The sequence below is a fragment of the Flavobacterium sp. 3HN19-14 genome, assembly GCF_051373205.1.
Lineage (GTDB): Bacteria > Bacteroidota > Bacteroidia > Flavobacteriales > Flavobacteriaceae > Flavobacterium.
Genome location: NZ_JBPPZT010000001.1, coordinates 1,153,428 through 1,211,098, shown reverse-complemented (window position 1 = coordinate 1,211,098; position 57,671 = coordinate 1,153,428). Strand labels below are relative to the sequence as shown.

Below are 57,671 nucleotides of genomic sequence, written 5' to 3'. Positions count from 1 at the left end.
TGCGTGTTACAGGATACTCGAACAGGATTTATTTGTAAGACCATTTCCTTTAGATCACGTCACGAAGAAAACTACTTATAAAATTTGCGTCGACATCAATGATCATGTCGTCAATCAGGCATTTATCGATACGAAACTTTCAGACGCAGACTATGATTTTATCTGGTTTAATGGTTTTGATGCCGTTCCCGGAAATGAAATCATCACCGCTTCCGGAAGTACATTTTCTACGCCGACGCCGGGTCAGTATTCCGTAAAAATTACCGATTTGACCAATCAGGCTTTGTGTGCAACTGTGGCGAATTTCACAACCGAAAATACAGTTATTCCATTTTCGGTGGTTGGTGATCCCGCAGAATTAATTGCTTTTGAAGTAGACAACACTATTACGGCAATCGTAACGCCACAATCGGGCGATTTTGAATACCAATTGAATGATAACGGATGGCAGTATTCCAATGTTTTTCAGAATATCAGGGAAGGCATTTATACGTTGACAGTGCGCAATCAATTTGGCTGCGGGGAAGTGAGTACCGAAATTGTAGTTGTAGATTTCCCGAGATTTTTTACGCCAAATGGCGATGGCTTTAATGATAACTGGAATATCGGCGGCCGCATCGGGCTGGATATTTCAGATGTATTGATATTTGACCGCTTTGGAAAACTCGTAAAGGAAATCACTAAAGATGAAACAGGCTGGGATGGCACGCTCAACGGCAATCAGCTGCCGGCAGATGATTATTGGTTCAAAATCGATTATGTGAAGAATGGTGTGAAAAAGGAATTCCGAAGCCATTTTGCATTAAAGCGATAAATCCCAAAAAAGTCGTATTTTTGCAACTTCAAAAAAATCAGCATGATCATTCAGAAAACACGTGAAGAAATAGAGTTGATGCGCGAAAGTGCACTCATCGTATCGAAAACTTTAGGCATGATCGCCTCAGAGATAAAACCCGGCGTGACTACTTTGTATCTTGACAAACGCGCTGAAGAATTCATCCGCGATCATGGTGCGGTCCCGAGTTTTCTGGGTTTGTATGATTTCCCGAATTCACTTTGCATGAGTCCGAACGCACAAGTCGTGCACGGCATTCCTAATAACAAACCGCTTGAAGACGGCGATGTGATTTCAGTCGATTGCGGCGCTTACAAAAACGGATATCACGGTGACCACGCCTACTCTTTTGAAATTGGCGATGTGGCTCCGGAAACCGAAAAAATTACTTCGCATAACCAAAGAATCTTTATATGCCGGCATCCGTGAATTTAAAATCGGAAACCGCGTTGAAGATGTCGGGAATGCCATTCAAAAATATACAGAAGCCCACGGTTACGGCGTCGTTCGCGAATTGGTCGGTCATGGTCTTGGCGAAAAAATGCACGAAGATCCTGAAATGCCAAATTATGGAAAACGCGGCCGCGGCAAACTTTTCATTGAAGGAATGGTAGTCGCCATAGAACCGATGATCAATATGGGCACTAAAAACATCAAGCAATTGAAAGACGGCTGGACGATCCTGACCGCTCATGGTAAACGAAGCGCGCATTTTGAACATGATGTGGCGTTGGTTGATGGAAAACCAGAATTGCTTTCGACGTTTGCTTATATCTATAAAGAATTGGGAATTGTTTCCAATGAAGAGGATGAATTTCGTAAAGTGCCGATTAAGCTCTAACACGAATTTCACGAATTTGCACAAATTTAGTGCGGAGATTTTATCTCAAATATATTAGCCAATCACAACAATTTACAAGCCAAAAAATGAATGATTTTTATTTAAGAGACGAAGCCTATGCAATTATTGGCTGCTGCATGGAAGTTCACAAAATTCTCGGAAATGGGCATGGTGAAATTATCTACGGCGATGCTTTGGAATATGAATTTCAGAAGAATGATATTCCATATAGCCGGAAAAAGCAATTTTCTATAGCATACAAAGACATTGTTTTGCCTCACTACCATTTTTCAGACTTTTTAATATTTGATAAGATAATTCTGGAGATTAAAGCCATTTCAAAATTATCAAATAATGAAATTAGGCAAACTTTAAACTATCTCGCCGCGTCAAAAAACAAGTTGGGGTTATTGGTTAATTTTGGAGAATCCAGCCTGGTTTATAAAAGAGTAATACTGTAGCCAATTTGTGAAAATTCGTGAAATCCGTGTTATAATAAGATGAAAAAACTTTTCAAATTCATATTAAATACCATTCCGCGCCCATTATTGATTCGATTGAGTTATGTGGCGCGTCCGGTTTTGGCATTCGCCTTAAGAGGCAACAAATTCACTGATCCTATCGACGGGAAAAGCTTTAAAATGTTTCTGCCTTACGGTTACGGCAACCAACGCAACAATGTATTATCACCAAGCACGCTTTCTCTTGAAAGGCACCGATTGCTTTGGCTGTATTTGAAAAACGAAACTGATTTTTTTACCGCACCGAAAAGGTATTGCACTTCGCCCCCGAACAGGCATTTTATAAATTATTCCGCAACCAGAAAAACCTCGATTATACAACAACCGATTTGTTTTCGCCATTGGCAGATGTAAAAGCAGATATCTGCGATTTGCCTTTTGAAGACAATTCTTACGACGTTATTTTGTGTAATCACGTACTCGAACACATTCCCGACGACACGAAAGCGATGCAGGAATTGTACCGCGTTTTGAAACCTGGCGGCATGGGTATTTTCCAGATTCCGCAGGATTTGTCAAGAGCTACGACTTTTGCTGATGATACGATTACCGATGCAAAAGAACGCGCGAAGATTTTCGGGCAATATGACCATGTTCGGATTTACGGTCGCGATTATTTCGACAAGCTCAGAAGCATCGGTTTTAAGGTTTTTGAAGAAGATTATACGAAGAAGATTTCACCTGAACTGGTCGAGAAATATTGTTTGGCAAAAGGGGAAATTATTCCCGTTTGCTTTAAATGATATAACACAAATTGCACAAATTAACACGAATTCAAATTTGTGGAAATTCGTGAAATCCGTGTTAGATCAACAATAAAAAAGCCGGAAACATTAATTCGTTTTCCGGCTTTGCTTTGCGTATTTTGACTTTTTCTGACTTCCTAACTTTTCTCAGGCATCAGCATTCCAATCACCTTGTCTTTAGTCAAATATTTCTTCGCGACATTCCTGGATTTCTTTAGCCGTAACCGCATTGATTTTCGCTTCAGCGTCTAAAATCTCATCAGGATTGCTGCCATTTACATACGATTTGCTAAAGTTAGTCAGCCAATACCTGTTTTCTTTAATGTTCTTTTTGTAATCAAGCAGCTCCGCTTCTTTGAATTTCGCTACGTCTTTCGCATTCCTGAACCTTTGTCAATGATTTTCTGCAATTCTTTTAAAGCCGAAGCAGTCAGTTTTTCAGCATTTTCTGGTCCGGCACGGAAAGCTGATATTGAAACTGTAACTTCCGTTCGGCACTTTGTTCATACTGCCACGCGCACTGATTCCATATACGCCGCTTTCGTTTTCACGTAATTCTTCAATTAGCTTAATCGTCAGGACTTCTCCCAAAGCCTGCATTGCAAATGCTTCTTTCGGAGTATATTCTGTATCGCCATAATACATGATCGTTACGTTCGATTTCGGATCAGTCCCTTTATTGACGATCTTTTTCAAATCGCCTTTTGGCATCCTGAAACCTAAATCTATAGCTTTTTCTTTCTTATCTGTTGAAGGCAATGACGCAATATATTTCGCAGAAAAATCTTCCATCGCTTTATCGTCAACATTCCCAACAAAATAAAATTCGAAGTCACCGGCATTCGCAAAACGCTCTTTGTATTTGTTGTAAGCCAATTGGTAATCTGTCGTTTCCCATGTTTTTTCAGTCGGAATCAGTCCGTTGAAACGCGGATTGTCCTTGTACAACCATCCGTAAAATTCCTGTGAAAAATAGAACGACGGCTGCGACGCAAGGTTTTTATATGACGCATCTAGTTTTTGCTTGTACCCTTCGTAAGCATCTTTATCCATGTTCAAATCGGTGAAATAAGCATACAAAGTCTGGAATAAATATTCCGCATCTTTCGGCGTAGTCGAACCACGCAAACCTTCAGTCGTTGACCCAATGTAAGGCGTAACATTCGCAATTTTGCCCGCCATATATTTGTTGATGTCATTCATTTTCAAACCTGAAAATCCGGCTTCGGTAAGCGCACCGTTGGCGAATTGCGTTTTCTTGAGCTCGTCGTTAGAATACAAATTCGTTCCGCCGAAACTGATGCCTTCCATGATGATTTCGTCATTCTTGAAATCGGTTTTCTTGTAGGTTACTTTCGCTCCGTTAGAAAGCACTAACGTCGTTGCACCGATTTTATCATCTTTGATTTTCTTAACGATTGTGCCTGGTTTTATTTCGTTTCTGAGCAAGCTTTTCGCAATTTCAGAGTCTTCGTAAGCTACAACATCGCCATCATTAACCTTAAGCGCATCAAGGATTTCAGCCTCGGTGACTTTTTTTAAACCTTCCTTTTCCGGAACTGGTGATGATCACGACGCGGTTGTCTTCTTCACATAATCCTTAATCACGTTATTGACATCGCCCAAAGTGATGGTCGGCACCATTTGCTTTACGGTTTTGTATTCCCAGTCGATTCCCGGCGCCGGAGTACCTTCAAGGAAATGCGATTGGTATTCGCCGATGAAATTATCAGAATTCGTTTTCTCGCGGTCGTTATATACTTTTTCATATTGTGCCAAAATATCAGATTTCGCGCGGTCAAGTTCCGATTGCGTAAAGCCGAATTTTTTTGCACGTGCATTTTCAGTCACCAAAACTTTCAGGGCGGAAAGGACTTTATCTTCCTGAACCATCGCAAAAGATTGATAACCTTCTTTATTTCTGGCGTAAGTGCCGCCATGGTAAGAATATCCGAAAGTGAACGGCGGTGTTGGTGAATTGGTCAACTCATCAAGCCTGTTGTTGAGCATTCCCGTGAAAATACCTTCAACAAGATCACTCCGGTAATCGGCAACCGTTTTTGTTATTTTGGTATTGTCGTAATCCTTATACATCAACTGGATTTGCGTCGCCGAGGCTTCCTTGTCGCTTTCAATCGCTACAAAAGTCTCCTTGTGGTTCGGAACGTCGAAGGTTGCGCGCGGCTTTTCATTTTTCGGATTCTTATAGCTGCCGAAATGATCCTTGATTTTCTTTTCGATGGCCTCTACATCGATATCACCTACTACGACTACAGCAATCAAATCCGAACGTACCAATCTTTGTAGAACTTGGTGATTTTATCATATTTAAAATTTTCAAGCACTTCTTTTTTCCAATCGGCATGCGTTCTGCATAATGCGATTTGTATAGCATTTTCGGCATGTAGCGCTCTTCCATTCTTTGGTCGGCGCCCAGTCCGAGACGGTATTCTTCTAAAACAACGCCTCTTTCTTTGTCGATTTCTTCTGGTGTAAGATTCGCGTTAAAAGCCCAGTCTTCAATGATCTGGAAACCTTTTTCCAATTTTTCAGGGTCGTCTGACGGGATTGGAAGGAAATAAGCCGTTTCGTCAAAACTCGTATACGCATTCAGGTGCTGCCCGAATTTCACGCCGATGCTTTGCAGGTAATCAACAAGCTTGTTTTTCGGAAAACGCTTTGTCCCGTTGAAATTCATGTGTTCCATAAAGTGCGCCAGGCCTTGCTGGTCGTCGTCTTCAAGGATAGAACCTGCGTTGACAACGAGTCTTAAACTCACTTTGTTTTCAGGTTTTCCATTCTTTCGGATGTAGTAGGTCAATCCGTTTGATAATTTTCCAGTTCCGCACATTCGGATCGAAAGGAATCGGGCTGTCGCCTTTGAGTTCCTGCGCGCCCATTGACAATGGCAATGCCAGTAAAAACAGCCATGCTTTGTTAAATTGCTTCATAGATATATAGTTTTGTGTGTGAAAAGTATTATATAAACATTGAAATTCGAAATTTATTATTAAATCTTTAACTATTAGTCAAATGTGACAAGTCAAAAGTCGAAAGTCATTGTATTGTCTGTAATCTGCCTTCTTTTGACTTTGGACTTTTCACTTTCGACTCCATCACAATATCCATTCATTTTATTTGTTATATTTACCACTAAGAAATCCCGATTACATTTGGCCATGAAGCATCTCTACAAGTATTTACTTTCAACTGCTGCGCTTTTATTCTGTTATTCGTTTTGTTTCGGTCAGGCGGCCGAAAAGGAAATCATTCCGCCATACAATATAAAGACGGCGACTTTTGTGCAAAACGGACAGAATACGGTTCCGGTTTTCGGATTGAATGACAGTTTCGAATTCCAATTCGACGATTTGTTCGGCAATGAAGCCAATTATTTTTATGTATTGCAACACTGCGATTACGATTGGAAGCCTTCGCAATTGAGCAAAAGTGAATACATCAATGGCTTTGACGACCAGCGTATTCAGGAGTATACGAATTCCTTCAACACGCTACAATTATATTCGCATTATCGCGTGGCTTTCCCTAATAAAAATACGCGTTTCCTGGTAAGTGGCAATTATGTCCTGAAGATTCTGAACGATGACAAAGAAGTGGTTTTTTCAAGAAAATTCATCCTTTTCGAAGATCTGGTTTCGGTGCCGATGCAAATCAAGCGCTCCAGGACTATTGCAGATATCGACTACAAGCAGAATCTCGATTTCGCTATAAAATCACAGAATATTCTGTTCCAGAGTCCATTGCAGAACGTAAAAGTATTGCTATTGCAAAATGGACAGCTCAACACCGGCATCACCAATATCAAACCACAATATACGATCGGCAACGATTTGATTTACAAGTACAACCAGGAAACGCAATTCTGGGGCGGCAACGAATTCTTGTATTTTGAAAACAAAGATGTTCGCGCGGCAACCAATAATGTTGGTTTCATAGACTCAGGCGATATCTACAATGCGCATCTTTATCTGAATAATGCGCGCGGCAGCCAGAACTACACTTATTTTCCGGATGTAAATGGAAATTTCATAGTGAAAAATATTAATGCCGAGAATAATGATGTCGAAGCCGATTATGTCTGGGTTTATTTCAGGTATTCTGCGCCCGCATATTTCGGCACCAACGGTATTTATGTCAACGGAATGTTCAATAATTACGCCACAACGCCGGAATACAGGCTTGATTACAACAAAGATTTAGGTATTTACGAAAAGGCGATTTTAATCAAACAGGGCTTTACCAATTATCAATATGTTATTGCTGACAGCAACGGAAAAATCGATGCAGAGCACGCGCCCGACGGTAATTTCTATCAAACTGAAAACAACTATTTCGCCATCGTCTATTACCGTGAAAACAGCCAGCGTTATGACCGCGTGATTGGCAAAGGCGTAGCAACGTCAGTAGACATTACCAATTAATGAAAATTTAACGGCAAAAAAATCAAATTCGTCGTATTTTTCGTAAATTTGAATACATTAAAACTTCTTTTTTAAATGGTTACGCAAATAACAAGAGGCATAAAAATTTCAGTTTTGACGAGTTTTGAAGGCACTTACTTCAAAAACTACAAGCTGCATTTTGCCTTTAGTTATGAAATTACGATTGAAAACCACAGCAAGGATTCTGTTCAGCTAACATCCCGTCACTGGGAAATTTTTGATTCTCTAAATGAGATTGAAATTGTTGACGGTGAAGGTGTAATCGGGAAAAAACCCGTTTTGAAACCTGGAGAATCGCATACTTACAGTTCCGGATGCCTTTTGTCATCTCCGTTCGGGGCGATGCGCGGTTATTTCAATATGATCAATTTTACTTCTACTAGAAACTTCCGTGTAATTGTGCCTAATTTCAGGTTGAGCGCACCGTTTGCACTGAATTAATCAATACATTATAAAACTCACATAAAAAAACCGGAATCAAATGACTCCGGTTTTTTACTGTAAACTGTTAACCGTGAACTGTCAACTCAAATTTATTCTCCCAAAAACGGATAGCGGTAATCCACAGGCGTTACAAAAGTTTCTTTAATCGTTCTTGGTGAAACCCAACGCAGTAAATTCTGCATTGAACCTGCCTTATCATTCGTTCCCGATGCGCGCGCACCGCCAAATGGCTGCATGCCTACAACGGCTCCGGTTGGTTTATCATTGATGTAGAAGTTTCCTGCGGCATTCTGCAATCCTGAAGTCGCTTCTGCAATCGCATAACGGTCAGTGCTAAAAACCGCTCCTGTCAACGCATATTCCGACGTACCGTCAACCAATTTCAACGTCTCCGCCCATTTCGCATCTTCATACACATAAATCGTCATCACCTGCCAACAATTCGGTCTCCATCGTCTTGTATTTCGAATTTGTGGTCACAATAATTGTCGGTTCAATGAACCAGCCTTTCGATTTGTCGTAATTGCCGCCAACTATAATTTCCGCGTCAGCGTCATTTTTCGCCTGGTCGATATACGAAGCCAATTTGTCGAATGAACCTTCGTGAATTACCGCAGTAATGAAATTCCCGAAATCTTCCGGCGAACCCATTTTAAACGATTTCACATCTGTAATCAATTGTTCTTTCACCGCTGGCCACAAGCTTTGCGGAACGTAACCACGCGATGCCGCCGAACATTTCTGCCCTTGGAATTCAAAAGCGCCACGCACGATTCCTGTCGCCACTTGTTTTGCGTCAGCACTCGGATGCGCCAAAACGAAATCCTTACCGCCGGTTTCACCGACAATTCTTGGATACGTTTTATAAGTATGGATATTTTCTCCTATTTTCTTCCAGATTTCCTTAAATACAAAAGTCGAACCTGTGTAATGAATTCCAGCAAAATCAGGACTCGCCAGCAAAGTATCGGTAATCATCACCGGATCGCCAAAAACAACGTTAATCACGCCATCCGGAACACCGGCTTCCTTAAACACGTCAATGATCACTTTCGCCGAAAATACCTGACTGTCGCTCGGTTTCCAAACCACAACATTGCCCATCAAAGCCGCGCTTGCCGGCAAATTCGCTGCAATCGCCGTAAAGTTAAAAGGCGTAATCGCATACACAAATCCTTCTAATGGGCGATATTCCACGCGATTCCACATATCCGAATTCGATTTTGGCTGGTCATTGTAAATCTGCGTCATGAATTCAACATTATAACGCAAAAAGTCAATCAGCTCACAAGCCGCATCAATTTCTGCCCTGGAAAATATTCTTCGACTGCCCGATCATCGTCGCCGCATTAATCTTCGCACGATACAGGACCGCGATCAGCTCCGCCGCTTTCAAAAATATCGCTGCGCGCTGTTCCCATTGCAAATTCGCCCATTGCTCACGCGCTTCCAAAGCACTCGAAATCGCTTTTTCCACATGCGCTTTTTCCGCCAAATGATAAATCCCAACTACGTGCTGGTGGTCGTGCGGCGCCGTGATATTTTTGGTATTCCCGGTCTTGATTTTCTCGCTCCCGATATACAACGGAACGTCAATTTTCGCATTCCACATTTGTTGGTAAGCCGCTAAAACCGCCGCTTTTTCAGGCGAATTCGGCGCATAAGATTTTACAGGTTCGTTAACCGCTTTCGGTACGTGAAAGAATCCTTTTGGCATATTGTTATATTTTTAAGAATTATCAAAATTTCGTGCCGCAAAGATACAAAATGTTCTCTCAAATCATTTCGATTTACGAATTTGATAATCATTTGAAGTTTCAGGAGCAACAACATCCCATAAACCTACAACAGTCATCCCGCACCCGAGGCCTTTTTCAGGCCGAACTGACGAAGTAATCCGCAGTAGTTTTGCAGCTGAACGCCAACCGCAAAAGCTACTTGCTCCTATCGGGGCTATTTTAGAGGTCTTATTTTTCCAATGACTTTCCCTCAATACATTCAAAACAAAATCAACAAACGTTAAACTTCTTAAAAAACCACCCGCTTTCCAAAATCCAAATCGTAAATTTATTACTACAGACCTAACAGGTTTTAAAAACCTGTTAGGTCTTAAATCCTGAACCCAAAATGAAAACCCCACTACTTGCCTTCAACGATAAAGGCATCTACTGCGAACAAGCCGACGTTTACCTCGACCCGTGGAAGCCCGTCAAAAACGCCATCATCACGCACGGCCACGCTGACCACTCACGTTGGGGGCATCAAAATTACATCACACACCATACGAACGTCCCTATCATCAAACACCGGCTCGGCGACATCAACGTCACCGGAAAAGACTGGAACGAGACTTTCGTTGTCAATGGTGTCAAATTTTCGTTGCATCCGCCGGGCATATCATCGGCAGTGCGCAAATCCGCGTTGAATATAAAGGTGAAATCTGGGTTTTTACGGGCGATTACAAAACAGAAGATGATGGTATTTCCGTTCCGTATGAAGTGGTCAAATGCCATGCCTTTATAACAGAAAACACTTTCGGACTGCCTGCTTTCAACTGGCTGCCGCAAGCAGAAGTCATGACCGACATCAACAATTGGTGGGCAGAAAACAAAGCAGACGGAAAAACATCGGTCTTATTCGGTTACACTTTAGGAAAAGCACAAAGATTATTGAAATATCTCGACCCGTCAATTGGAAAAATATACACACACGGCGCGGTCGAGAACATGACGAACGTCCTGCGTCCGATGGTCGATTTTCCGCCAACAATCAGAATTACATCTGAAACCAAAAAAGAAGACATCGCCGGCAATATGGTACTTGCACCGCCAAGCGCACACGGCACACCCTGGATCCGGAAAATGACGCCTTATGTAACCGGAGCAGCTAGCGGTTGGATGGCTTTTCGCGGAGCAAGACGTCGTCGTGCCATTGATAAGGGTTTTGTCCTGAGCGACCATTGCGATTGGTACGGATTGCTCGACAGCATAAAAGCCACCGGTGCCGAAAGAATTATCTGCACGCACGGCTATTCTGATGTGATGTCGAAATATCTGCGTGAAATGGGTTACGACGCCCGGACCAGCACATACGCAATATGAAGGCGATGAAATGGATACGAAAGCTGATATGGAAGAAGAGATAGCACACGGATAACACCATTTTACAGATTTTCACAGGTTTCAAATTCATCTGTAAAATCTGTGCGCCAATAAAAAATAAAATGAAAAACTTCGCCGAACTTATAAAAACCCTCGACAGCTCTAACAAAACGTCTGTCAAAGTCGACGCGCTCACGGATTATTTCCGCGTGGCATCCGAAGAAGACAAGGTTTGGTGCATTGCAATCCTGTCTCATCGGCGTCCACCTCGTCCCGTAAATACAACACTATTGCGCCTTTGGGCCAGATGAACTCGCGCAGATTCCGCTTTGGCTTTTTGAAGAAAGTTATCACATTGTCGGCGATTTGGCAGAAACAATTGCGCTAATCATTCCGACGACAAAAGAACATTCCGATAAAAGCCTGAGCGAATACGTTCGTGAAATCATCGCCTTAAAGAAAAAATCCGACGAAGAAAAACGAGATTATTTACATGAAAACTGGCTGGCTTTAAATTACTACGAACGCTTCGTCTTCACCAAATTGATCACGGGAAGTTTCCGCATCGGCGTTAGCCAAAAACTGATGATGCGCGCACTATCAAAAGCACAAAATATCGACGAAGATGCACTCGCATATAAATTAATGGGAAATTGGGATCCAAATACCATCACTTTTCAGGAATTGATTCTCGATGAAAGAAGCTCTGATTATTTGTCGAAACCATTCCCGTTTTATCTTGCTTATCCAATCGAAGGTGAAATTTCAAATCTCGGAAATCCAGAAGACTGGAGCGCTGAACACAAGTGGGATGGCATCCGTTCGCAAACCATTATCCGTGACAATGAAATTTTCGTTTGGAGTCGCGGCGAAGAACTGGTCACCGATAAATATCCGGAATTTACGGCATTCCTCGGTATTATTCCAAACGGAACTGTCATTGATGGTGAAATTTTACCGTTCCCGGAAGGCGAAATCGGTACGTTTAATGATTTACAAACCCGTATCGGACGCAAGACAGTTTCACAGGCATTGCTCAGTAAAACACCGGTTTTGATTAAAGCCTACGATCTGCTCGAATGGGAAGGCGAAGACATCGCGAATTTCCCTTATGAAGAACGCCGGAATTTACTCGAAAAACTATACGAAAGGGTAAAAAATGAAAATATCCCGCTACAGCTCTCAGAGAGGATTTCACTCAAAACCTGGGAAGATGTGACGGCTGAACGAATGCGCGCCCGCGAAATGAAAAGCGAAGGATTAATGTTGAAAAGAAAGAATTCCATATATGGCGTCGGTCGAAAAAAGGGCGATTGGTGGAAATGGAAAATCGAACCTTTGGTCATTGATGCCGTTTTGACTTACGCCATGCGTGGTCATGGAAGACGTTCGAATTTATTCACTGATTATACTTTCGCACTTTGGCAAGACAATGAAAATGGCGAACGCGAATTAGTTACTTTCGCGAAAGCATATTCCGGGTTGACAGATGCAGAATTTCGCAAAGTCGACGATTGGATTAAGAAAAATACGCTTGAAAGATTTAGTTCCAGGTGCGAAGCGTTACGCCGCAACTCGTTTTCGAAATCGGTTTTGAAGGAATTGCCTTATCGAAAAGGCATAAAAGCGGCGTTGCAACACGATTTCCAAGAATCTTACGTTGGCGCCACGACAAAAAAATCGACGAAGCCAATTCGATTGAAGATTTGAAAAGCATGATTTAATAAAATAACACAAATTTTACAGCATATCAAATTTGTGAAATTCGTGTAATTCGTGTAAAGCCTATTATGAACAGAGAACAACTCTTCGAAATTGCCGAAAACTGGTTCAAATCGCAAGGCTGGAAAGCATTTCCATTCCAAACCCGGACCTGGACCGCTTTCCTGCAAGGCAAGAACGGCCTGCTTAACGCGCCAACCGGAAGCGGGAAAACCTATGCGCTCTGGATGCCTGTTGTTCTCGATTACATCAAAAGAAACCCGGATTACAAAACCAAACACAAACCCGGATTAAAAGCCATTTGGATTACGCCATTACGCGCGCTTTCTGTAGAAATCAAACAAGCTGCAGAAAGAATTGCCAATGATCTGGGCACTCAAATAACTGTCGGCATCCGCTCCGGCGATACTTCGGCAAGCGAACGCGCCAGGCAAAAAACCAAAATGCCGGATTTACTCATCACGACTTCGGAAAGTTTACAATTACTTTTGGCATCAAAAGGCTATGAAAAAGTTTTTCAGGATTGTGCTGCAATTGTCATTGACGAATGGCACGAGCTTTTAGGCACAAAACGCGGCGTGCAAACCGAATTGGGATTGTCAAGACTCAAAACCATCGCGCCGAAAATGCGCATCTGGGGCATTTCTGCAACCATCGGAAATTTAGAACAAGGAAGGCAGGTTTTACTTGGCCCTGATTCTGAAGCCTATCATAACTCCGTTTTGGTGCGGGCACAAATCCATAAAAAAATCAAGGTCATTTCAATCATTCCCGAAAAAATGGACAGTTATCCGTGGCGTGGCCATATGGGATTGCACTTGATTGATGAAGTGGCAAAAATTGTCCGTGCAAGCAAAACCACGCTTATTTTTACGAATGTACGTTCGGCCTGCGAAATCTGGTTCCAGCGACTGCTCGAAAAATACCCCGAATTTGCCGGCGTCATGGCGATGCACCACGGCAGCATCAACCGCGAAACCCGGCTTTGGGTGGAACAGGCCATTCGCGATGAAGAATTAAAAGTTGTCGTTTGTACTTCAAGTCTGGACTTGGGCGTCGATTTTGCACCGGTAGAAACCATTATACAAATTGGCGGCCCAAAGGTGTCGCAAAATTCCTGCAACGTGCCGGGCGAAGCGGCCACCAACCCGGAAAAGAAAGCGTGATCTATTTTCTGGCGACACATGCGATTGAACTCGTTGAAGCTTCGGCGCTGAAAAAAGCGGTTGCTGAAACGGTTGTTGAAGACCGGATTCCGTATTTGAGCAGTTGGGACGTTTTGGTGCAATACCTGAACACACTCGCCGTTTCTGACGGATTCTATCCCGATGCAATCTACGAAGAAGTCAAAAACACTTTTTGTTTCCAAGTGATGACAAAAGAAAACTGGAATTGGGTTCTGAATTTCATCGTTCACGGCAGCCAGAGTTTGCAGGCTTACGACGAATATAAAAAAGTCGATATCGAAGCCGACGGGAAGTTTAAAATCAACAGCCGCGCCACCGCCATGCACCATCGCTTGCAAATCGGGACGATTGTTGGTGATGCGACAATGAACGTGAAATTCCTGAGCGGTGGTTATCTTGGCAATATTGAGGAATGGTTTGCATCTAAACTCAACAAAGGTGATGTTTTTACATTCGCCGGAAAAAAACTGGAGCTGTTCCAAATCAAAAATATGCAGGTTATTGTCAGGAAAGCCGACGTCAAAAAAGCATCAAGATTTGTAAGCTGGATGGGCGGCAGGATGACACTTTCGGCACAAATGAGCGAGTTACTACGCCAGGAATTGTACGCTGCAAATACGGAGAAACTTACACCCGAACTCAAAGCACTTGCGCCGGTTTTCAAAAGGCAGCGAAAGGAATCGATCGTTCCAAATGCTGATGAATTTCTAATCGAGACCTTCAAGACACGCGAAGGTTATCACGCGATTTTTTATCCTTTTGAAGGTCGTTTCGTGCATGAAGCACTGGCAAGTTTGATGGCATATCGCATCAGTTTGCTGTCGCCGATTTCATTTTCACTGGCGTATAACGACTACGGATTTGAATTGCTTTCCGATCAGGAGATCGATATGGAACAGGTTTTGGACAATAATCTTTTTACGCCTGAACACCTGCATCATGATTTGCAGGCCAGCCTGAATTCAACCGAAATGGCGCGGCGGAAATTTCGTGATATTGCTGTGATTGCAGGATTGATATTCACCGGATTTCCCGGAAAAATAGTTAAGACGAAGCATTTGCAAAGCGGTTCGCAGTTGCTGTTTGAAGTCTTTCGTGATTTTGAACCCGATAATTTATTGTACCAGCAATCGTATCGCGAAACTTTCGAGCACCAGCTTGAAGAAGGCCGTATGATTATGGCTTTGGAACGAATTGAAAGCCAAAACATCGTTTGGAAGCGGTGCGAAAAACCAACTCCATTCAGTTTTCCAATCATCACAGACCGATTGCGCGAGAAATTATCCAGTGAAACTTTGGCGGAACGGATTAAGAAAATGACGGCTTCGTATATGAAATAATGACCGCTTCGCTGAAAGAGTCAAGACCGCTTCGCTGAAAGAAAAAAGACGTATTTTTGCGCAAATGAAACGTCTTGATTCTTGACTCTCTGATTCTTTTCTCAAAAAATGACCCTTAAAATCAACCTAAAAAACAATCATTTTATTCTGCATCCTACCGGAACTATCTTTTGGGAAGAAAAGAAAATGCTCTTGATTTCTGATGTTCATCTTGGAAAAGTCAGTCATTTCAGGAAACACGGAATGGCCATTCCCGGAAATGCAATTTCGAAAAATTTTGAACAATTAAACACGGCATTGGATTTCTTCAATCCGTCGATTGTGGTTTTTTTAGGCGATTTGTTCCACAGCAAAATCAATAATGAATGGGGTTTGTTTGAAGATTGGGTTTCAGGAATTGCTGCTGAAATTATCCTTGTCGCAGGAAACCACGATATTCTAGACGAAAGGCATTTCGAGAAAATCGGCATTAAAATTTTCAGCGAGATTGAAACGGATGGTTTTTTATTTACCCATCATCCCGACGAACGAGACAATCTTTTCAACTTCTGTGGTCACATTCATCCCGGAATAAAAATTTACGGAATTGGAAAACAATCTTTGAAACTGCCGTGCTTTTTCCAAAAAGAAAATCAAATGATCCTGCCTGCTTTTGGCGAGTTTACCGGAAATTATTTCTTAGTGCCTGCTGAAACCGATATTGTTTATGCTGTGACGAAAGACGAAGTGATTGTTGTGGCGAAAAATTAAAATCAATGTGTCTTGTTTGTCCCGTAATTCCATCCAAAACTTTAACAATTTTTACGGCATTGCCGTAACCAACAAATTTAATTTTTTCGTAGGGTGCAATCGCCCCTCCCCTTATGGCAAAATACAATTTTTTGCGACACCTTGTATTGCGGGAATGCCGTAAAAATTCTTAAAGTTTTTTGTACAGAAATTGATTTCACACCAATTCAAAGTTACACCAAAATTTGAAATTTCAACTGCAAAAAACCTTCAATCACAGCACATAGAAAACAAACTAAATTACTATCTTTGAGCAACTTAAAACCTATTTATATGAAAATAACTTTACCCATTTTATTATTATTGGCTATAAATATGCAGGCGCAATCTTACCTGTATGCACTCAACGGAAATGCAAATGCCAATAATCCGCAGCAGGACGGCGTCATTTACAGAATGTATGAAATGTATGTCCCGGAAACGGTTTTTGACCAATCTGCTGCTGGTTTTGACAAAACCTGGGACATTTCGGCATTCACGACAATCCCGAACCAAAGTAAATATTACATGAATTCTCTGCCGACGGCCGATGAGCAAATTGAATTTCAAGGCGCCACAATCAAAACTTCAGGCTATCTTGTAACCCTGGAAACTATAATTTAGACAGTGAAGAATATCAATCTTCCAACGGATTGATGAGTTATGCCGATTCTAATTTCATACTTTCTTACACCGACCATGGCGATTACGGTTCGTTTCCGCAGGCGTATGGCGATTTGCATGTTGACAATGTTGCCGGCAATTATACCTATGGTGATTATTCCGGGACATTTGCCGGAACGATGATTACCGAAGTCGACGCCTATGGCGATATGATCACGAGCGAAGGCACTTTTGATGTCACCCGCCTGAAAACCGTCCAGACCTTGCAACTTAGTTATGCAGGACTGGGCATTGTAGGAATGTTGTCGCAAACCACCTATCGCTATTACCGTGAAAGTGATTTGTGGCCGTTGGTGAAATCAACTAACAATGTATTGACAGTAGGCTTGTTGGGCATCAATTCTGACACAACCCAAATCGAAAAAGCACCGGCAGCGATAATGCTTTCCGCAAATAATCCGCTTCATAAAAATGAGGTTGCAATAACGCCCAATCCGGTTGGCAGTACTGCGGAAATTGTTGCAGCCGGTCAAAATGTGATTTCTGTGGTTATCACTGATATTTCGGGAAAAATCGTATTCTCAGGAAAAGGGACTCCGATTTTAAATTTAAGCAACTTGACATCCGGAAATTATATTGCAAAAATTGAAACGCAAAATGGTGTTTCCTTTAAAAAAATCATTAAGCAATAATTGAATTAGCCGCGAATTACACGAATTTCCACAAATTCTATTCGTGCTAATTCGTGTAATTCGTGGCTAATCTTTTGTAATCCAGACAAGTCTTAAGCCTTAAACTTCAAAGGCAAATGCACCACTTTCTTCGTCTCGAAAAACGGATCTGAAAAAAAATCAGCAATATTATATTCTGTAGACTTCGGAAAATCCTTGAGCTCTTGAGTCAAATCGCCGCCTTTGAGATATAATATTCCGTTTTTGAGCTCGTGTTTATTTTGCTTTTTGATTTTATCGCTGATCCATGAGACGAAATCAGGCATATTCGTAACGGCGCGGCTTACAATGAAATCAAAATCGCCTTTGACATTTTCGGCACGAATTTGCTCGGCTTTTACGTTCTTCAATTCCAACGCTTCGGCAACGGCTTTTACAACGTTTATTTTTTTCAGGATCACATCAATCAGGTAAAATCGTGTTTCGGGAAATAAAATCGCAAGCGGAATTCCCGGAAAACCACCACCAGTTCCAACATCAAGCACATAGGTACCCGGCTCAAATTGCTGGATTTTTGCAATGGCAAGCGAATGCAGCACATGTTTTGTATACAACTCGTCGATATCCTTGCGCGAAATGACGTTGATTTTTGCATTCCAGTCGTGATACAAGGCTTCGAGCATTTCAAATTGATGTTTCTGTGTATCAGTCAGGTTGGGAAAATAATCCAGAATGGCTTTCATTTCGTAAATTTTAATATCGTTCGTTTCGGCCTATCGCCCGAAGTCACAAAAGTAATCATTTTAGTGATGAAATTTTTGCCGCTTTTCACCGTTTACATGCTATAGAATATTTACCTTTGACAGCGCTTTTGCGTATTAAATAAAATTTATGAATACCACAATTCCGACATTCTCAAAACAAGACAGCTTAAAATTTTTCAGGACACTGAACTCAAGGGTTAACAGCTATTTTAAAGACAATAACATCCAAAAAACCGGCAACTGGAAAATACATCTTAAAGCGGTAATCATGTTCATCATTTTCCTGACGCCGTATTTTTTGATTTTAACTATTGACATGCCGTTTTGGTTGATGTTGCTTCTGTCAATCGTTATTGGCGTTGGAATGGCGGGCGTCGGAATGAACGTAATGCACGATGGCAATCACGGTTCCTACTCCAACAAAACCTGGCTCAACAAAATTATGGGTGGCAGCATTTATGTGCTTGCCGGAAATGTTTACAACTGGCAGGTACAACACAATGTCTTACACCACACTTACACCAATGTTCACGGGCATGACGAAGATTTGGATGCCGGACGCGTAATCCGATTTACACAAGATGCGAAGTGGTATAAAATCCATAAATTCCAGCATTATTATTCGGTTTTCCTTTACGGATTGCTGACTTTCAACTGGGCGATTACGACTGATTTCAAGCAGATGCGCAATTATCTCAAACGCAAATTGTCATATGGCGAACCGCAAAGTCCGGCTAGATTGTGGACGGTTTTGGTGATTACAAAAATCATATACATCTCGATTTGGCTCGTATTGCCAATGATTTTAGGCATTACCTGGTGGAAAGTTTTGGTTGGATTTTTCGCCATGCACTACACCGCCGGATTGATCTTAAGCATCGTATTCCAATTGGCGCATGTTGTTGAAGAAACTGCCAATCCGATTCCGGATGAAAATGGCGAACTGGAAAATGCATGGGCCATTCACCAACTATACACAACGGCGAATTTCGCTCCGAAAAACGCAATCGTAAATTGGTTCACCGGCGGGCTGAATCACCAGATCGAGCACCATTTATTCCCGCACATCAGCCACGTGCACTACGGAAAAATCGCTGAAATCATCAAGCAAACTGCAAAAGAATGCAACCTGCCGTACCATGAATTCAAAACCATGCGCGGCGCCGTAATTGCCCATTTCAAACATTTGAAAGAACTTGGCCAAAACCCGCAACTCGCCTAAAATATTTAACTGCAAACCCAATAATAATTGACGGATGCAGTCGTTGCATCCTTTGAAAAACCAACACAATGAACCCATTATCGGAAAGGATTAACAACTTATCAACTTCACAAACACTTGCCATGGCGGCTTTGGCAAGAGAATTAAAAGCCCAGGGAAAAGACATCATCAGCTTAAGTTTGGGCGAACCCGATTTCAATACGCCCGATTTCATTAAAGAAGCGGCGAAACAAGCCATCGACGACAATTACAGCACTTACACACCTGTCGACGGTTATGCAGATTTGAAAGACGCCATCTGCCGAAAATTCAAAAGAGACAATAATTTAGATTACAAGCCTGCCAACATCGTAGTGTCTACCGGTGCGAAGCAGTCGCTTTACAATATTGCGCAAGTGATGCTGAATGATGGCGACGAAGTAATTTTACCTGCTCCATATTGGGTAAGTTATTTCGAAATCATCAAATTATCAGGCGGTGTTCCGGTAGAAGTGCCAACATCGGTTGAATCAGATTTCAAGATTACACCAGAACAACTCGAAAAAGCCATCACGCCTAAAACCAAAATGATCTGGTACAGCTTCCCTTGCAATCCGTCAGGTTCTGTTTACAGCCGCGAGGAACTGACCGCTTTGGCGAAAGTATTAGAAAAATACCCGAATATTTATGTAGTTGCCGATGAGATTTACGAGCACATCAATTTCTCAGGCACTTTCTGCAGCATCGCTTCTATCCCGGGCATGTTCGAAAAAACGATTACCGTGAACGGCGTTGCAAAAGCTTTCGCGATGACAGGCTGGAGAATCGGCTACATCGGCGCACCCGAATTCATCGCAAAAGCCTGTACAAAAATGCAGGGACAAGTGACCAGCGGCGCCAACAGCATCGCACAGCGCGCCACTATCGCTGCCGTCGACGCAGACCCAAAAGTGTTGGGCGATATGGTCAAAGCATTCCACCAAAGACGCGATCTGGTAGTTGGATTGATCAATGAAATCCCGGGATTGAAATTGAATGTTCCTGAAGGTGCTTTCTACGTTTTCCCTGATGTTTCTTCATTCTTCGGAAAAACATTGCGCGGCACCGAAATCAAAAATGCAGATGATTTTTCGATGTATTTATTGGGAGAGGCAAATGTAGCAACCGTAACCGGAGACGCTTTCGGAAACCCGAACTGCATCCGTTTGTCTTATGCAACAAGCGAAGACCAACTTAAAGAAGCCATCAAAAGAATCAAAGAAGTTTTAAATTAGTCGAAAGCTTAAAGTCGAAAGTTTGAAAGTCTTGATATAAATAACAACAAATACCGGAGTTCTAATTGACTTCGGTATTTGTTTTTAGCGCCATCTCTTTCGACTTTTGACTTTCGACTCAAAAATATCAAAATGTCAAAAATCTTACTTTTAGGCTCTGGCGAACTCGGCAAAGAATTCGTCATCGCAGCACAAAGAATCGGCCAGACCGTGATTGCCGTTGACAGTTACGAAAATGCTCCGGCAATGCAAGTTGCGCATGATTTTGAAGTCATCAATATGCTCGACGGCGCCGAACTCGACCGCATCGTTGCCCAACACAATCCGGATTTTATCGTGCCTGAAATCGAGGCCATCCGCACCGAACGTTTTTACGATTACGAAAAGCAGGGCATTACCGTAGTACCCTCCGCGAAAGCGGCTAATTTTACGATGAACAGGAAAGCGATTCGCGATCTGGCCGCCAAAGAACTCGGCTTGAAAACCGCCAATTACCGCTATGCAACCTCATCGGATGAATTGAATAAAGCAGTTGCTGAAGTCGGCATGCCGTGTGTCGTCAAGCCTTTGATGTCTTCATCAGGAAAAGGCCAATCGACCATCAAAACGGAAAGCGATATCGAAAAAGCATGGAATTACGCCGTTGAAGGCTCTCGTGGCGATGTCGTTGAAGTGATTGTCGAGGCTTTCGTGAAATTCAATTCTGAAATCACTTTATTGACCGTTACCCAAAATAACAATCCGACATTATTCTGCGCGCCGATCGGGCACCGTCAGGAACGCGGCGACTACCAGGAAAGCTGGCAGCCGGCAAGAATTTCCGATAAAGATTTATACGAAGCGCAGGATATGGCCGAAAAAGTGACCGAAGCCTTGGGCGGTGCCGGACTTTTCGGCGTAGAATTTTTCCTCGCAGATGATGGCGTTTATTTCTCAGAATTGTCGCCAAGACCGCATGATACCGGAATGGTGACTTTAGCCGGAACGCAGAATTTCAATGAATTCGAATTGCATTTGCGTGCGATCCTGAGCCTTCCGATTTTCGAAATCAAATTAGAGAAAACCGGTGCAAGTGCTGTGGTATCAGCTTCAGAAAACAGCGAAAATCCAACTTTTGACGGCCTCGAAAAAATTGCCGCCTTACCTAAAACCGATTTTCGTATATTTGGGAAACCAACTTCAAGACCGTATCGCAGAATGGGCGTTGCTTTGACAAATGATTCGCTCGAAACACCGGTTGAAGAAGTGACAGAAAGGGCAATAGCCGCCGCAAAATTAATAACCGTAAAATCTTAATATTATGAAAAACCTGATCATCGTAGCCGTACTGTTTATCACCAACATGCTGTGCGCTCAAAAAGTAACCAATAAAGTCGTTGATGTAGCCTGCGGCGAATGCAAATTCGGCATGAAAGGCGACGCTTGCGACATGGCGGTAAAAATCGACGGAAAAACCTATTTCGTTGACGGCGCAAAAAAAATGGAAGCTTATGTTGATCCGCACGCTAAAAACGGATTCTGCAATGCCGTAAGACAGGCGACAGTTTCGGGCGAAATTGTGGGCAATCGTTTTAAAGCGACGTCTTTCGAGCTAGTTGCTGAAAAGCCCAAAGCGAAAAGCAAATAAGCCGTCTCGAACGGAAGAAGACCAAGAGTCAAGAATCAAGATTTTGCGGCAAACTGCAATCTTGATTCTTGACTCTTGGTTCTTTTATCTTATACCAATTCCCGAATCACCTTCGCCGGATTGCCAACTGCCAATACATTATCCGGGATATCTTTTGTGACAACCGAACCCGCGCCAATTGTCACGCCATTGCCAATCGTTACGCCCGGGCAGATTACGCTGTTTCCTCCTATCCAGCAATCATTGCCGATTTTTACGGGTTTCGAGCTTTCAGCAGTGCGCCTTTCAACCGGGTCAAGCGGATGTGTTGCGGTGTAAAGATGAACACCCGGCCCAAAAACACATTATCGCCGATATCGACGCGCATCGTATCCAAGACCACACAATTCACATTAAAATAAACATTTTCGCCTGAATGAATGTTGTAGCCGTAATCGCAATGAAACGGCGGCTCGATATACATTTTGCGGTTCGCGTTCGGCATCAACTCGCGAATGATGGCACGCGCATTTCCGTTGGCGATATATTCGGTGACGTTGAGGCGGTGCAGCAGTTTTTTTGCACGAAGCCTTTCGGCGGCGAGTTCTTTGTCATTGGCGAGATAGGACGCGCCGTCGAGCATTTTTTGTTTTTCAGATTTCATTTTGTTGCGTTGCGAAGTTTCAGAGTTGCAAAGTTACAAAGTTGTACAGGATTGCGCTCAACTTTGTAATTTTGAAACACTAACCTAAAACCAACCACATGAGCAACCTGACCTTCAACCGCATCAATACCGTACTTTCAGAAGAAGATTTGGCTACAATCAATACCCACATTGAAGCACTGCTGGAAAAACTTCCCGCAATTGGCATGACGCCTGCAGAACGCAAATCCTTTCGCGGGATGAACGTGCATAACAAAGCCTATGCGAAAGATTGCATCAACATGCTAAAAATGAACGGTGCTGAGACCATGCCTTCCTACATCAATATAGAAAACCTCATCGCTGATTATGAATTGTTCGAACAACTTGACAAGATCAAATCGCGTTTAAAGACTGCCTTATCTTATGTCGAAACTGCGCAACGTATCACCGGGAAAGAGGCTTATGACATGACGCGCGCTGTCCATGATTTGTACGGAATTGCTGCAGATTCGGGTGTTGCCGGAGCTAAAACTTCTTATGATAAGCTATCGGAGCGTTATGAGAAGCAAACCGGCAGGAAGAAAGGCGCAAAACTCCCCTAAAATCATAAAATCTAAACATTTTTTCATTTTAAAGTGAATTAAATTTACTTTAAAATGAATTTTATACATTTTAAAAAGTATTTATTTCATTTTTTTATATAATTAATTTATTTAAAGATGAATTAATTACATTTATAAATGAAATAAATTCATATATTTAAAATTTAAATTCATCTTTATGTCAATTAATATAAATTTTGGCGCTTTGCTGACTGATCACATTGCGAAAAATAAGGTTTCAAAGACAGCACTCGCCGACGTATTAAAGATTTCGTCATCTAATCTCGAAGCACGCCTTAAAAGGACATCTATCCAGGCTGATGTATTGTTAAAGATTTGCGATGCACTGAATCATAATTTCTTTGCAGATATTGCCGCTTTGATGCCTGTAGAATTTTCCACTAGCACGAATCCCGATATCACAAAAGATGAACGGATTGCAGAACTGGAACTTGAAGTGAAGATGCTGCAGCGGGAACGGGATGTTTTGAGTGGGGTTATTAGCGGGAGGATGGGGTAGTTTTGTGATTTGATGTTTGAATTTGGAATTTTTGCTATGAAAAACTTAACTTCGTAACTTAGTTAACTAATTATGGAAAACGATATAAGATGGGAGCAACGCTTTTCAAATTTTGTAAAGGCAGTCGACAAATTAAGCCAATCTGTAAAATACATCCAAAAGAATTTTAATTATGAAGAATCTCAGGATGATAAAATTTTGGATGAAATGATAAAAGAAGGTCTTATCCAAAGATTTGAATATACCCACGAATTGGCCTGGAATGTGATGAAAGATTATGCAGAATACCAGGGCAACGCTAACATTGGCGGATCAAGAGATGCAACCAGGGAAGCTTTTCAGTTAAAGCTGATCACAAACGGACAGATATGGATGGATATGATTAGTAGCCGCAATAAAACTTCACATACTTATAACGAAGCAACTGCTAATGAAATTTATGATAAAATATTAAATGATTATTATCTGTCTTTTATTGAATTCAAAAATTCTATGGAAGATAAAAGAACCGGAAAACAGGAAGATCTTTTTTGATAAATGATAAATACAGGATTAAATATTTCAGATATACAAAAAATTCAATCTGTATTGAATTCTTACGCAGAGATAGAGAAAGCTATCCTATTTGGTTCACGGGCAAAGGGCAGTTATAAACCTGCCTCTGATATAGATTTAACGTTAGTCGGTCAAAATTTAAATCTCACTATCCAACAAAAAATAGAAGGCAAACTTGATGATTTGTTATTGCCGTACAAGTTTGATATATCCATTCATCATACAATTTCAAATGCAGCCCTGTTAGATCATATTGAAAGGATTGGAATTACACTTTATCACAAAGAAAAAGCGAACCGCTAAAGGAACTTAATACCCCTGCATAAAAATCCGCCCTAAAGCGGATTTTTACATTTTATAACTCAGGTATTAAGTAGCGCAGCCTCTCAGCCACTAACCTACTTCTTCCCAACAGCCTTATTATCAAACGCCGTAATATCAATCACTTCCTCCGGATCCAGGTCAAACGAAATGGTCACGCTGTCGCCCGGCATCGTAACCGGTAATTCATTCGACATTTGGGACGCACCGACAAAAATATTCGGGTAATCTTTCACTGTAAAATAATAAAAACTGTTGCCGTTTTTCACATCGCTGTGGATTCTGGTAACGATTGATTCAAGCGTTTTCCTGTTGGCCGCACTTGTCGAATTCACGCGGTTATCTGCCATATTATAGACATTCTTGAACGAAGACAGCGTTTCGCGCATCGTGTTGCCAACACCCACAATCGTATAATCGCTGATGGCCACCATGGCGTACATTTTTACGAGTCCGCCGTCGTCTTTAAGGGTCATGACATAAGTCGGAATGTTGTTGATGATGTATGGAATCGGCAGCGAAGATGAATAGCCTTTCTCCTGCACTTTTCCTTCCGCCGAACTTCTGGCGGCCAATTCTGTTGCGCCGCTTTGTTTGTAAAAATGCGTTTCCTTCGTTCTGGTATCCACCAAAACAAAACCTACGTTCGATTCTTCCTTCCCGACAGATGAAACGCCGGTGTACCAATAGGAACGGTGGTCCTGGCCGTAAACCAGCGTCAGGTCTTCAGTTGTAGTAAGCTTGTCTTCTTTTGACCAATTCCAATAACCATGAACGAGGTCGCCCCAATCGTCGAGCTGCTCAATCACAAAACGGATCGGCTGCGCACGGTCTACCCAAAGCGGCATATTTTTAGTCGAATATTGCTGGATGGCACCGGTTTGTGCATCGACAACCAAAACGCCTGTAGCATTGTCACCGGAAAAACCGATTTCTTTTTGATAAGTAGTTACGATCCAGAATGGCTTTCCGCTATCGTCAATTTCAAACTGGTAATCTGCCAAGCCGGTGCTTTCATAACCATTAAAATATACGTGCCTTTCGATTTGCGAACCGAAGAAAGCTTCGGGCTGGAATTTGATTTTTAATGGCGCTCCGGCATTTTGCATAATCAGCCTTACATCGCGTTCGTTGGTTGCCGAAACCATGACGTAACCCGGCGTACCTTCTGAATTTTTATACCATTTAAAAAATCCGGTGTGTAGTAATGGCGCGACCCAGAACAATTCGTTATTGACTTTTTGTATCGTAAAATCGCCCAATTCGACCTGGCTGCCCAAGGCCGTTTGAGAACCGAGGATTTTCTCTCCTAATAAATGCGCCAATGGTTCATCAACTACGCGTATTTCGTCAATCGAAATCGGTGCGATATGGTGAGAAAGGTCGGTGCCGTTCTTCACTTCGCCAATCATACTGCGATAAGCTTCAGCATGAAGCATCGTAGCGCTCGTAACCAAAGGCAGCACTGTCATGTATAGAACCAACGCAATTGCAATAATGTAAAAGAAGCGCGGCGGCACAGAAACCAAAGTCACTTTTTTAAATTCCGGCGCCACTGAAAACCTTGTGCGCAAAAACATAATCAGAATGACGAGCAGCAAAAGCATCACCGGCAACTGCAGGAAGCCGTAGTTGAGCACGGGCATGCCGAAATAAAAGAACAAAAATGCAACGAAAAGAATCAGCGCAATGCGGGTAATATTCTTCATAAATTAGGTTTTTGGTTTAGGCAATTAGTCGTTAAATGCAGGCAAAGTTACAGGATTTGCGTTGGCTTTTTTAGACTGGCGGAATTTTACCGGCGTGGTCACCGCATTCTTTCTGAAGAAACGCGTAAAATAGGAATAATCGTCAAAACCGATATCGTCTGCAATGGCGTTGACAGACAAATCCGGAATGCATTAACTGCCGCTTGGCTTCGAGAATAAGGCGCTCGGCAATAACTTGCGTAGCAGTTTTCTTCAAAGGTTTCCTGACAAATGCGGTTCAGGTGTTTTAAAGTGATATTCAATTTTGAAGCGTAAAACGACGCAGATTTCTCACTCCTGAAATGTGTTTCAAGCAATTGCGAAAACTGTTTGATTTTGCTGTTGTAAGTATGCAAGCCATGGGACTGGAATTGAAAATGCGACATCATTTCAATATGAATGCAATCGAGGATATTGAGGGTTTTATCCTGCCGGAAGGGCTGATTTTCCTGAGAAACTTTCACCAGTAAATTAAAATAGCTTTCAATTTCCGGCAGCAATTCACCAGCAATCAAGAGCTGCGGATTGGCATTATGCATTTCATAAAAAGGATACTCTTCAAGCCTTTTATTCCCGAAATACCAATTGTAAAGTGACGATGAAAAAATGACAATGTAACCTTCAATATCGGCAGACAATTCCCAATTGTGCATTTGGCCGGGCTGTAATACGAAAAGACTTCCTGAATGAACTTCAAAAACATCAAAATCGACTTCATGCTTTCCTGAGCCATTTGTGAAAAACACCAGCAAATGCGAATCATGACGATGCGGCTGCTCGACGAAAGGATGCGTTTTGAGGTGCTCTCCGAACGTGTTGACATATAATTCTGCATCTGTATGGCGGCAGCTGAAATTTTCTACACTGTAAACTGGAAATGTTTTCATGTCTTTTTTGTGCTGTTATTGGCGAAAATCCTGTTATAGAAAATTGGCAAGTCAATTGTAAATTTGTAGCATAAAAATAGCAATAAAATGTCACACTCCATCTTTCATATCTTAAAAAATGAATGTCCGAATTGTCACAAAGGAAAAGTATTTCAGGACAGCAATATTTTCTTCAATATTGGCTTTCCGAAAATGAACGAACATTGCAGCCATTGCCATTATAAATTCGAAAAAGAACCGGGTTATTTTTTTGGCGCGATGTACCTCAACTATGGCATTACAGTCGTTGAAGGCTTGTTTACTTACTTTCTCGCCCGCCCATTTTTCAGCGAAACTTTCGATTTGAAGATTTTCCCTGTGATTGCAGTCGTGATTTTGGCATTGTGCTCTTTCAACATCCGGTTTTCAAGATTGCTGTGGATTTATATGTTCAAGAATTACCACGTTTGATTTGGGCATTCGCAATGACGTCGAATAAAAATTTAACATTCTGCAAATCGGCGGCTTAATTTTCAATTTTAGGGAAATTTTTAGATTTCATGCTTTATTTTTGTTGAAAAGCCAAAATCGAAAGCCAAATGAAACTGCTGATTGTTGAAGATGAACCCAATTTATTGCCGGTAATCCGCAGGGGATTTTCAGAAAATAACCACGATGTCAGCGCCGCTATGGACGGAATGACTGCCTTGACGATGGTCGAAAACCACCATTTCGACGCGATCATACTCGACTTGATGCTGCCCGACATCAACGGAATTGAAATCTGCAAACGCCTTCGCGCTGCCGGAAATTTCACTCCGATTTTAATGCTGACTGCACTCGCCAGCACCGAAAACGTCATCACCGGACTCAACGCCGGCGCCGATGATTATCTCGCCAAACCTTTCAAATTTTCAGAACTGGAAGCGCGGATTATGGCATTGTTGCGCCGTTCCGGACAAGAACATCGCCAACCGGATACAATCACGATTGATGATTTAGAGATTGATATGAAATCGAAAATGGTGCGACGCGGGAATGATTTGATTCAGCTTACCGCTAAAGAACTTCGACTGTTGTATTTTCTGGCACGCAACTCAGAATCGATTGTGTCGCGCGAACAAATCCTCGATAATGTCTGGGATATCAATTTTGACATGAGCACCAATGTCGTCGATGTTTACATCAATTACCTTCGGAAGAAAGTCGACAAACCCTACGAAAATAAACTCATCCACACCATAAAAGGACTGGGTTATACGCTGAAATCATAGCCCATGCAAATCCGGAAAAGAATTACGATTACTTATGTCACGCTGTCCGTACTGAGCACTTTGCTGCTCTGCGTGGTCGTTTTTGTATTATTCCGCCAGAACAACCGCTATTATTTCGTGAAAAGGCTGCAGGATCGCGCCAAAATCGTGGCGTCAATTCACTACCAGGAAGATCCCGAAAAGGCGGATTATTACCGCAGATTGAAATCTGAAGGCCTTGAAGAATTGATCGACGAAAATGATTTTGTGCTGAAAGTCAACGACGGAAAGACCTTCGAATACAACACAGAATTGCAATTGCCGCACGAATTCTATTCCGAAGTCATGCAGCAAAAAAGCGGTCTCATTGTCGAAGGCAGCCGTTATTTTTACGGGCAGATTTTTGAGGAGCGCGGACAAAAATACATTGTCATTATTACCGCAAAAGACCGCCGCGGGCACATGAGTTCGTTATATATCGTGCGGATTTTATTTTTCGGCGGCATGTTTTTTATCCTGCTGGCGTATTTCCTCGGAAGATTTTTGGCGAAACGCGTCATCAATCCCGTAGCGCGAATTACCAAAGAAGTGAAGCGAATCAGCGCTTCGAATTTACACAACCGTTTGCCTGACAGCGAAAATTTTGACGAAATTTCAGATTTGACGCATACCTTTAATGATATGCTCGACCGATTGGAAACGTCGTTTGAGATACAGGCAAATTTCATCAACAACGCTTCGCACGAACTTAAAACGCCAATTACGACTATCATCGCGGAGGCAGAAATTATGCTTTCTAAAACCCGTAATCCGGAACAATATCAGGAAGCTTTACAAAATATCCACAGCCAGGCATCGCGTTTGGGAAGCCTGACAGAAAGCCTTCTTAAATTGACGCAAACCGGTTACGACGGGCAAAAACAAGTGCAGGACGTGGCGCGCATCGACGAATTACTGATGGACGTCAAACAGGATTTGGACAAATTATATCCCGAAAATAAAGTCATTTTACGCCTTGACGATTTGCCTGAAGACGATGATTTACTGCTGATTTCGTGCAATAAGCCATTGTTGGAACTGGCACTTTCCAACATCATTTCAAATGGCATGAAATATAGCAATAACGAAACGGTTTTTGTGTCGTTGGCTGCGGATAAGCAATACATTTCGGTTTCGATTGCAGATATCGGAATTGGCATTCCCGCAGAAGATATTCCGCATCTTTATGAACCATTTTTCCGCGGAAAAGAAGCGTCTCGCTTCAACGGTTACGGCCTCGGCTTACCGCTCGCGATGAAAATCATCCGCATGCACAAAGGCGATATCAAAGTGCAGTCGCAGCCAGAAAAAGGCACGATTGTGACGATTTCGTTCCAACATTAAAATTTCTAATTTTCATTCTAAGGAAATTCTAATGCAGGTTTAAGGCCTTTCTAATGTGGGCGCAATTATTTTGTAAGTGTAATCTAAAACACTTACTTATGAAAAATGTACTCATCCCGACGACGCTTCTGCAAGATACTTTACAGGCAGTCAAAATCGCCATGGCGCAGGCCGAAGGCGAAAACTGCAGCATTATTTTACTATTCCTGAAAGACACGCCTGACACGGCTTCGGCGGCATTCTGGCTGCGCGATATGCAAACCGAACTGACGCCATTGCAGGAAGAGATTTTGGATAAATGCCAGGAATTGGCTGCTTCATTGCCGAATTGCAGCTTAAAAATCCAATACCAATATGGGTTGACCAGTCCGCTGTTGCGCAATTTCCTCGAAAACAAATCCATCGGATTAATTATCCTTCCTGAAACTTTTACGAAGTCCGAAAGAGAAATCAACCGCCACAGCCTTCGTTTGCTGGCCAATTGTAAATGTCCGATTTTACAACTGGCAACCGATTATGAGGAACACCGTTTCGCGAAAGCGCTATATCTTGAAAATGAAGATTCGAATGTAAGGGCGAAAGACGTGCCGAAAATGCTCAACGGCCATTTCTCCTTCCGGATTGTGAGCCAGGCAAAAGTTATCAAAACCGAAAATCACGAGGAAATGACGCCTGTACTTTTGGAAACCATCTACAAAAACGGCATCGATTTGCTGATTGAAACGCGTAAACCCGGAAAAATCCGCTTGACGAAAAAGACAAAAAAGTCATTCAACGAACATTTCGGATTGCCCGTTCTGTCACTTTGTGAGCCTGTTTATTAATTATTGAATTTTAAAAATTATGTTGCTAAAGAAAAAAATTCCCATGAAATATGTCTTGGGAAAAATCAGGACTGAATTGATTTTATTGACCGTATACGCTGTATCGTTCTCTGTCTTGCATTACTTTTACGGATCACTCGCGCTTGAAATTCCGATTGCCATTCCGACGATTGTGGGAACTGTGATTTCGCTTTTGCTGGCTTTCAAATCCAATCAGGCGTATGACCGCTGGTGGGAAGCGCGCATCGTTTGGGGCGGAATTGTCAATGATTCTCGATCACTTTTACGACAAATCATTTCTTTCTATAAAGACCCCGATTTTTCAGATGAAGCTAATAATTTCAAGGAAGGTTTTGCCAAAAGACAAGCGGCGTGGTGCTACAGTTTGGCGCAATCGCTTCGCGGAAAAGACCCGATTAAACCTGTGAAATCTTTGTTGAATGACGAAGAATTGCAATTTGTAAAACGCTACAAGCACGTACCTAATGCGATTTTAATGCTGCATGCAAAGGCGCTGACAAGAGCCACGGAAAAAGGTAAATTGAACACATTTCAGCAAGTTGAAATTGACAATACTTTGACGAGATTATGTGATTCTATGGGAAAATGCGAGCGCATCAAGAATACGATTTTCCCGACAACTTATAGTATGTATATTCGTTTTACGCTTTGTCTGTTCATTATTTTATTGCCATTCGGGGTCGTACAGCATTTGGGCTGGTTACAAATTCCGGTGATTGTGACTTTGGGTGCGGCATTCTTTTTAATAGAAAAAATGGCGATTCATTTGCAGGATCCATTCGAAAGCCGCCCGACTGACACGCCGATGACTGCGATTTCGAATAATATTGAAAACAATTTGTTGCAGATGGTGAATGAATTCCGCGATGAATATGAAGATGAGATTCCGGAAAATAAATCGAAACTGCATCATATTCAACCGATGGCGAATGCTTATTTTGTGTTGTAAAACCTGTCTTCGCAATGGATTAGTGATGAAAATACAGGACAAGGCTCAATCCAAAATATTTTGAAAAATCAATAGTCATAAAATCACACTAAATTTTTAACAATTTTTACGGCAATCCCGTATCCGGGTAATTTGATTTTTTCGTAGGGTGCAATCGCCCCTCCCCTGTAGGCAAAATACAATTTTTCCCGACACGTTGTATTGCGGGTTTGCCGTAAAAATTGTTAATGTTTTTCCGCATATGAATTTCATCCATTATTTACGACAACGCTTTAAATTTCGAACTCCCAACCATTCACTAAAATCACTATTTTTGTCGTAATAAACAAAACGACAATTTATGAAAGCATATGTATTTCCAGGTCAGGGCGCGCAGTTCACAGGAATGGGCAAAGACCTTTACGACAACTCCGATTTAGCAAAAGAATTATTTGAAAAGGCCAACGAAATCCTGGGTTTCCGCATCACCGATATCATGTTCGAAGGTACAGCCGAGCAGTTAAAAGAAACGAAAGTTACGCAACCTGCTGTATTCTTACATTCCGTAATCCTTGCCAAAACTTTGGGCGAAGATTTCAAACCTGAAATGGTGGCCGGACATTCATTAGGTGAATTTTCTGCTTTGGTGGCCAATGGCGCGCTATCATTTGAAGACGGATTAAAGCTCGTTTCACAACGCGCATTGGCGATGCAAAAAGCCTGTGAAATTACACCTTCAACAATGGCTGCAGTTTTAGGATTAGAAGACAAAATCGTTGAAGACGTTTGCGCTTCGATTGATGGCGTGGTTGTGGCTGCAAATTACAATTGCCCCGGGCAGTTAGTGATTTCGGGCGAAACCTCAGCGGTAGAAAAAGCCTGCGAAGCGATGAAAGCAGCAGGTGCAAAAAGAGCATTGATTTTACCTGTTGGCGGGGCATTTCACTCGCCGATGATGGAACCGGCCAGAGAAGAATTAGCGAAAGCAATCGAAAATACAAATTTTTCGAACCCTATCTGTCCGGTTTACCAGAACGTAACTGCAAGCGCTGTTTCCGACCCGACAGCAATCAAGAAAAACCTGATTATACAATTAACCGCGCCTGTAAGATGGACACAATCCGTGCAGCAAATGGTGAAAGACGGTGCGACTTTATTTACCGAAATCGGTCCGGGAAAAGTTTTGACCGGATTGGTGAATAAAATTGACAAAGAAGTTGAAACTGCGAATGTTTAGCCGGGTCTTTATAGTTATTCTGTTTTTGATTTCCTTTCATGGAAAAGCACAAAACATTTTTCCGGAGAAATTCAGCGGTTGCAACACCGATCATTTTGTGATGGAGCGCGACACGACGAAAGCAAAGATGTCTGCGGAAGAGCTGGTTAAAGGAATCACACAGCATTTTCAGTTCGGAACGTGGTTGAAAAAATCCGTGGTGTGTTGCGGCTTCAGGTAATTGTTGATATTGACGGAAGTTCCTGCCTGATCAGTGTGGAAAACAAAACCAACATCAAAACATCAAAATTGGATCTCAAAACCAATGTCGATAAAAATCTGATTTGGGGAAAGCAAGCCGAGAAAATATCACCGCTCATTGTCCTGAATTTTACCGGCGACAATGTTGTCGTTACCAGATTCGGGCTCGGAAAACAAGGCATCCATGAATTAAAACAATAAAAAAATCCCAATAGCAATATTGGGATTTTTAATTTATCATTATCAGAAATGATCAATTTTCAATAGCCCTGATTTTCTTTTCCCATTTCCAGGCAGAATCGATGGCATTTTCGAGCGACAATTGCGCTTTCCAACCGAGAACTTCATTGGCTTTTTTCGTATCCGCGTAAGCCTCGATTACGTCGCCTTCTCTTCTATCGACAATTTTATACGGCAATTTTTTACCGCTTACTTTTTCAAAAGCATTGATGACTTCTAAAACTGAACTTCCGGTTCCAGTGCCAAGATTGAACGTTTCTACTTTTTCTAAATTCTTATTATTTAGCAGTCTTTGCAAAGCGATTACGTGCGCTTTCGCCAAATCTACTACATGAATATAATCGCGGATGCAAGTGCCGTCCGGCGTCGGATAATCTGACCCGAAAACAGACAATTCTTTTCTCAATCCAGCGGCAGTTTGCGTAATGAACGGAACAAGGTTCTGCGGAACACCGATCGGCAATTCGCCAATTGCAGCCGATTCATGCGCACCAACCGGATTAAAATAACGCAGTAAAACCGACTTGATGCCGCTTACTTTCGCTGCGTCTTTGATGATCTCCTCACCAATTTGCTTCGTATTTCCGTAAGGCGACATTGCAGGCTGTATCGGTGCATTTTCGGTAATTGGCATCGCTGTAGCCTGACCGTAAACCGTGCAAGACGAACTGAAGATAAAACTGGCTTCTATTTTTTCGGCCAATTGTTGCAAAATATAAACGAGTGTTTCCAGGTTATTTTCGTAATACAACAGCGGATTTTCGACACTTTCACCAACCGCTTTTGACGCTGCAAAATGAATCACTCCGGAAACGTCATTGTGCCTTTTGAAAAAATCCTGTACAGCAGCTTTTTCCCTTAAATCGATATTTTCAAATAAAGGTTTTTTCCCGGTAATGCTTTCGATGCCGTTGAGCACACTTTCGTCGGCATTGGAAAGATTGTCGATTACGACCACTTCGAAGCCTTTATTTTGCAATTCGACTACGGTATGCGAACCGATGAAGCCAAGGCCTCCGGTAACTAAAATTTTCATGGGGTTGTATTTATGGTTGTTTTGGCTTTGTCTTTTTTATGGCCCAACATCAGCGCGCGTGTTCCGAAAAAAGCAATCAGGAAAACGACGATAAAAATGATGAAGGCTTTGTATTTTTCCCAGAAAACTTTCATCTTATTTGTTTAAGAATTCCAAAACAGCATCTGTGATGAATTTAATTTGCTCATCATCCAATTCAGTATGCATCGGCAGCGAAATCACTTCCTGAACCAACCGGTTCGTAATCGGGAACAACGCTTCCATATACCTTACATCAAGATAAGCTTTCTGTAAATGCAGCGGAATCGGGTAATAAATTGCACACGGAATGCCTTTATCAAGCAAATGCTGCATCAGTCCGTCGCGGTCAGCACCGATAATTCTTAGAGTATATTGGTGGAAAACGTGCCCGTCATTAATATCTTCGACTTTCGGCGCGATGATGTTTTCATGCGAACCCAACGCTTCAGAATATTTTCTGGCAGCTTCCTGACGGGCTTTGTTGTATTCGTCGAGTTTTGGCAATTTCGCATTCAGAACTGCCGCCTGAACGCTGTCCAATCTTGAATTTACGCCGACTACATCATGATGGTAACGAATATACATCCCGTGATTTACAATCCCGCGAATGATGTGCGCAAGCTCGTCGTCATTGGTAAAAATCGCACCCCCATCACCGTAACAACCTAAATTTTTAGATGGAAAAAATGAAGTCGAAGCAACGTGCCCAATCGTTCCGGCTTTCTTTTTAGAACCGTCAGAAAATGTGCAATCAGCGCCAATCGCTTGTGCATTGTCTTCAATCACATATAAATTATGCTCGTTCGCCAAATCCATAATCGCCTCCATATTCGCGGCGCGGCCAAATAAATGCACCGGCACAATCGCTTTGGTTTTTGGCGTAATGGCTTTCTTAATGGCGTCAAGCGAAATGTTCATCGTGTCTTCTTCAACATCTACCAAAACCGGCGTGAGTTGCAACAAAGCGATAACTTCAACGGTTGCGGCGAAAGTGAAATCGGCTGTGATGACCTCATCGCCGGGTTTCAAACCCAATCCCATCATGGCGATTTGAAGCGCATCGGTCCCGTTGGCACACGGAATTACGTGCTTTACGCCCAGATAATCCTCAAGGTTTTTCTGGAAAGTGTGCACTTGCTGCCCATTGATGTAAGTGTTGGTGTCGAGCACTTCCTGAATCGAAGCATTGACGGTTTCTTTTATATTTTCGTATTGCCCTTTCAGGTCAACCATCTGGATTTTTTTCATTTGAAAGTGTATTAAAATCACGCAAAAATAAGAATTAAATGACAGTCGGGCAATGAATTTAAGTTTATCTGTGTAATTTAGCCAATCAAAATTTCAGGCATGATTTTTCTTTATAATCTGGTCGTAATCCTCGCTTCGCAACTGGTGGAAATCGTGGCATATTTCAGTCCGAAAATCAGGCTTTTCGTAGATGGAAGGAAAGACGTTTTCACCATTTTATCCGAAAAAATCAAGCCTTCAGACAAAACAATCTGGCTGCATTCGGCTTCTTTGGGCGAATTCGAGCAAGGGCTTCCGGTGATTGAAAACTGCGTGAAAAATTCCCAACTCATAAAATCATCGTGACTTTTTTTTCGCCTTCAGGTTATGAAATCCGGAAGAATAATACCGTTGCCGATTTGACGATTTATTTGCCTCTGGACACGAAATCCAATGCAAAAAAGTTCCTTGAACTCGCACATCCGGACATGATTTTCTTCATCAAATATGAATTCTGGCCAAATTACCTTAACGAAATTAAAAAGCAGAATATCCCAACTTATTTGATTTCAGGAATTTTCAGGGACAATCAGGTTTTCTTCAAATGGTACGGCGGATTTTACCGAAAAGCACTAAAGGCTTTTTCCCACTTTTTTGTACAGAATGAAAGCTCGAAAAAACTACTACAAGAAATCGGTTTTAACAATGTAAAAATCGCTGGCGATACGCGCTTTGACCGCGTAATGAAAATCCTAGAACGCAACAATTCATTGGATTTCATCGAAAATTTCAAAGCCGGAAAACTGACAATTGTCGTTGGAAGTTCGTGGCCTAAAGACGAAAGCCAGCTGATCGATTTCATCAACAACAATCCGTTTGGCGTAAAATTCATCATTGCGCCGCACAATGTAAAACCTGAGCAAATTGAGGAATTGAAAAACAGCATTTCGAAAAAAACGGTTTTGTTTTCCGAAAAAGAAAATCAGGATTTATCCGGTTGCGACGTTTTTATTGCGGACACAATTGGTATTCTGACGAAAATCTACAGTTATGGCGATATCGCTTATGTTGGCGGCGGATTTGGCACTTCGGGATTGCACAATATTCTGGAACCTGCGACTTTCGGGATTCCGGTAATTATTGGCCGAATTATAAGAAATTTTCTGAAGCTGTTGCGCTGGTCAATATGGGCGGATGCATTTCTGTAAAAGACAAAAAAGAACTTGAAGAAACGCTTTCATTATTAATCCAAAACGAAGATGAAAGGCTTGAAAAAGGCCACATTTGCAGCACTTTTGTAACAATGAACAAAAATGCGACACCAATCATCATGAGCCATATCGAAAATGATTTCGTTTAAACCCATCGAAAATACCGACATTCCGGAACATCGTGAAAATGATGCAGGATTTTTATGCAATTGACGGTTATCCGATTGATCCGGAAAAATCGAAACGCCTTTTTGAGGAATTTATTTCGAACGAAAACCTCGGAAAGTCGTGGTTGATTTACGAAGCAGAAAAAATCGTCGGCTATACAATCCTGACCTTTTTATTCAATTTTGAATACGGCGGGAAAATTGCTTTCATCGACGAATTGTATTTAACCGAAGCTTCCCGCGGAAAAGGAATCGGCAAAAAAGCAATGCAATTTATCAAAGATGAAGCCGCCAAATTATCGTTAAAATTGCTTTATCTCGAAGTTGAACCACACAATTCAGACGCACAAATGCTTTATCTTGCGGCCGGTTTTGAGCTTCACAACCGCAATATCATGAAATATAAAGTGATAATTTAAAAAAATAAACCATTAAGATATTAAGGTTTTTGTTCTTAATAAACTTATTGCCTTAATGGTTCGAAATTAAAGTCAATGTTTGAGTTAAAATTTATAATATGAAAAACCTAAAATTACTGCTCTTATTATTTATCGTTTCAGCCCAGGCGCAGCAAGGCGGCATGTGGATCCCGTCGTTGTTGAACGGCATGAACGAAAAGGAAATGAAATCACTCGGCATGAAAATGTCGGCTTCCGATATTTACGACGTCAATAAATCGAGTTTGAAAGATGCGGTGCCGCAATTCAACGGCGGTTGCACATCTGAAGTCATTTCGCCGAAAGGCCTGCTTTTGACCAATCACCATTGCGGATTTGACGCTATCCAGAACCATTCTTCTGTCGAACACGATTATCTGACAGACGGTTTTTGGGCTTACAAAATGGAAGACGAATTGCCGAATGAAGGCATGGTCGTGACTTTCATCGTAAAGATTGAAGATGTAACGAAACAAGTGCTTTCAGGCGTTGATGCATTGCCTTCTGAAAAAGACAAGCAGGCGAAAATCCAGGAAAACATTACGGCTTTGTCGGCTTCATTTCCGAAAGAAAGCTGGCAGGAGAATAAGATCCGTACTTTTTACGAAGGCAACCAATACATGCTTTTCGTGACAGAAACTTACAAGGATATCCGTTTGGTAGGCGCGCCGCCGTCATCCATCGGAAAATTCGGTTCAGATACCGACAACTGGGTTTGGCCGCGCCATACGGGCGATTTTTCGTTGTTCCGGATTTATGCAGATAAGAACAATCGTCCGGCGAATTATTCCAAAGACAATGTGCCGTATGTGCCGAAGACCTTTTTGCCGGTTTCGCTCGATGGCGTAAAGGACGACGATTTTACGATGGTTTTCGGTTATCCGGGAAGAACGACAGAATACCTTCCGGCGGTTGCGATTGCACAGATTGTGAATGAATTGAATCCGGCGAAAATTGAAATACGCGACCGCGCTTTAAAAGTAGAAGACGGTTTCATGCGAAAAGACAATGCGGTAAAAATCCAATATGCCTCGAAATACGCGAGTGTTGCCAATTACTGGAAAAAATGGATCGGTGAATCGCAGGGATTGAAAAAATCGAATGCCATTGCCATCAAGCGCAAGCAGGAAGCAGCATTTCAGGAAAAAATCAATAAAGCGGGAAAACAGGCTGAATATGGAAATTTGCTTTCTGATTTCGAAAAAAATTATACCGAAATTGCGCCTTATGCGGTTGCCAGAGAATATTTCACGGAAGTGGTTTTGCGCAACACCGAACTATTGTCAACGACCTATAAACTATACCAATTAGAGCAGATTCTCAATACAAAAGGCGAGCAGGCATTCAATGACAGGAAGCAGAATTTGTCTGATGGTTTAGGCGATTTTTACAAGGAATTCAATAAAGAAGTCGACGAAAAGGTTTTTGAACAACTGATAGATTTGTATATCACCAAATCTCCGAAACAATTCTTACCTGCGAGTCTTCAGAATGCCAATGCGAAGAAATTAGCTGCTGAAGTGTATCAATCAAAAGCTTCGAATTACACAGGATTAAAGGAATTATTATCCGGTGACAGCAAAACCGTTCTGGCAAATCTCAACAACGACGCGGCTTTTAAATTGGTAAAAGACATCGCCGATGCCTATTTCAAAAATGTAGCGCCTAAATATGACGAACTCAATTTAAAAATCACGGCTTTGCAGCGCACTTATATGAAAGCGCAGCTCGAATTGAATAAAGATTCGCGTTTATTTCCGGATGCCAACAGCACTTTGCGTGTGACTTACGGGAAGGTGAAAGGTTATGAGCCGCGTGACGCGACGGTTTTCACTTCGATGACTTATCTTGATGGCGCGATGGAAAAATACATTCCGGGCGATTATGAATTTGATGTTCCGAAGAAGCTGATTGACCTTTACAATAATAAGGACTATGGCCAATATGGAGAAAAAGGCAAAATGCCGGTTTGTTTCATCGGGACGAATCACACGACGGGCGGCAATTCCGGAAGTCCCGCGATTGATGCAAAAGGCAATTTAATTGGCCTGAATTTTGACCGTGTCTGGGAAGGGACAATGAGTGATATTTATTACGATCCGGCGATTTGCAGGAACGTTATGGTCGATATCAGGTATGTACTTTTCATCATGGATAAATTTGCAGGTGCGAAAAATCTGATTGATGAGTTAAAGTTAGTACACCCAAAAAGGAAATAAAAAGCTGAAATTGAGAATGTTTGCTGACTACGAACGTTTTCGTAAAAAAAGTTAATTTTATTTCTGAAAATTGATTTTTTGGCACGGTACTTGTAAAATGATTTAGCGTTGCAAAGTTTATTTTTTTTGAAAAAAAAATTGAAAAATAATTTTACATATTAAAAAATTTATATCTTTGCCTCGAATTAATAATTAACCTTTTATAATTAAGTAAGATGAAAAAAGTATTTTTAAGTTTAGCTGTTATCGCTACATTAACTGTAGTATCTTGTAAAGAAAAAGCTGCTGAGACAACAACTGAAGAAACAACAACTGAAACTGTTGCTCCAGCTGAAACTCCAGCTCCAGAAGCTGCTCCTGCAACTACTGACACTACTGCTACTACAACTACAACTACTACAACTGAGGCTGCTCCAGCTGCTCCAGCTAAGTAATTTTAGCAAGTATGAAAAAATCAAGCTCCGCTCGCGGAGCTTTTTTTATGCTTAAAATTTACGGCTGTTGAAAAATGGAATCGCTTTCTGAAAAGTCCAGGGTTTCAGATTTTACAGCATACAGCACAATCTCATTTATACCTTTCTGCAGCCTTAATTCTGTAGTATATTTTCTACTTACAGCAAACAAAACATCATTCATCATCAGCTTAAAAAAATATTGTCCTTTCGCGGTTTTGTGTTTTACAAAAACACTTTTGTCGATATTTTGTTTAAAGACTTCAACCGCTTCTTCACATTCGAATTTTAATTCGTAGCTGTTGCTTGTAAATATAGCTTTGCCCTTGCGCGAAGTGAAGACAAATTTATATTCATCATTGAATCTTTTGCTGATGACGAAGGCACCCATGTTTTTAAATTTCAAATTATAAATAACAAATTCCAAATGATACGTATCAATCGGAACTTGTATAAAACAAAAAAGCTCCAAACAATGTTTGAAGCTTTTTGTACTCAGAGCGGGACTTGAACCCGCACGAACATTACTGTTCACTGGATTTTAAGTCCAGCGTGTCTACCAATTTCACCATCCGAGCTGGATAAGAGCGAAAAACGGGGCTCGAACCCGCGACCTCGACCTTGGCAAGGTCGCGCTCTACCAACTGAGCTATTTTCGCATTATTTTAAAAGAACATCAATACTTGTGCGGTATTGCGGAGGCAAATTTAATACATTTATTCAATTACACAAGCCTTTTTTTGAAAAATTTCAACTTAAAAATGTAACTTTCTGATAACGAAATGATAATAGTAAATTCCAAAAAAACAAATTCCAAAAAACAAATAAACTCCAATGTTTCAAATTACAAAAAGCGAGATTTGGAATTTGTCAATTGTCATTTGCTATTTTTTCACAAGCATTCTCTTTATTTCATTGAGCTTCATTAAAGCTTCCACCGGCGTAAGCGTATTGATGTCGAGACCCAATATTTCATCTTTTATTTCTTCTAAAAGCGGGTCATCAAGATTGAAAATACTGAGCTGCATTTCATCTTTTGCTGATTTTATGCCATGTAAGGTTTCGCCTGAATGATCTTTTTCGAGTTTCTTCAAAAGCTTCTGCGCCTTGGCAATTACGGTTTGCGGCATGCCGGCCATTTTTGCCACATGGATTCCGAAACTGTGTGCGCTTCCGCCTTTTACTAATTTACGGATGAAAAGCACCGTGTCTTTTAATTCTTTCACCGAGACATTATAATTCTGGATGCGCGGCAACAATTCGCTCATTTCATTGAGTTCGTGGTAATGCGTCGCAAAAAGCGTTTTCGGCTGCGCCGGATGTTCATGCAGAAATTCTGCGATGGCCCAGGCGATTGAAATGCCGTCATAAGTGCTTGTGCCGCGACCAATTTCGTCCAATAACACCAAACTTCTGTTCGAAATATTATTCAGGATAGATGCTGTTTCGTTCATTTCGACCATGAATGTAGATTCACCCATCGAAATGTTATCTGAGGCTCCAACACGTGTAAAAATCTTATCGACAACACCCATCCTTACATTGTCTGCCGGAACAAAACTGCCCATTTGCGACAACAGTACAATCAATGCCGTTTGCCTCAAGATCGCAGATTTACCCGACATATTCGGACCTGTGATCATAATAATCTGCTGCGATTCCCTGTCAAGGAAAACGTCATTGGCGATGTATGGTACGCCGACAGGCAGTTGTTTTTCAATTACGGGATGGCGTCCGTTGGTGATTTCGAGTTCAAAAGTCTCATCGAGAACCGGACAGACATATTTGTTTTCAATCGCTAATTGCGCGAAAGACGTAAGGCAGTCGAGTTGCGCCACTAAATTCGCATTGAGCTGAACGGGCTTGATGTAAGTCGCAATCCAGTTGACGAGCTGCTCGAACAATTCGACTTCGAGTTTGTAGATTTTTTCTTCGGCGCCGAGGATCTTGGTTTCGTATTCCTTTAATTCTTCGGTGATATAACGTTCGGCGTTGACCAAAGTTTGCTTGCGGATCCATTCTGCCGGTACTTTATCTTTATGCGTATTTCTGACTTCAATATAATATCCGAAGACATTATTAAAGGAGATTTTAAGTGAACTGATACCTGTATTTTCAGATTCGCGCTTTTCAATCCCTTCAAGGAATTCTTTGCCGGAAGTTGAAATCGCGCGCAATTCGTCCAACTCTGCATGAATGCCTTTCGAAATCGCATTTCCTTTTGCAATCGCAACCGGAGCTTCCGGATTTAAGGTCGTCTTGATTTTTTCACGAAGCAAATCGCAACTGTGCAGGCTGTCGCCGATAACTTTAACGGCTTCCTGTTGGCTTTCGAGCGCTAATGATTTTATTGGAATGATGGCATCTAAAGAATCTTTCAGGTACACAACTTCGCGCGGACTCACTTTTCCCGTGGCGATTTTAGAAATCAATCTTTCTAAATCTGAAATCTGCTTGATTTGATGTTGGATGCTTTTCAATACGTCCTGGTTTTCCTTCAGGTAAGTAACCACTTCATGGCGCCCACGAATTTTATTGATATCTTTCAAGGGAAGTGCCAGCCAGCGTTTGAGCAGCCTTCCTCCCATCGGAGAAAGTGTCCTGTCGATTACATCTAATAACGTAACGGCATTTGGATTGTAACTGTGGTACAATTCAAGATTTCTTATCGTAAACCTGTCCATCCAGACGTAGGCATCTTCAGCAATTCGCTGAATGGCCGTAATGTGCTGTAATTTATTATGTTGTGTTTCAGATAAATAATACAAAATCGCGCCGGATGCAATAATGCCGTCCTGCAATTCTTCAATCCCAAAACCTTTTAAGGAAACGGTCTGGAAATGATTCGTCAACGTTTCAAGCGCATAATCTTCTTTGTAAACCCAGTCTTCAAGGTAAAAATTATGAAAATCGTCACCGAAAACTTCCTTAAAATCATTGCGGTTGTGTTTTGGGCCAAGATTTCACTCGGACTGAAATTCTGCAGTAATTTATCAATATATTCTTCGTTGCCTTGCGCTGTAAGGAATTCGCCGGTAGAAACATCCAAAAAGGAAATGCCCAGATGCTTCTTTCCAAAATAAACCGATGCCAGGAAATTATTCAATTTTGATTGCAAAACCTCATCATTCATCGAAACTCCGGGAGTAACCAATTCGGTAACACCGCGTTTCACGATGGTTTTCGTCATTTTCGGATCTTCAAGCTGGTCGCAGATGGCAACGCGAAGTCCGGCTTTTACCAATTTTGGCAAATATGTATTCAAGGAATGATGCGGAAATCCGGCCAAAGCAGTTTCTGTTTCTGAGCCTGCGCCGCGTTTTGTGAGTACAATTCCAAGGATTTTCGAGGCACGAATCGCATCTTCACCAAAAGTTTCGTAGAAATCGCCCACGCGAAACAACAGGCAGGCATCGGGATATTTCCGCTTGATTTCGTTGTATTGTTTCATTAACGGGGTTTCCTTAACCTCTTTTACTTTTGATGCCAATGTGATGGATTTTAAATGATTCGAAAAACAGAAACGCGAATTTAAATATTTTATAGCGGATAAATGCCCATGGGAAATTTAATTTTAATTTAAGAATAAATCGTCGGGGCTTGCGAATAATATTTATAGATTTGCCTATATCAAATTTAAAATATTAAAAAAATGAAAAGAATACTTTTATTATCAGCAGTAGCCCTTTTTGCAATGAACTCTTCATTTGCTCAGGAAATTTCTAAAAAAGCTACAAAAACTAAATCTGTATCACCGGCTAAAGTTGAAACTCCGGCTAAAGTTGCTCCGGCTGCAACAGGTGCGGGTCTTATTTTCGAAAACGAAACTATCGATTACGGTGTTATCCAGCACAATGCTGACGGAAAACGTGAATTCGTATTCACTAACAATGGTACTGAGCCGCTGGTAATTTCAAATGCTCAGGGATCTTGTGGTTGTACAGTTCCAACATGGCCAAAAGAGCCAATTGCTCCGGGTGCTAAAGGTGTTATCGGTGTAAAATATGCTACTGACAGAGTTGGTAAATTTACTAAAAACGTAACTTTGACTACAAACGCAGCCAACAATACTTCTAAAGTATTGACTATCAAAGGTGAAGTTTTGCCAGATCCAACTCCGGCTGCTCCTGCTGCTGCTCCAACAAAAAGCTAATTACTTCAATTATAAAAATGAAAAAGCTTCCTGTTCACAGGGAGCTTTTTTTATTTTTGTATTTTAATAAACGACCTATGCGAAAGCTTGACAACAGCGAATTGAACAGAAAATCTATTGCCGATTTTAAAGATGCCGAAAAAACGCGGCTGATCATTGTTTTGGATGACATCCGGAGTTTACACAATATCGGTTCTGTATTCCGCACAGCTGATGCATTTCTGATCGAGAAGATTTATCTCTGCGGCATCACCGCGATTCCACCAAATAAAGAAATCCATAAAAACGGCACTCGGCGCTACAGAAACCGTTGCATGGGAATATAGAAAAACGGTGTTGGAAGCCATCACGGAATTAAAACAAAAACAGGTAAAAGTTTTCGCCGTTGAACAGGTTGAAAATGCAATTTTCCTGCCTGATTTCGAAATCGAAAAACATGAAACTTATGCGCTGGTTTTCGGAAATGAAGTTTTCGGTGTTTCGCAGGAAGCTGTTGCGATGTGCGACGGTTGTATTGAAATTCCGCAGCTCGGAACCAAACATTCGCTCAACATTTCAGTAAGCATGGGCATTGTAGTGTGGGATTTCTTCAAAAAGATAAGGTATTGATGGGTTTTTAAAAAGTTAAAATGATTTGAAAAAATTGCTTTTTCAATATCTTTACGACAATGAAAACCTTTACCCAAAACACTATTGCCGCTTTTTTATTGCTGTTATTATCTTCTGTCACCATTTATGGCAGTCCGGTTTTTCCGGCCTCAAAAGACAAGTCGTTTCCTCCTTCGCATTGTTCTGTAAAACCATTTTTCGACAACCAGCCGCCGGTACTTACAGCCACCGGAAATCAGGTCTTTTGTCCGGGCATTCCGATGAAAATCGTTACCGATATGACCATTACAGATCCTGACGACACTACGATTGATGCCATTTACATACAGATATCTTCAGGTTATGAAAGCAATCAGGATTTATTGTCATTAACCGGAAGTCATCCCACAATTACAGCCAGTTGGAATCTCGCTGCAGGTAAGCTTACACTCAAAAGCCCAACAAATATTCCAGTTTTATATACCGATTTTATTGCTGCCATCAAAGATGTTGTTTATTCCAACAGCGCCGCAATACCGGAAGGCGGTTCGCGAAATTTTTCCATAAGTGTAGGGCAGGCCAATTATCTTCCTTCGACACAGCACTATTATCAATACGTTCCCAATTTGGGAATCACCTGGACGCAGGCGAGAGACCTTGCCGCAGCAAGCACCTATTATGGATTGCAAGGCTATCTCGCAACAATTTTAGCAGCCGATGAAGCGCAATTGTCCGGCGAACAGGCAGCCGGAGCAGGCTGGATTGGTGGCAGCGATGCCGAGACCGAAGGCGTCTGGAAATGGGTTACCGGCCCTGAAGCCGGAACGATTTTCTGGAACGGCGGCATCAACGGCAGTTCTCCAAATTTTTCTTTTTGGAACAGCGGCGAACCTAACAATGCCGGCGATGAGGATTATGCACACGTTACCGCACCCGGAGTGGGGATTCCAGGATCGTGGAATGATTTATCCAACACCGGCGACTCAACCGGAAATTATCAACCGAAAGGCTATATTGTTGAATATGGCGGGCTTCCGGGTGACCCGACGTTAAATATTTCGACAAGTACTACCATTACGATTCCATCCATAACGGCAAGCCTGGGCAAACGCGTTGTGCGCCGGGAACTGTAGAATTAGGCGCTACTTCAACAAGCACCATTAATTGGTATGACAGTCCGACGGGGGAAATCTTGTAGGAACAGGAGCCACTTTTACAACGCCTTTTCTTAATACTACTACTTCTTTTTATGCTGATGCATATCCACTTGGTTGTACGACAGGCACAAGAACCGAGGTTATTGCGACTATTATTCAAAGACCGATTGTCAATTTTACACAACCAGCACCTATTTGTGAAGGCACGGCAACTATCTCTGCAACTATTGACGTAGGAACTATTGAGTGGTATGATGCGGTTACAGGTGGGCAAATTGTAGGCACCGGCACAAATTTCGTTACCCCTTCCCTAACCGAAACTACAACTTTTTATTTACAGGGATCAAACTCCGGATGCACTACTGTTTCAAGGATTCCGGTGACAATTACCGTTTATAAAAGACCAATTGTAACCGATGAAACACTGACTAAATGTGAGGGCAGTAATATTACTTTAAACGCTGGCATCGACAATGTAACGTATTTTTGGCCGGCTACAGGCGAAACATCAAAACAAATTACGGTTTTAAACCCCGGCACATATACCGTTGAAGTTACAAGTCCGGCGCCCGAAAGTTGCTCAAGCACCAAAACTTTCACCGTTACCGATGTAGATGTCCCTGTGATAAGTGAAATACAAATTTCGGGAGCACACATCACGATTCTCACCTCCAATACAGGAAATTTTGAATACTCGATTGACGGTGTTAACTATCAATCGTCAAATGAATTTATGGTTGATAATGCCGGTGCTTATACCGCTTATGTGCGTCAAGCTGATTTTTGCGGCGCAGATCAAAAGGATTTTATGATTTATTTAATCCCGACATTCTTTACGCCGAATGGAGATGGCTACAATGAAACCTGGACGATTCGCGGCATCATCAATTATCCGAAAGCACACGTTGCTATTTTTGATCGTTTCGGGAAATTACTTTGTGAAATCAGCAAGCACAACCTGAACTGGAATGGCACTTATAACGGACATCCATTGCCTTCGTCAGATTATTGGTTCGTCTTTAAATTGGATGATACGTCGCCAGAAATCCGTGGACATTTCAGTTTAATTCGATAATTTATTGCATTTTATCGCGGATTTGGTCCAAAATATAAACATAATCTTCCTGCTTTTTCACAAAATCCTTATCCGAAACATCAATCACCAAAACATTGAGGCCTGTCTGTGATTTGATATAATCCAAATATCCGCGATTGATTTTATCGAGATATTCCGCCGGAATTTCCTGCTCATAACTGCGGCCGCGGCGCTTGATATTCTGCAATAGCCTTTCGGTATTCTGATAAAGGTAAATGTACAAATCCGGTTTCGGCATTTCCTTGTAGATGATTTCAAAAAGCTTACGGTACAATCGGTATTCATCATCCGTCAGCGTAACTTTCGCAAAAATAAGTGACTTAAAAATATGGTAATCGGCCACGACAAAATCCTTAAAAAGATCAAATTGCGCCAAATCATCAGACAATTGCTGGTAACGATCTGCAAGGAAAGACATTTCTAATGGAAACGCATAACGCGATTGGTCTTTGTAAAATTTTGGCAAAAACGGATTATCTGCAAATCTTTCGAAAATACTTTTTGCATTGAAATCGTCAGCTATTTTCGTGGCGAGTGTTGTTTTTCCGGCGCCAATATTCCCTTCAATTGCGATATAGTTGAATTGTTCCAAAGGCAGACTGGCCAATGGTGATTTCAGTTGCCGCAACAATTTACAATTGCTTTTGTCAGCGCTTTCGCGGATTAGTTCACTGATACTTTTTTTCGAATGCGGATGAATGAAATCAGGTTTTACATCTTTCAAAGGAACCAGCACAAAAAGCCGGTGCTCCATCTGCGAATGTGGAATTTGCAAGTTCGAAGTCTTCACGGAAGTGCCATCAAAATCAATAATATCGATATCAATTACACGCGCTTCATAACCTGATTGCGCGGCCCTGACGCGGCCGAGACTTTTTTCTATTTTGAGAATTTCGGATAAAATCTTCGCAGGCGTCTTGTGTGTATGCAACAAAACCGCGCAATTGTAAAAGCGTCACTTTCAAATCCCCACGAAGGCGTTTCGTAAATTCCGGATATTTTAACGACCGTACCAACCTGCCTGTGAAGCCAATCGATTGCCTTTTCTATGGCGGCCGACCTGTCGCCCTGATTGCTTCCGATTGATAAAATTACCTGATGCTGCATTTTACAAATTAAGCAAAAGAATTTCAGAATAGCCCTATATTTGCGCCAGCTGTTGATAAATTTATCGGGCTTGATTTCAGGCGTTGAATTGTAACAAATTAGCCTACAATAAGACTCATACATAAAAAATAAACTATGAAATTTTTAGGAAATGTTTTAGCGACTATCGTCGGATTATTCATATTCTTCATGCTCTTTTTTGGCGGATTCGTATTGATCAGCGCGATTTTCAGCAGCGGCGATTCAAGCAGTAAAGTCGTTGTAAAAGACAATTCGGTAATCGAATTCGACATGAAAAAGATCACCAATGATTACGGCGGAAAATATTCAGATCCGTGGGTGACACTATTCTCTGAAGGCAACAACATTGGCGTTTCAGACGTGCTTACTGCAATCAAGGAAGCCAAGACAGACGACAAAATCAAAGGGATTTCAATACTCAACAACAGCTCATCTATAGGAATGGCACAGGCAACCGAGCTTCGTGCTGCACTCGCAGATTTTAAAAAATCGGGCAAATTTATAGTGGCTTATGCCGATATGTATTCCCAGAAAGAATATTATATGGCTTCTGTAGCCGATACAATTTACCTGAATCCGGTCGGAGAAATGGAATTCAAAGGGCTGTCGACAGAATTAATGTTCTTCAAGGATTTACAAGACAAATCAGGCGTAAAAATGGAAATCATCCGCCACGGAAAATACAAAAGTGCCGTCGAGCCTTTCCTTGAAAATAAAATGAGCGACGCCAATCGCGAACAGGTTTCGGCGTTGTTGAATTCGGTGTGGAATTCTGTCCTGAACGACATTTCAAAAAGCCGCAACATTCCGGTTGCCAAACTCAACGAAATTGCAAACGGACTTTTAGCCAGAACGCCCGAAATGGCAAAATCGCAACACCTGATTGACAAAATCGCTTACGAAGACGAATACCACGCCGCCATCAAAAAAGCACTGAAAGTCGACAAAGACGATGATTATACTTTTGTTTCCATTTCCGATTATGCCCAAAAAGTTGCCAATTCGCCCAAAAGTGCCGGCACTTCCAACAGGATTGCAGTGATTTATGCACAGGGCGAAATTAAAAGCGGCGAAGGCGATGTGAGTTATATTGGCGAAGGTTCGATGCGACGTTCGCTCAAAGAAGCGCGTGAAGACGACGATGTAAAAGCGATTGTCTTACGTATCGATAGTCCGGGTGGCAGTGCCCTCACTTCAGATTTGATCTGGAGAGAAATCGAATTGACGAAAAAAGTCAAGCCCGTTGTGGTTTCAATGGGAAATCTCGCAGCTTCGGGCGGCTATTATATCGCTTGTAATGCCAATCAAATTTTCGCCGAAGAAAACACAATTACCGGATCGATTGGTGTATTTGGTATGTTGCCGAATTTCACCGAACTAAGCCATAAAATCGGCATCAATACTGAAGTCGTGAGCACTAATGAAAATGCGGCAGCATATAGTCCGTTTCGCCCGTTAGATCCGAAAGTGCGCGCCGTTGTTCAGGAAAGTGTTGAACACATTTACGGTACTTTTGTCACTCGCGTTGCAACCGGAAGAAAAATGACTTTCGAGCAGGTCGATGCTATTGGGCAAGGCCGCGTATGGTCAGGCTCTGAAGCGATTAAAATCGGACTGGTTGATAAAATCGGAAATATGGATGATGCGTTGAAAGCCGCTGCAAAATTGGCGAAAATCGACAAATATAAAACCGTCAATTTTCCTGAATATGAGAAAACACTTGGTGAAATGTTTGGCGGATTTCCATTCGCGCAATCAAAAGCAAGCTTGATTAAAGAAGAAATTGGCGCAGAAAATTTTGAAGTTTGGGAAAAACTCAAAAAAATGACCACTGCTGAAAAAGGCGTTCAAGCCAGAATGGACTGTGAGATTTTTATAAAATAGTCAAATATAACCAACGATTTAAAAAAGTTATTTTTAAGCCAACTTACCACATTATTTGTGCAAGTTGGCTTTCAATTTGTAAATTAGCGGCTACAAAAATCCTTAATTATGTTCAAGAAGATTTTAAAATCGAACCGGCATTGTTTTATTGGTGCTGATTATCGCTTTGGCGGCAACTCCGTATTTGTTCAAAGACCAGATAAAAGCCAAGATTGCTGCGGCCATCAATGAGAATGTTGATGCAAAAGTGAGTTTTGCTGATGCCGATTTGAGTCTTTTCAAAAGCTTTCCTCAAGCAAATGTGACCGTTGAAAAACTCGTGATCATCAACAAAGCGCCGTTTGAAGGCGATACGTTGGTTTCGATTGGCGAAGTGAATTTACAGATGTCGATTAAGGAATTATTCAAAGGAAAAGACGAACAGATGAGCATCGATTCGTTTTCGACAAAAGACGGACTCGTTAATATCATCTTCAATAAAGACGGCGTCGGTAATTTTGACATCGCCATAAAAGACAAGGATGAAAAGAAAGACGATGGCAAAAGTGACCCGCTTTCGCTGAAAGTAAAGGCATATAAAATCGAGAATTATACGATTCGTTACTTCGATGAAAAGTCGAAAATGAAAGCCCGGATCGATAGCCTGAACCACAACGGAACCGGGAATTTTCAAGCTTCAAAACTCGATCTGACGACCAAAACCACGGCCAATGTTTCGCTTGACATGGACAAAGTCAATTACTTAAATAATGTAAAATTGAATCTTGATGCGGTAATGGCACTTGACCTTGACAAGCAAATTTACACTTTCAAAAAGAACACTTTGCTGATTAACAAATTGCCATTGAAATTTGACGGTTCATTGCAAATGCTTGAAAACGGACAGCAGTTCGACCTGACTTTCCAGACGCCGACTTCGAGTTTCCAGAATTTTCTGGGTTTGATTCCGTCTGCCTATTCCGGAAGTCTTGAAAATGTAAAAACGACCGGAGCGTTTACCGTGAACGGATTTGCAAAAGGTATTTATTCTGATACGACTGTTCCGAAATTCAACATTGCGATTGCGTCGAATAATGCGTCGTTCCAATATCCGAACTTACCGAAATCAGTGCAGAATATTGTCATCGATACCAAAATCATCAACGATTCCGGCATTTTGAACGACACTTATGTGAATCTTGATAAATTGTCTTTCAGGATTGACCAGGATGTTTTTGATGCAAAAGCGAATATCAAAAACATTACTGTAAATCCTTTGGTGGATGCGGCTTTGAAAGGAACTGTGAATTTGGCCAATCTTTCAAAAGCCTACCCGATTAAATTAGAGAAACCGCTTTCGGGGATTTTAAATGCCGATGTGAAAACGAATTTTGATATGAAATCGGTGGAGACAAGTCAATATCAAAATATAAAAAACGAAGGGAATATTACACTTTCGAACTTCAGATATGTAGATGATAAAGGAAAAGCGCTCAACATCAGCACGGCGAAAGTAGCGTTTAATCCAAGCCGCGTGAATTTACAACAATTCAGCGCTTCTACGGGAAAAACCGATTTGAATGTTACGGGAACTTTGGATAATTTCTACGGATTTATGTTCAAAAGCAGGAACTGAAAGGAAATTTTAATCTACAGTCGAACCAGTTTGCGGTTGCTGATTTTATGAGTGAAGAAGAACCTGCGAAGGCAAAAACCGCGACGAAAACTACTGCCAATAAAGAAGCGATTAAAGTGCCGTCATTTTTGGATTGTACACTTTCAGCGAAAATCAATACGGTTTTATACGACGATTTAACGCTCAAAGATGTGACTGGAAAAGTCGTCATCAAAGACCAGAAAGTGACTTTGGAAAATATTAAAACTTCGATTTTCGGCGGACAAATTGGTGCCAACGGTTCGGTTTCGACAAAAGCAAAAACGCCGGTTTTCGATATGAAACTCGATTTGAAGCAAGTGGATATTCAGCAGACATTTACGCAGTTAGACATGATGAAAAGTATCGCGCCAATTGCCGGTGTCGTGAACGGGAAACTGAATTCCACCATCAAATTAAACGGAAATCTCGATGCGAAAGAAATGACGCCGGATTTAAAATCACTTAACGGCGATTTGTTCGGGCAGTTGCTTTCGACAACAGTTAATGCCAGCAATTCTGATTTATTGACGGCTTTGACGAGCAACCTGAAATTCATCGACCTCAAAAAAATGAACCTGAACGACCTAAAAGCGCAATTGGCGTTTAAGGACGGAAAAGTAACCGTAAAACCTTTCGACATCAAATATCAGGATATTAAGGTGAATGTTGGCGGTTCGCACAGTTTTGACCAGACGATGAATTATAATGTAAAACTGGATGTTCCGGCAAAATACTTAGGAACGGAAGCCAACGCGCTAATTGCGAAATTATCGCCTTCGGATGCAGCAAAACTTGACAACATTCCTATTAACGCCGTGCTTACCGGAAATTTCAAAAACCCTAAAGTCACTACCGATTTGAAAGCGGCAACGACAACTTTGGTCAACAATCTGGTAAAACAACAAAAGGACAAACTGATCAAGCAAGGCACTTCTGCACTTGGCAATCTGATTAACGGCAATACTAAAAAAGATACCACAAAAACGGCAACTCCGGCCACACAGAATACAAAAGAGGAAGTGAAAACCAAAGCTACTGACCTGATTAACGGGCTTTTCAGCAAAAAGAAGAAAAAGGAAGAAACTAAGAAAGAATAATCTGAAACAAAAAAACCGGCTGATATTGCCGGTTTTTTTATTATTTATTTTCTGTTATGCATTGATGGCTTCGACTTTTATGCTTTCGTCTTTGAGCATGTCTTTGAGCATATTTTCGATTCCGTTTTTGAGCGTAAATGTTGACGAAGGGCATCCGCTGCAGGCGCCTTGCAGGATTACTTTTACGCGTTTGTCATCTTCGTCGTAAGAATCAAAAGGATATTTCCGCCGTCGGCAGCGACCGCAGGTTTTACATATTCTTCGAGGATATTGATGATTTGCTGTGACGTGACATCGAGATTATCGAAATTTTCAATTTTTTGTTTTTCGAAGGTAGGGTTTTCGGCGGCCAGATTGTTATCAATTACGGTCTCTTCCGTTTTCGATGAATTCTTTGATAAAAGTGCGCAGCTCGAGCGTAATTTCAGACCATTCATTTACTGCATATTTAGTTACGGAAACGTAGTTCTCGTCTATAAAAACTTCCTTCACGTAAGGAAATTTGAAAAGTTCTTTGGCTAACGGAGAAGCTGCGGTTTCGTCGATATTCTTGAATTCCATTCCGACTTTCGTAAGCATCGTGTTGACAACGAATTTCAACACGGCAGGATTCGGGGTCGTTTCGCCGTAAACGGTTGCCGGCTGCTTTTTGTCCAGGGTTTTGGGCTTTCGTCTTCGATTTTGATGATGGTTCCGCCTTTGTTGACGAATTCGTCGATTTGTTCTGCGACCGCTTCTTTGACATCGTCCCATTCGACAATATTATATCTTTCGATTGCGATGAAATTGCCTGAAATGAAGACCGTTTTGACAAATGGAAGATAGAATAATTGTTGGGCTAAAGGCGACTTTGCCGCCTCATCAATATTCTTGAATTCATGGCTTGAATTTTTTACGATAAAGTCAGGAAATTCGAATTTTAATATGGCTGGATTTTGCGTTTCCTTTATTATAACATTTTTCATGAAAATTGTATTTTTTTGCAAATTTAACAACAAAATTTTCGATGAATATTTACATTTGGATTTTTAATATATAAATTAACAAATTATTTGTTTTTTCTCAGATTTTACACATAATAACCAAACATATACACAAACCCATACTATGAAAAGAGCTTTACTATTAATTACTTTTCTTCTGACGGCGTTTAGCGGATTTGCACAGGCAGATTTGCTCGTTACTGTTACCGACAATAAAACAATTTATGCTCCGGGAACAGACGTTGTTTATACAATTACGGTTTTGAATTACGGCCAAATGTCTCCAACGGCGTGCGTGTCACTGCTCCAAAGCCTGCTGGGATTTTGACCGATTTTTTCTGGGAAGGCAGTAATAATTCTGCCGGCGCTACAGACCTCAACGATTTGATTCGCAAGCTCATTCCGGGAGAGATGGTTACTTATACGGTTACCATTGAGGTTCCGGTGACTTTTACAGGGAATTTAGTATTTAAAGCTAGTGCGGTGAGCGAAGGAATGCCTGCCATTGTCGGTCCACCGCCAGTCGCGGCGTTGCCGGCTGTTAGTGATCCGCATCCTGCTTCTAACACGAATGTCACCGATACCGATATTCCTGCGAATGCCGATATAAGCGTTGTCAATACAGATTTTTCGACTGTTTATACTCTGGGCAGACCTTCTGTTTATCTGATCACAGTAAAAAACAGCGGCCCTACTGATGCGCTGAACGTCGCCGTTAAGAATGCCATTCCAGCCGGTATAAATCCATCTGATTTTTCATGGGTTGGCAGTAACGGTACTTCCGGAAGTAATATTGCAGTAGATGATTTTATTCAATTGCTGCATGCTGATGAGACCATTACTTATACCGTCACCGTTAACGTGCCTGCTGATTACGGCGGATATCTTGTGAACACTAGTTATCTGTATGCGACTAGTCCAGACCAACCCCTGCTGATCAGACCAGCACTGATATTGATGTACAGGCTTTTGGTGCTGATATCGTTGTGGTGACCACAGATGATAACGATTCTTATTTTCCCGGACAGCTTAAAACATATCATGTAACTGTAACTAATATGGGGTCGGATACTGCAACACAGGTTCATGTGACTGGAGAAATCCCGGCAGGTGTCAATTCGGTTACGTGGCTGGGAAACAGTACAGGCGGTAATGGACGGTATCAATAATACGATTGCGAGTATTCCTGCGGGTGGCTCGGTAATATATACAATTAATTTTACTGTACCATCTGATTTCACAGGTAACCTAATCGTAAGTGCTAATGCACTTGCAGAACAGGCAGACCCGAATCAGGAATGCACACTTTGCACCGACACTGATTATCCCGGAGCCGATCTGGTCGTAGTGAATACCAATAACCAGACAAAATATACTCCGGGGCAAACCACAACTTATACAGTGACGGTAACCAACAACGGTTCGAAACCCGGCACAGAATGTCGTTGTTACCAACGCAATACCGAATGGAATTACAGCTTTTAGCTGGTATGGAAGCAACGGAAGCAATGGTTCGGGAGGTGCTTTGCAGGACACACTTCCAACACTTGCCGTTGGAGAAACTGTGACATACACCATTACGTTAGATGTCCCAAGTGGTTTTACGGGCAGCTTTGACGAATTCGACTTATATTACTTCCGATACAAAGGATCCTGCTCCGGACTGTTTGCAATGTACAGATGTTGATGCACAGCCTTCGGCAGAAATCCAGGTTACTAATACCGATGGTCAAACCAATTATAACGTAGGTTCAGTTAATGTAAGAACCTATACCGTTACGGTAACCAACAATGGTCAGTGATGCGGCGGTCAATATTGTTGTAACGAATCCAATTCCGAGTGGTGCTACGCAATTTTCCTGGTCGGGTTCAAACGGTTCAGGTAACAACTTTGCTTTAAATAACACTATTCCTTCGCTGGCTGCAGGTGCTTCGGTGACTTATACGATAACGCTTCAGATACCTGCTGCTTTTACGGGGAATTTCACTTCTACCGCTTCGGTCCAGATTCAGGGTTATACCGCTGATACCAATCTGACTAATAATACCGCTGCCGATACAGACGTTCCGGTTGTCCCGAATGCTGCCAATCTGGTTGTCACCAATACAAATGGTCAGGATGTTTATACGCCGGGAACCACAGTACCTTATATAGTAACCGTTACCAATAACGGGCCTGCAGTTGCTACGAATGTAATTGTTACCAATCCGGCTCCGACAGGAACTACTATTGTATCATGGAATGGCAATTCTGCTTCCGGAAGCGGCAACATGAGCAATACGATTGCATCGTTGGCTGTGGGAGCATCTGTTACTTATACTATTCAGGTAAGTATTCCGGCAGGATATACAGGAAACCTTACAGATCAGGCGAATGCTACCAGCACAGTTCCCGATCCTGATCCGACATGCCCAATGTGCACAGACATTGATGTAAGTGCCTCACCACAGTCAGATGTCAGCATAGCGATTACCGATAACAAAACGAATTATGATTTGGGAGGCGTTTCCGTTTATACGGTTACCGTTCATAATAACGGGCCGCAAGCGGCAACTGCAATCCACGTTCAATCGGCGATTCCGGCCGGGATAACTGCTTTTTCATGGACAGGAAATGCTGCAAGCGGAACCAATTCGGCATTAGACAATACAATTGCTACGCTTGCCAATGGCGCTACAGTTACTTATACTATTACGTTGACCGTTCCAACAGCCTATAATGCAAGTGCATCGGTGGCGGTGCAGGCTGGAATAACCGGCACCACTTCTACTGATCCGGCAGCACCTAACAATACTGCTACAGATACTGATGCCCCGAAACAGACCGACATCAGCATTACCAACGTGGCCAGCCAGCCGACACCTCCAAAAGGCGGCACAGTAACTTTTACCGTAACTGTAACCAATAACGGCCCTGAAAATGCAACTTTAATTAATTTCAATAATCCTGTTCCCGCAGGAATCACGTCAATGACATGGTCAGCCAGTAATGGGATTTCAGGCTCCGGCGCAATCAATGCAACGATTCCGCTGCTGGCAGTTGGCGCAACGCTTGTTTATACCATTACCGTAACAATTCCTGCAAACTATACCGGCACTTTATCAGATGTTGCCACAGTAAATGCGGCTATAGACAGCACACAACCGACAACAGCTACAGCTACGGTTACACCGTCAAATGCTTCGGATATTTCGGTTACTGTTTCGGATGGCACAACGACTTACCTTCCGGGACAAACAAAAATATATACCATTACGGTTTCAAATACAGGTTCAGCGGCTACGACGAATGTATCGGTTCAGACAATCCTGCCTGAAGGCATTCCGGCGGCAAATTATACCTGGAACGGCAATTCGGCTTCAGGCAGCGGTGCTTTTACAAATACGATTGCTACTATCCCGGCAGGTGGCTCAGTAAGTTATACTGTAAATGTTGTTGTCCCTAATACTTATAATATCGATGAAAATCTGGTTCATATTGTTACCATCAATTCTGCTGCGAATGACCCAACTCCGAACGACCATACCGTTCAGGATATCGATACGCCAAATGTTTTTGCTGATCTTGTTGTAAAAAAATCGGATAACCAGACCACCTATGAGCAATCGCGCCGTGTAGATGATAAGCCTGGTGATGCGGTTGATCCGGTATTGGTAAACGAATACCTGACTTATACGATAGTAGTG

48 protein-coding genes, 2 tRNA genes and 14 pseudogenes (2 of these 64 cut by a window edge) are annotated in these 57,671 nt (G+C 41.8%); 45 read left to right on the top strand and 19 right to left on the bottom strand.

The features are described 5' to 3' along the window. The 4 genes and pseudogenes from ACSLFW_RS06335 to ACSLFW_RS06320 all read left to right on the top strand — a co-directional run. Window positions 1-814 carry the 3' portion of a T9SS type B sorting domain-containing protein gene (locus tag ACSLFW_RS06335; protein ID WP_436555077.1) on the top strand. 1,457 nt of this gene lie to the left of the window's left edge, so 814 of the gene's 2,271 nt are visible here — the last part of the coding sequence; its start codon lies off the left edge, out of view; the stop codon is at window positions 812-814. A gap of 42 nt (window positions 815-856) precedes the next feature. After that, window positions 857-1,676: pseudogene (gene map / locus ACSLFW_RS06330) on the top strand (type I methionyl aminopeptidase). Window positions 1,677-1,762: 86 nt separating this feature from the next. Then, window positions 1,763-2,137, top strand: coding sequence for a GxxExxY protein (locus tag ACSLFW_RS06325; RefSeq protein ID WP_436555076.1), 375 nt, complete (start codon window positions 1,763-1,765; stop codon window positions 2,135-2,137). Window positions 2,138-2,176: 39 nt separating this feature from the next. Continuing rightward, window positions 2,177-2,940, top strand: a pseudogene (locus tag ACSLFW_RS06320) (class I SAM-dependent methyltransferase). A 441-nt stretch (window positions 2,941-3,381) separates the two neighbouring features. Here the strand turns inward: ACSLFW_RS06320 and ACSLFW_RS06315 are convergent. The 4 genes from ACSLFW_RS06315 to ACSLFW_RS06300 form a co-directional block, all read right to left on the bottom strand. After that, window positions 3,382-4,392: a M16 family metallopeptidase gene (locus ACSLFW_RS06315; protein WP_436555075.1), complete on the bottom strand. Its 1,011-nt coding sequence runs from the start codon at window positions 4,390-4,392 to the stop codon at window positions 3,382-3,384. A gap of 120 nt (window positions 4,393-4,512) precedes the next feature. Next, complete coding sequence (locus tag ACSLFW_RS06310; protein ID WP_436555074.1) at window positions 4,513-5,241, bottom strand: M16 family metallopeptidase; 729 nt, start codon at window positions 5,239-5,241, stop codon at window positions 4,513-4,515. Next, window positions 5,201-5,764 carry a M16 family metallopeptidase gene (locus ACSLFW_RS06305; protein WP_436555073.1) on the bottom strand — a complete coding sequence of 188 codons (564 nt, stop codon included), beginning with the start codon at window positions 5,762-5,764 and terminating at the stop codon, window positions 5,201-5,203. The genes ACSLFW_RS06310 and ACSLFW_RS06305 overlap by 41 nt, the downstream gene beginning before the upstream one ends. Next, complete coding sequence (locus ACSLFW_RS06300; protein WP_436555072.1) at window positions 5,730-5,894, bottom strand: hypothetical protein; 165 nt, start codon at window positions 5,892-5,894, stop codon at window positions 5,730-5,732. The genes ACSLFW_RS06305 and ACSLFW_RS06300 overlap by 35 nt, the downstream gene beginning before the upstream one ends. Window positions 5,895-6,122: 228 nt before the next feature. On the opposite strand from ACSLFW_RS06300, the gene ACSLFW_RS06295 reads away from it, so the two are divergent. Then, window positions 6,123-7,385 carry a DUF5103 domain-containing protein gene (locus ACSLFW_RS06295; protein WP_436555071.1) on the top strand — a complete coding sequence of 421 codons (1,263 nt, stop codon included), beginning with the start codon at window positions 6,123-6,125 and terminating at the stop codon, window positions 7,383-7,385. Window positions 7,386-7,460: 75 nt separating this feature from the next. Then, window positions 7,461-7,847, top strand: a complete 387-nt coding sequence (apaG, locus tag ACSLFW_RS06290; protein WP_436555070.1) for a Co2+/Mg2+ efflux protein ApaG — start codon at window positions 7,461-7,463, stop codon at window positions 7,845-7,847. Between the two features lie 92 nt (window positions 7,848-7,939). On the opposite strand, the pseudogene pruA reads toward apaG, so the two are convergent. After that, window positions 7,940-9,567 (bottom strand): annotated as a pseudogene (gene pruA, locus ACSLFW_RS06285) (L-glutamate gamma-semialdehyde dehydrogenase). 63 nt (window positions 9,568-9,630) lie between these two features. Continuing rightward, complete coding sequence (locus tag ACSLFW_RS06280; protein ID WP_436555069.1) at window positions 9,631-9,990, bottom strand: hypothetical protein; 360 nt, start codon at window positions 9,988-9,990, stop codon at window positions 9,631-9,633. Here ACSLFW_RS06280 and ACSLFW_RS06275 point away from each other — a divergent pair. The 6 genes and pseudogenes from ACSLFW_RS06275 (at window position 9,978) to ACSLFW_RS06250 (ending at window position 17,284) form a co-directional block, all read left to right on the top strand. Then, window positions 9,978-11,006 (top strand): annotated as a pseudogene (locus ACSLFW_RS06275) (ligase-associated DNA damage response exonuclease). The gene ACSLFW_RS06280 and the pseudogene ACSLFW_RS06275 overlap by 13 nt on opposite strands. A gap of 67 nt (window positions 11,007-11,073) precedes the next feature. After that, window positions 11,074-12,675 (top strand): annotated as a pseudogene (locus ACSLFW_RS06270) (ATP-dependent DNA ligase). Between the two features lie 66 nt (window positions 12,676-12,741). Next, window positions 12,742-15,200 (top strand): annotated as a pseudogene (locus ACSLFW_RS06265) (ligase-associated DNA damage response DEXH box helicase). A 108-nt stretch (window positions 15,201-15,308) separates the two neighbouring features. Continuing rightward, on the top strand, window positions 15,309-15,950 hold the full coding sequence (gene pdeM, locus ACSLFW_RS06260; RefSeq protein WP_436555068.1) for a ligase-associated DNA damage response endonuclease PdeM: 642 nt from the start codon (window positions 15,309-15,311) through the stop codon (window positions 15,948-15,950). A 312-nt stretch (window positions 15,951-16,262) separates the two neighbouring features. Further along, window positions 16,263-16,592, top strand: a complete 330-nt coding sequence (locus tag ACSLFW_RS06255) for a hypothetical protein (protein ID WP_436555067.1) — start codon at window positions 16,263-16,265, stop codon at window positions 16,590-16,592. 32 nt (window positions 16,593-16,624) lie between these two features. After that, complete coding sequence (locus ACSLFW_RS06250; RefSeq protein WP_436555066.1) at window positions 16,625-17,284, top strand: T9SS type A sorting domain-containing protein; 660 nt, start codon at window positions 16,625-16,627, stop codon at window positions 17,282-17,284. A gap of 92 nt (window positions 17,285-17,376) precedes the next feature. Here the strand turns inward: ACSLFW_RS06250 and rsmG are convergent, their stop codons facing one another. After that, a complete protein-coding gene (gene rsmG / locus ACSLFW_RS06245) occupies window positions 17,377-18,006 on the bottom strand; it encodes a 16S rRNA (guanine(527)-N(7))-methyltransferase RsmG (protein WP_436555065.1) in 630 nt (209 codons plus the stop codon). A gap of 148 nt (window positions 18,007-18,154) precedes the next feature. Between rsmG and ACSLFW_RS06240 the strand changes: the two genes are divergently transcribed. From ACSLFW_RS06240 to ACSLFW_RS06225, 4 genes are all read left to right on the top strand, one after another. After that, complete coding sequence (locus ACSLFW_RS06240) at window positions 18,155-19,249, top strand: fatty acid desaturase family protein (RefSeq protein WP_436555064.1); 1,095 nt, start codon at window positions 18,155-18,157, stop codon at window positions 19,247-19,249. A gap of 68 nt (window positions 19,250-19,317) precedes the next feature. Continuing rightward, a complete protein-coding gene (locus tag ACSLFW_RS06235; RefSeq protein ID WP_436555063.1) occupies window positions 19,318-20,502 on the top strand; it encodes a pyridoxal phosphate-dependent aminotransferase in 1,185 nt (394 codons plus the stop codon). A 132-nt stretch (window positions 20,503-20,634) separates the two neighbouring features. Continuing rightward, window positions 20,635-21,798, top strand: coding sequence for a formate-dependent phosphoribosylglycinamide formyltransferase (purT, locus tag ACSLFW_RS06230; RefSeq protein ID WP_436555062.1), 1,164 nt, complete (start codon window positions 20,635-20,637; stop codon window positions 21,796-21,798). A gap of 4 nt (window positions 21,799-21,802) precedes the next feature. Continuing rightward, entirely contained in the window at window positions 21,803-22,129 is a 327-nt protein-coding gene (locus ACSLFW_RS06225) for a DUF6370 family protein (protein WP_436555061.1), read from the top strand. Window positions 22,130-22,218: 89 nt separating this feature from the next. Here ACSLFW_RS06225 and ACSLFW_RS06220 read toward each other — a convergent pair. Then, window positions 22,219-22,772, bottom strand: a pseudogene (locus ACSLFW_RS06220) (sugar O-acetyltransferase). A gap of 98 nt (window positions 22,773-22,870) precedes the next feature. Between ACSLFW_RS06220 and ACSLFW_RS06215 the strand changes: the two are divergent. From ACSLFW_RS06215 to ACSLFW_RS06200, 4 genes are all read left to right on the top strand, one after another. Next, the gene (locus tag ACSLFW_RS06215) at window positions 22,871-23,356 is read left to right on the top strand and encodes a hypothetical protein (RefSeq protein WP_436555060.1); all 486 of its coding nucleotides are present in this window, start codon (window positions 22,871-22,873) and stop codon (window positions 23,354-23,356) included. Window positions 23,357-23,534: 178 nt separating this feature from the next. Beyond that, the gene (locus tag ACSLFW_RS06210; protein ID WP_436555059.1) at window positions 23,535-23,876 is read left to right on the top strand and encodes a helix-turn-helix domain-containing protein; all 342 of its coding nucleotides are present in this window, start codon (window positions 23,535-23,537) and stop codon (window positions 23,874-23,876) included. Between the two features lie 72 nt (window positions 23,877-23,948). After that, window positions 23,949-24,410: a nucleotidyltransferase substrate binding protein gene (locus ACSLFW_RS06205; protein WP_436555058.1), complete on the top strand. Its 462-nt coding sequence runs from the start codon at window positions 23,949-23,951 to the stop codon at window positions 24,408-24,410. 3 nt (window positions 24,411-24,413) lie between these two features. Further along, on the top strand, window positions 24,414-24,734 hold the full coding sequence (locus ACSLFW_RS06200) for a nucleotidyltransferase domain-containing protein (protein ID WP_436555057.1): 321 nt from the start codon (window positions 24,414-24,416) through the stop codon (window positions 24,732-24,734). Between the two features lie 95 nt (window positions 24,735-24,829). Here the strand turns inward: ACSLFW_RS06200 and ACSLFW_RS06195 are convergent, their stop codons facing one another. Both ACSLFW_RS06195 and ACSLFW_RS06190 read right to left on the bottom strand, forming a co-directional pair. After that, window positions 24,830-26,461 (bottom strand): hypothetical protein, encoded by a 1,632-nt coding sequence (locus tag ACSLFW_RS06195; RefSeq protein WP_436555056.1) that lies wholly within the window; start codon window positions 26,459-26,461, stop codon window positions 24,830-24,832. 98 nt (window positions 26,462-26,559) lie between these two features. Continuing rightward, on the bottom strand, window positions 26,560-27,387 hold the full coding sequence (locus tag ACSLFW_RS06190; protein ID WP_436555055.1) for an AraC family ligand binding domain-containing protein: 828 nt from the start codon (window positions 27,385-27,387) through the stop codon (window positions 26,560-26,562). A gap of 87 nt (window positions 27,388-27,474) precedes the next feature. Here ACSLFW_RS06190 and ACSLFW_RS06185 point away from each other — a divergent pair, with 87 nt between their 5' ends. The 7 genes from ACSLFW_RS06185 (at window position 27,475) to ACSLFW_RS06155 (ending at window position 33,453) form a co-directional block, all read left to right on the top strand. Further along, the gene (locus ACSLFW_RS06185) at window positions 27,475-27,837 is read left to right on the top strand and encodes a DUF983 domain-containing protein (RefSeq protein ID WP_436555054.1); all 363 of its coding nucleotides are present in this window, start codon (window positions 27,475-27,477) and stop codon (window positions 27,835-27,837) included. Window positions 27,838-27,965: 128 nt separating this feature from the next. After that, window positions 27,966-28,640, top strand: coding sequence for a response regulator transcription factor (locus tag ACSLFW_RS06180; protein ID WP_436555053.1), 675 nt, complete (start codon window positions 27,966-27,968; stop codon window positions 28,638-28,640). 3 nt (window positions 28,641-28,643) lie between these two features. Next, entirely contained in the window at window positions 28,644-30,002 is a 1,359-nt protein-coding gene (locus ACSLFW_RS06175) for a HAMP domain-containing sensor histidine kinase (RefSeq protein ID WP_436555052.1), read from the top strand. A 98-nt stretch (window positions 30,003-30,100) separates the two neighbouring features. Continuing rightward, window positions 30,101-30,826, top strand: a complete 726-nt coding sequence (locus ACSLFW_RS06170) for a hypothetical protein (protein ID WP_436555051.1) — start codon at window positions 30,101-30,103, stop codon at window positions 30,824-30,826. A gap of 43 nt (window positions 30,827-30,869) precedes the next feature. Further along, window positions 30,870-31,796, top strand: a complete 927-nt coding sequence (locus tag ACSLFW_RS06165) for a bestrophin family protein (protein ID WP_436555050.1) — start codon at window positions 30,870-30,872, stop codon at window positions 31,794-31,796. Window positions 31,797-32,136: 340 nt separating this feature from the next. After that, a complete protein-coding gene (fabD, locus tag ACSLFW_RS06160) occupies window positions 32,137-33,012 on the top strand; it encodes an ACP S-malonyltransferase (RefSeq protein WP_436555049.1) in 876 nt (291 codons plus the stop codon). A gap of 180 nt (window positions 33,013-33,192) precedes the next feature. Then, a complete protein-coding gene (locus ACSLFW_RS06155; RefSeq protein WP_436555048.1) occupies window positions 33,193-33,453 on the top strand; it encodes a hypothetical protein in 261 nt (86 codons plus the stop codon). Window positions 33,454-33,505: 52 nt separating this feature from the next. Here ACSLFW_RS06155 and galE read toward each other — a convergent pair whose 3' ends face one another. From galE to ACSLFW_RS06140, 3 genes are read right to left on the bottom strand one after another with little or no spacing between them, the layout of a single operon-like run. After that, window positions 33,506-34,528 carry a UDP-glucose 4-epimerase GalE gene (gene galE, locus ACSLFW_RS06150; protein ID WP_436555047.1) on the bottom strand — a complete coding sequence of 341 codons (1,023 nt, stop codon included), beginning with the start codon at window positions 34,526-34,528 and terminating at the stop codon, window positions 33,506-33,508. Then, on the bottom strand, window positions 34,525-34,662 hold the full coding sequence (locus tag ACSLFW_RS06145; RefSeq protein ID WP_436555046.1) for a hypothetical protein: 138 nt from the start codon (window positions 34,660-34,662) through the stop codon (window positions 34,525-34,527). The genes galE and ACSLFW_RS06145 overlap by 4 nt, the downstream gene beginning before the upstream one ends. A gap of 1 nt (window position 34,663) precedes the next feature. Beyond that, complete coding sequence (locus ACSLFW_RS06140; protein WP_436555045.1) at window positions 34,664-35,797, bottom strand: DegT/DnrJ/EryC1/StrS family aminotransferase; 1,134 nt, start codon at window positions 35,795-35,797, stop codon at window positions 34,664-34,666. Between the two features lie 99 nt (window positions 35,798-35,896). Here ACSLFW_RS06140 and ACSLFW_RS06135 point away from each other — a divergent pair. The 4 genes and pseudogenes from ACSLFW_RS06135 (at window position 35,897) to ACSLFW_RS06120 (ending at window position 40,244) form a co-directional block, all read left to right on the top strand. Next, window positions 35,897-37,136, top strand: a pseudogene (locus ACSLFW_RS06135) (3-deoxy-D-manno-octulosonic acid transferase). 38 nt (window positions 37,137-37,174) lie between these two features. Further along, window positions 37,175-37,573 carry a GNAT family N-acetyltransferase gene (locus ACSLFW_RS06130; RefSeq protein ID WP_436555044.1) on the top strand — a complete coding sequence of 133 codons (399 nt, stop codon included), beginning with the start codon at window positions 37,175-37,177 and terminating at the stop codon, window positions 37,571-37,573. Between the two features lie 98 nt (window positions 37,574-37,671). Next, complete coding sequence (locus ACSLFW_RS06125; protein WP_436555043.1) at window positions 37,672-39,810, top strand: S46 family peptidase; 2,139 nt, start codon at window positions 37,672-37,674, stop codon at window positions 39,808-39,810. A 215-nt stretch (window positions 39,811-40,025) separates the two neighbouring features. After that, complete coding sequence (locus tag ACSLFW_RS06120) at window positions 40,026-40,244, top strand: hypothetical protein (protein WP_436555042.1); 219 nt, start codon at window positions 40,026-40,028, stop codon at window positions 40,242-40,244. 58 nt (window positions 40,245-40,302) lie between these two features. Here ACSLFW_RS06120 and ACSLFW_RS06115 read toward each other — a convergent pair whose 3' ends face one another. The 4 genes and pseudogenes from ACSLFW_RS06115 to mutS form a co-directional block, all read right to left on the bottom strand. Continuing rightward, window positions 40,303-40,653, bottom strand: a complete 351-nt coding sequence (locus ACSLFW_RS06115) for a DUF1508 domain-containing protein (RefSeq protein ID WP_436555041.1) — start codon at window positions 40,651-40,653, stop codon at window positions 40,303-40,305. A 101-nt stretch (window positions 40,654-40,754) separates the two neighbouring features. Beyond that, a tRNA-Leu gene (locus ACSLFW_RS06110) sits at window positions 40,755-40,840 on the bottom strand. Between the two features lie 8 nt (window positions 40,841-40,848). After that, window positions 40,849-40,921: transfer RNA gene (locus tag ACSLFW_RS06105), tRNA-Gly, on the bottom strand. A 225-nt stretch (window positions 40,922-41,146) separates the two neighbouring features. After that, window positions 41,147-43,752 (bottom strand): annotated as a pseudogene (gene mutS, locus ACSLFW_RS06100) (DNA mismatch repair protein MutS). A 162-nt stretch (window positions 43,753-43,914) separates the two neighbouring features. Here mutS and ACSLFW_RS06095 point away from each other — a divergent pair. The 5 genes and pseudogenes from ACSLFW_RS06095 to ACSLFW_RS06075 all read left to right on the top strand — a co-directional run bounded on the left by ACSLFW_RS06095 (window position 43,915) and on the right by ACSLFW_RS06075 (window position 47,235). Then, window positions 43,915-44,415: a DUF1573 domain-containing protein gene (locus tag ACSLFW_RS06095; protein ID WP_436555040.1), complete on the top strand. Its 501-nt coding sequence runs from the start codon at window positions 43,915-43,917 to the stop codon at window positions 44,413-44,415. A 77-nt stretch (window positions 44,416-44,492) separates the two neighbouring features. Continuing rightward, window positions 44,493-45,024, top strand: a pseudogene (locus ACSLFW_RS06090) (RNA methyltransferase). A gap of 59 nt (window positions 45,025-45,083) precedes the next feature. Further along, a complete protein-coding gene (locus ACSLFW_RS06085; RefSeq protein WP_436555039.1) occupies window positions 45,084-46,136 on the top strand; it encodes a C-type lectin domain-containing protein in 1,053 nt (350 codons plus the stop codon). Between the two features lie 55 nt (window positions 46,137-46,191). After that, window positions 46,192-46,542 (top strand): annotated as a pseudogene (locus ACSLFW_RS06080) (T9SS type B sorting domain-containing protein); the annotation flags it as partial. A 351-nt stretch (window positions 46,543-46,893) separates the two neighbouring features. Next, on the top strand, window positions 46,894-47,235 hold the full coding sequence (locus tag ACSLFW_RS06075; RefSeq protein WP_436557387.1) for a T9SS type B sorting domain-containing protein: 342 nt from the start codon (window positions 46,894-46,896) through the stop codon (window positions 47,233-47,235). 1 nt (window position 47,236) lies between these two features. Here ACSLFW_RS06075 and folK read toward each other — a convergent pair. Continuing rightward, window positions 47,237-48,363: pseudogene (folK, locus tag ACSLFW_RS06070) on the bottom strand (2-amino-4-hydroxy-6-hydroxymethyldihydropteridine diphosphokinase). A gap of 135 nt (window positions 48,364-48,498) precedes the next feature. Here folK and sppA point away from each other — a divergent pair. Together sppA and ACSLFW_RS06060 are read left to right on the top strand one after the other, a co-directional pair. Then, window positions 48,499-50,268, top strand: a complete 1,770-nt coding sequence (gene sppA, locus ACSLFW_RS06065) for a signal peptide peptidase SppA (protein WP_436555038.1) — start codon at window positions 48,499-48,501, stop codon at window positions 50,266-50,268. A 108-nt stretch (window positions 50,269-50,376) separates the two neighbouring features. Then, window positions 50,377-53,001: pseudogene (locus ACSLFW_RS06060) on the top strand (AsmA family protein). Window positions 53,002-53,055: 54 nt separating this feature from the next. Here the strand turns inward: ACSLFW_RS06060 and ACSLFW_RS06055 are convergent. Then, window positions 53,056-53,966: pseudogene (locus tag ACSLFW_RS06055) on the bottom strand (NifU family protein). A gap of 142 nt (window positions 53,967-54,108) precedes the next feature. Between ACSLFW_RS06055 and ACSLFW_RS06050 the strand changes: the two are divergent. The 7 genes in view from ACSLFW_RS06050 to ACSLFW_RS06020 are tightly spaced (each overlapping or abutting the next) and all read left to right on the top strand, a layout consistent with a single transcriptional unit that may run on beyond the window. Beyond that, window positions 54,109-54,312, top strand: coding sequence for a hypothetical protein (locus ACSLFW_RS06050; protein WP_436555037.1), 204 nt, complete (start codon window positions 54,109-54,111; stop codon window positions 54,310-54,312). Further along, entirely contained in the window at window positions 54,309-54,977 is a 669-nt protein-coding gene (locus ACSLFW_RS06045) for a hypothetical protein (protein WP_436555036.1), read from the top strand. The genes ACSLFW_RS06050 and ACSLFW_RS06045 overlap by 4 nt, the downstream gene beginning before the upstream one ends. After that, window positions 54,971-55,153 carry a hypothetical protein gene (locus ACSLFW_RS06040; protein WP_436555035.1) on the top strand — a complete coding sequence of 61 codons (183 nt, stop codon included), beginning with the start codon at window positions 54,971-54,973 and terminating at the stop codon, window positions 55,151-55,153. The genes ACSLFW_RS06045 and ACSLFW_RS06040 overlap by 7 nt, the downstream gene beginning before the upstream one ends. Further along, the gene (locus ACSLFW_RS06035; protein ID WP_436555034.1) at window positions 55,095-55,469 is read left to right on the top strand and encodes a hypothetical protein; all 375 of its coding nucleotides are present in this window, start codon (window positions 55,095-55,097) and stop codon (window positions 55,467-55,469) included. Before ACSLFW_RS06040 ends, ACSLFW_RS06035 begins: the two co-directional genes overlap by 59 nt. Further along, on the top strand, window positions 55,444-55,671 hold the full coding sequence (locus ACSLFW_RS06030; protein WP_436557386.1) for a hypothetical protein: 228 nt from the start codon (window positions 55,444-55,446) through the stop codon (window positions 55,669-55,671). The genes ACSLFW_RS06035 and ACSLFW_RS06030 overlap by 26 nt, the downstream gene beginning before the upstream one ends. After that, window positions 55,571-55,786, top strand: coding sequence for a hypothetical protein (locus ACSLFW_RS06025; protein WP_436555033.1), 216 nt, complete (start codon window positions 55,571-55,573; stop codon window positions 55,784-55,786). The genes ACSLFW_RS06030 and ACSLFW_RS06025 overlap by 101 nt, the downstream gene beginning before the upstream one ends. Then, window positions 55,776-57,671 carry the 5' portion of a hypothetical protein gene (locus ACSLFW_RS06020; RefSeq protein WP_436555032.1) on the top strand. The gene runs 27 nt beyond the window's last position, so the window shows 1,896 of its 1,923 coding nt (coding positions 1-1,896); its start codon is at window positions 55,776-55,778; its stop codon lies beyond the right edge, outside the window. Before ACSLFW_RS06025 ends, ACSLFW_RS06020 begins: the two co-directional genes overlap by 11 nt.

Excerpts from the sequence above, each read along its gene's own strand:
- ACSLFW_RS06325 (WP_436555076.1), top strand. The coding sequence starts at position 1,763 with ATGAATGATTTTTATTTAAGAGACGAAGCCTATGCAATTATTGGCTGC.
- ACSLFW_RS06300 (WP_436555072.1), bottom strand. The coding sequence starts at position 5,894 with ATGAAGCAATTTAACAAAGCATGGCTGTTTTTACTGGCATTGCCATTG.
- ACSLFW_RS06295 (WP_436555071.1), top strand. The coding sequence starts at position 6,123 with ATGAAGCATCTCTACAAGTATTTACTTTCAACTGCTGCGCTTTTATTC.
- apaG (WP_436555070.1), top strand. The coding sequence starts at position 7,461 with ATGGTTACGCAAATAACAAGAGGCATAAAAATTTCAGTTTTGACGAGT.
- pdeM (WP_436555068.1), top strand. The coding sequence starts at position 15,309 with ATGACCCTTAAAATCAACCTAAAAAACAATCATTTTATTCTGCATCCT.
- ACSLFW_RS06255 (WP_436555067.1), top strand. The coding sequence starts at position 16,263 with ATGAAAATAACTTTACCCATTTTATTATTATTGGCTATAAATATGCAG.
- ACSLFW_RS06250 (WP_436555066.1), top strand. The coding sequence starts at position 16,625 with ATGAGTTATGCCGATTCTAATTTCATACTTTCTTACACCGACCATGGC.
- rsmG (WP_436555065.1), bottom strand. The coding sequence starts at position 18,006 with ATGAAAGCCATTCTGGATTATTTTCCCAACCTGACTGATACACAGAAA.
- ACSLFW_RS06240 (WP_436555064.1), top strand. The coding sequence starts at position 18,155 with ATGAATACCACAATTCCGACATTCTCAAAACAAGACAGCTTAAAATTT.
- ACSLFW_RS06235 (WP_436555063.1), top strand. The coding sequence starts at position 19,318 with ATGAACCCATTATCGGAAAGGATTAACAACTTATCAACTTCACAAACA.
- purT (WP_436555062.1), top strand. The coding sequence starts at position 20,635 with ATGTCAAAAATCTTACTTTTAGGCTCTGGCGAACTCGGCAAAGAATTC.
- ACSLFW_RS06225 (WP_436555061.1), top strand. The coding sequence starts at position 21,803 with ATGAAAAACCTGATCATCGTAGCCGTACTGTTTATCACCAACATGCTG.
- ACSLFW_RS06215 (WP_436555060.1), top strand. The coding sequence starts at position 22,871 with ATGAGCAACCTGACCTTCAACCGCATCAATACCGTACTTTCAGAAGAA.
- ACSLFW_RS06210 (WP_436555059.1), top strand. The coding sequence starts at position 23,535 with ATGTCAATTAATATAAATTTTGGCGCTTTGCTGACTGATCACATTGCG.
- ACSLFW_RS06205 (WP_436555058.1), top strand. The coding sequence starts at position 23,949 with ATGGAAAACGATATAAGATGGGAGCAACGCTTTTCAAATTTTGTAAAG.
- ACSLFW_RS06200 (WP_436555057.1), top strand. The coding sequence starts at position 24,414 with ATGATAAATACAGGATTAAATATTTCAGATATACAAAAAATTCAATCT.
- ACSLFW_RS06195 (WP_436555056.1), bottom strand. The coding sequence starts at position 26,461 with ATGAAGAATATTACCCGCATTGCGCTGATTCTTTTCGTTGCATTTTTG.
- ACSLFW_RS06190 (WP_436555055.1), bottom strand. The coding sequence starts at position 27,387 with ATGAAAACATTTCCAGTTTACAGTGTAGAAAATTTCAGCTGCCGCCAT.
- ACSLFW_RS06185 (WP_436555054.1), top strand. The coding sequence starts at position 27,475 with ATGTCACACTCCATCTTTCATATCTTAAAAAATGAATGTCCGAATTGT.
- ACSLFW_RS06180 (WP_436555053.1), top strand. The coding sequence starts at position 27,966 with ATGAAACTGCTGATTGTTGAAGATGAACCCAATTTATTGCCGGTAATC.
- ACSLFW_RS06175 (WP_436555052.1), top strand. The coding sequence starts at position 28,644 with ATGCAAATCCGGAAAAGAATTACGATTACTTATGTCACGCTGTCCGTA.
- ACSLFW_RS06170 (WP_436555051.1), top strand. The coding sequence starts at position 30,101 with ATGAAAAATGTACTCATCCCGACGACGCTTCTGCAAGATACTTTACAG.
- ACSLFW_RS06165 (WP_436555050.1), top strand. The coding sequence starts at position 30,870 with ATGAAATATGTCTTGGGAAAAATCAGGACTGAATTGATTTTATTGACC.
- fabD (WP_436555049.1), top strand. The coding sequence starts at position 32,137 with ATGAAAGCATATGTATTTCCAGGTCAGGGCGCGCAGTTCACAGGAATG.
- galE (WP_436555047.1), bottom strand. The coding sequence starts at position 34,528 with ATGAAAATTTTAGTTACCGGAGGCCTTGGCTTCATCGGTTCGCATACC.
- ACSLFW_RS06145 (WP_436555046.1), bottom strand. The coding sequence starts at position 34,662 with ATGAAAGTTTTCTGGGAAAAATACAAAGCCTTCATCATTTTTATCGTC.
- ACSLFW_RS06140 (WP_436555045.1), bottom strand. The coding sequence starts at position 35,797 with ATGAAAAAAATCCAGATGGTTGACCTGAAAGGGCAATACGAAAATATA.
- ACSLFW_RS06130 (WP_436555044.1), top strand. The coding sequence starts at position 37,175 with ATGATGCAGGATTTTTATGCAATTGACGGTTATCCGATTGATCCGGAA.
- ACSLFW_RS06125 (WP_436555043.1), top strand. The coding sequence starts at position 37,672 with ATGAAAAACCTAAAATTACTGCTCTTATTATTTATCGTTTCAGCCCAG.
- ACSLFW_RS06120 (WP_436555042.1), top strand. The coding sequence starts at position 40,026 with ATGAAAAAAGTATTTTTAAGTTTAGCTGTTATCGCTACATTAACTGTA.
- ACSLFW_RS06115 (WP_436555041.1), bottom strand. The coding sequence starts at position 40,653 with ATGGGTGCCTTCGTCATCAGCAAAAGATTCAATGATGAATATAAATTT.
- ACSLFW_RS06095 (WP_436555040.1), top strand. The coding sequence starts at position 43,915 with ATGAAAAGAATACTTTTATTATCAGCAGTAGCCCTTTTTGCAATGAAC.
- ACSLFW_RS06085 (WP_436555039.1), top strand. The coding sequence starts at position 45,084 with ATGAAAACCTTTACCCAAAACACTATTGCCGCTTTTTTATTGCTGTTA.
- ACSLFW_RS06075 (WP_436557387.1), top strand. The coding sequence starts at position 46,894 with ATGGTTGATAATGCCGGTGCTTATACCGCTTATGTGCGTCAAGCTGAT.
- sppA (WP_436555038.1), top strand. The coding sequence starts at position 48,499 with ATGAAATTTTTAGGAAATGTTTTAGCGACTATCGTCGGATTATTCATA.
- ACSLFW_RS06050 (WP_436555037.1), top strand. The coding sequence starts at position 54,109 with ATGAAAAGAGCTTTACTATTAATTACTTTTCTTCTGACGGCGTTTAGC.
- ACSLFW_RS06025 (WP_436555033.1), top strand. The coding sequence starts at position 55,571 with ATGTCCCAAGTGGTTTTACGGGCAGCTTTGACGAATTCGACTTATATT.